At 41.8% G+C, this 57,671-nt stretch carries 56 protein-coding genes and 4 pseudogenes (2 of these 60 cut by a window edge); 14 read left to right on the top strand and 46 right to left on the bottom strand.

Annotation, left to right across the window (positions count from 1 at the left end; translation table 11 throughout):
- Positions 1-465, top strand: a pseudogene (locus ABID27_RS01795) (cobalamin-independent methionine synthase II family protein) (it extends 683 nt beyond the left edge of the window).
- Between the two features lie 33 nt (positions 466-498).
- On the opposite strand, the gene ABID27_RS01790 reads toward ABID27_RS01795, so the two are convergent.
- Both ABID27_RS01790 and ABID27_RS01785 read right to left on the bottom strand, forming a co-directional pair.
- Positions 499-1,182: a DUF4956 domain-containing protein gene (locus ABID27_RS01790; protein ID WP_354279812.1), complete on the bottom strand. Its 684-nt coding sequence runs from the start codon at positions 1,180-1,182 to the stop codon at positions 499-501.
- Complete coding sequence (locus ABID27_RS01785) at positions 1,163-1,906, bottom strand: polyphosphate polymerase domain-containing protein (protein WP_354279810.1); 744 nt, start codon at positions 1,904-1,906, stop codon at positions 1,163-1,165. The genes ABID27_RS01790 and ABID27_RS01785 overlap by 20 nt, the downstream gene beginning before the upstream one ends.
- A 129-nt stretch (positions 1,907-2,035) precedes the next feature.
- Here ABID27_RS01785 and ABID27_RS01780 point away from each other — a divergent pair, with 129 nt between their 5' ends.
- Positions 2,036-2,374 carry a hypothetical protein gene (locus ABID27_RS01780; protein ID WP_354279808.1) on the top strand — a complete coding sequence of 113 codons (339 nt, stop codon included), beginning with the start codon at positions 2,036-2,038 and terminating at the stop codon, positions 2,372-2,374.
- 37 nt (positions 2,375-2,411) lie between these two features.
- On the opposite strand, the gene pheT is transcribed toward ABID27_RS01780, so the two are convergent.
- From pheT to ABID27_RS01685, 19 genes are all read right to left on the bottom strand, one after another.
- Positions 2,412-4,811, bottom strand: coding sequence for a phenylalanine--tRNA ligase subunit beta (gene pheT / locus ABID27_RS01775; RefSeq protein WP_354279806.1), 2,400 nt, complete (start codon positions 4,809-4,811; stop codon positions 2,412-2,414).
- A 10-nt stretch (positions 4,812-4,821) separates the two neighbouring features.
- The gene (locus ABID27_RS01770) at positions 4,822-5,280 is read right to left on the bottom strand and encodes a GNAT family N-acetyltransferase (protein ID WP_253363006.1); all 459 of its coding nucleotides are present in this window, start codon (positions 5,278-5,280) and stop codon (positions 4,822-4,824) included.
- Between the two features lie 32 nt (positions 5,281-5,312).
- Positions 5,313-6,356 carry a phenylalanine--tRNA ligase subunit alpha gene (gene pheS, locus ABID27_RS01765; RefSeq protein ID WP_354279803.1) on the bottom strand — a complete coding sequence of 348 codons (1,044 nt, stop codon included), beginning with the start codon at positions 6,354-6,356 and terminating at the stop codon, positions 5,313-5,315.
- Positions 6,357-6,596: 240 nt separating this feature from the next.
- Positions 6,597-7,091 carry a GNAT family N-acetyltransferase gene (locus tag ABID27_RS01760; protein WP_354279801.1) on the bottom strand — a complete coding sequence of 165 codons (495 nt, stop codon included), beginning with the start codon at positions 7,089-7,091 and terminating at the stop codon, positions 6,597-6,599.
- Positions 7,088-7,399 (bottom strand): DUF2752 domain-containing protein, encoded by a 312-nt coding sequence (locus ABID27_RS01755; protein ID WP_354279800.1) that lies wholly within the window; start codon positions 7,397-7,399, stop codon positions 7,088-7,090. Before ABID27_RS01755 ends, ABID27_RS01760 begins: the two co-directional genes overlap by 4 nt.
- On the bottom strand, positions 7,399-7,731 hold the full coding sequence (locus tag ABID27_RS01750; RefSeq protein WP_354279799.1) for a TM2 domain-containing protein: 333 nt from the start codon (positions 7,729-7,731) through the stop codon (positions 7,399-7,401). The genes ABID27_RS01755 and ABID27_RS01750 overlap by 1 nt, the downstream gene beginning before the upstream one ends.
- 105 nt (positions 7,732-7,836) lie before the next feature.
- Positions 7,837-8,688: a DNA/RNA non-specific endonuclease gene (locus ABID27_RS01745; RefSeq protein WP_354279947.1), complete on the bottom strand. Its 852-nt coding sequence runs from the start codon at positions 8,686-8,688 to the stop codon at positions 7,837-7,839.
- A gap of 33 nt (positions 8,689-8,721) precedes the next feature.
- Complete coding sequence (locus tag ABID27_RS01740) at positions 8,722-8,913, bottom strand: DNA-directed RNA polymerase subunit beta (RefSeq protein WP_354279797.1); 192 nt, start codon at positions 8,911-8,913, stop codon at positions 8,722-8,724.
- Positions 8,906-10,189 (bottom strand): UDP-N-acetylglucosamine 1-carboxyvinyltransferase, encoded by a 1,284-nt coding sequence (murA, locus tag ABID27_RS01735; protein WP_354279795.1) that lies wholly within the window; start codon positions 10,187-10,189, stop codon positions 8,906-8,908. The genes ABID27_RS01740 and murA overlap by 8 nt, the downstream gene beginning before the upstream one ends.
- A 24-nt stretch (positions 10,190-10,213) precedes the next feature.
- Positions 10,214-10,447 (bottom strand): DUF1146 family protein, encoded by a 234-nt coding sequence (locus ABID27_RS01730; protein WP_354279793.1) that lies wholly within the window; start codon positions 10,445-10,447, stop codon positions 10,214-10,216.
- Between the two features lie 81 nt (positions 10,448-10,528).
- The gene (locus ABID27_RS01725) at positions 10,529-10,945 is read right to left on the bottom strand and encodes a F0F1 ATP synthase subunit epsilon (protein ID WP_253362995.1); all 417 of its coding nucleotides are present in this window, start codon (positions 10,943-10,945) and stop codon (positions 10,529-10,531) included.
- 9 nt (positions 10,946-10,954) lie between these two features.
- Positions 10,955-12,361 (bottom strand): F0F1 ATP synthase subunit beta, encoded by a 1,407-nt coding sequence (gene atpD / locus ABID27_RS01720; protein WP_354279792.1) that lies wholly within the window; start codon positions 12,359-12,361, stop codon positions 10,955-10,957.
- A gap of 133 nt (positions 12,362-12,494) precedes the next feature.
- Positions 12,495-13,373, bottom strand: coding sequence for a F0F1 ATP synthase subunit gamma (locus ABID27_RS01715; RefSeq protein ID WP_253362991.1), 879 nt, complete (start codon positions 13,371-13,373; stop codon positions 12,495-12,497).
- A 13-nt stretch (positions 13,374-13,386) separates the two neighbouring features.
- A complete protein-coding gene (atpA, locus tag ABID27_RS01710; protein ID WP_354279790.1) occupies positions 13,387-14,892 on the bottom strand; it encodes a F0F1 ATP synthase subunit alpha in 1,506 nt (501 codons plus the stop codon).
- Between the two features lie 20 nt (positions 14,893-14,912).
- Positions 14,913-15,446, bottom strand: a complete 534-nt coding sequence (locus ABID27_RS01705; RefSeq protein WP_253362987.1) for a F0F1 ATP synthase subunit delta — start codon at positions 15,444-15,446, stop codon at positions 14,913-14,915.
- A complete protein-coding gene (gene atpF / locus ABID27_RS01700) occupies positions 15,446-15,949 on the bottom strand; it encodes a F0F1 ATP synthase subunit B (protein ID WP_354279788.1) in 504 nt (167 codons plus the stop codon). Before atpF ends, ABID27_RS01705 begins: the two co-directional genes overlap by 1 nt.
- A gap of 21 nt (positions 15,950-15,970) precedes the next feature.
- A complete protein-coding gene (gene atpB, locus ABID27_RS01695; protein WP_253362983.1) occupies positions 15,971-16,681 on the bottom strand; it encodes a F0F1 ATP synthase subunit A in 711 nt (236 codons plus the stop codon).
- Between the two features lie 32 nt (positions 16,682-16,713).
- Positions 16,714-16,917: a F0F1 ATP synthase subunit C gene (locus ABID27_RS01690; protein WP_222348028.1), complete on the bottom strand. Its 204-nt coding sequence runs from the start codon at positions 16,915-16,917 to the stop codon at positions 16,714-16,716.
- 69 nt (positions 16,918-16,986) lie between these two features.
- Positions 16,987-17,862, bottom strand: coding sequence for a LysR substrate-binding domain-containing protein (locus ABID27_RS01685; RefSeq protein WP_354279787.1), 876 nt, complete (start codon positions 17,860-17,862; stop codon positions 16,987-16,989).
- 104 nt (positions 17,863-17,966) lie between these two features.
- Here ABID27_RS01685 and ABID27_RS01680 point away from each other — a divergent pair, with 104 nt between their 5' ends.
- From ABID27_RS01680 to ABID27_RS10215, 4 genes and pseudogenes are all read left to right on the top strand, one after another.
- Positions 17,967-19,001, top strand: coding sequence for a YeiH family protein (locus ABID27_RS01680; protein ID WP_354279786.1), 1,035 nt, complete (start codon positions 17,967-17,969; stop codon positions 18,999-19,001).
- A 166-nt stretch (positions 19,002-19,167) separates the two neighbouring features.
- Positions 19,168-19,287: pseudogene (locus ABID27_RS01675) on the top strand (helix-turn-helix domain-containing protein); the annotation flags it as partial.
- 9 nt (positions 19,288-19,296) lie between these two features.
- A pseudogene (locus ABID27_RS01670) lies at positions 19,297-19,611 on the top strand (IS3 family transposase); the annotation flags it as partial.
- A gap of 43 nt (positions 19,612-19,654) precedes the next feature.
- Positions 19,655-19,757: pseudogene (locus ABID27_RS10215) on the top strand (transposase); the annotation flags it as partial.
- A 10-nt stretch (positions 19,758-19,767) separates the two neighbouring features.
- Here ABID27_RS10215 and ABID27_RS01665 read toward each other — a convergent pair.
- Together ABID27_RS01665 and ligA are read right to left on the bottom strand one after the other, a co-directional pair.
- Complete coding sequence (locus ABID27_RS01665; RefSeq protein ID WP_354279784.1) at positions 19,768-20,808, bottom strand: diacylglycerol kinase family lipid kinase; 1,041 nt, start codon at positions 20,806-20,808, stop codon at positions 19,768-19,770.
- A 9-nt stretch (positions 20,809-20,817) separates the two neighbouring features.
- Positions 20,818-22,776 carry an NAD-dependent DNA ligase LigA gene (gene ligA / locus ABID27_RS01660; protein ID WP_354279782.1) on the bottom strand — a complete coding sequence of 653 codons (1,959 nt, stop codon included), beginning with the start codon at positions 22,774-22,776 and terminating at the stop codon, positions 20,818-20,820.
- A gap of 111 nt (positions 22,777-22,887) precedes the next feature.
- Here ligA and ABID27_RS01655 point away from each other — a divergent pair, with 111 nt between their 5' ends.
- The 4 genes from ABID27_RS01655 (at position 22,888) to zwf (ending at position 26,313) form a co-directional block, all read left to right on the top strand.
- Entirely contained in the window at positions 22,888-23,031 is a 144-nt protein-coding gene (locus ABID27_RS01655; RefSeq protein WP_253362977.1) for an SPJ_0845 family protein, read from the top strand.
- The gene (locus tag ABID27_RS01650) at positions 23,031-23,933 is read left to right on the top strand and encodes a permease (RefSeq protein WP_354279781.1); all 903 of its coding nucleotides are present in this window, start codon (positions 23,031-23,033) and stop codon (positions 23,931-23,933) included. Before ABID27_RS01655 ends, ABID27_RS01650 begins: the two co-directional genes overlap by 1 nt.
- Position 23,934: 1 nt before the next feature.
- On the top strand, positions 23,935-24,750 hold the full coding sequence (locus ABID27_RS01645; protein ID WP_354279780.1) for a TIGR03943 family putative permease subunit: 816 nt from the start codon (positions 23,935-23,937) through the stop codon (positions 24,748-24,750).
- A gap of 78 nt (positions 24,751-24,828) precedes the next feature.
- Complete coding sequence (zwf, locus tag ABID27_RS01640; protein WP_354279778.1) at positions 24,829-26,313, top strand: glucose-6-phosphate dehydrogenase; 1,485 nt, start codon at positions 24,829-24,831, stop codon at positions 26,311-26,313.
- A 312-nt stretch (positions 26,314-26,625) separates the two neighbouring features.
- On the opposite strand, the gene ftsY is transcribed toward zwf, so the two are convergent.
- The 14 genes from ftsY to acnA all read right to left on the bottom strand — a co-directional run bounded on the left by ftsY (position 26,626) and on the right by acnA (position 45,280).
- Positions 26,626-27,990, bottom strand: a complete 1,365-nt coding sequence (gene ftsY, locus ABID27_RS01635; protein ID WP_354279777.1) for a signal recognition particle-docking protein FtsY — start codon at positions 27,988-27,990, stop codon at positions 26,626-26,628.
- 1 nt (position 27,991) lies between these two features.
- Entirely contained in the window at positions 27,992-28,804 is an 813-nt protein-coding gene (locus tag ABID27_RS01630; protein WP_354279775.1) for a Cof-type HAD-IIB family hydrolase, read from the bottom strand.
- Entirely contained in the window at positions 28,798-29,595 is a 798-nt protein-coding gene (locus ABID27_RS01625; RefSeq protein ID WP_354279773.1) for an HAD family hydrolase, read from the bottom strand. Before ABID27_RS01625 ends, ABID27_RS01630 begins: the two co-directional genes overlap by 7 nt.
- A gap of 370 nt (positions 29,596-29,965) precedes the next feature.
- Positions 29,966-31,603: an Fn3-like domain-containing protein gene (locus ABID27_RS01620; RefSeq protein ID WP_354279771.1), complete on the bottom strand. Its 1,638-nt coding sequence runs from the start codon at positions 31,601-31,603 to the stop codon at positions 29,966-29,968.
- Between the two features lie 50 nt (positions 31,604-31,653).
- A complete protein-coding gene (locus tag ABID27_RS01615; RefSeq protein WP_354279769.1) occupies positions 31,654-32,010 on the bottom strand; it encodes a hypothetical protein in 357 nt (118 codons plus the stop codon).
- A gap of 11 nt (positions 32,011-32,021) precedes the next feature.
- Positions 32,022-32,768: a S8 family serine peptidase gene (locus ABID27_RS01610; RefSeq protein WP_354279767.1), complete on the bottom strand. Its 747-nt coding sequence runs from the start codon at positions 32,766-32,768 to the stop codon at positions 32,022-32,024.
- Between the two features lie 257 nt (positions 32,769-33,025).
- Complete coding sequence (locus ABID27_RS01605) at positions 33,026-33,853, bottom strand: Cof-type HAD-IIB family hydrolase (protein ID WP_354279765.1); 828 nt, start codon at positions 33,851-33,853, stop codon at positions 33,026-33,028.
- A 1-nt stretch (position 33,854) separates the two neighbouring features.
- The gene (gene smc / locus ABID27_RS01600; protein ID WP_354279763.1) at positions 33,855-37,388 is read right to left on the bottom strand and encodes a chromosome segregation protein SMC; all 3,534 of its coding nucleotides are present in this window, start codon (positions 37,386-37,388) and stop codon (positions 33,855-33,857) included.
- Positions 37,388-38,074: a ribonuclease III gene (gene rnc / locus ABID27_RS01595; protein WP_253362856.1), complete on the bottom strand. Its 687-nt coding sequence runs from the start codon at positions 38,072-38,074 to the stop codon at positions 37,388-37,390. The genes smc and rnc overlap by 1 nt, the downstream gene beginning before the upstream one ends.
- 98 nt (positions 38,075-38,172) lie before the next feature.
- Positions 38,173-39,900, bottom strand: a complete 1,728-nt coding sequence (ptsP, locus tag ABID27_RS01590; RefSeq protein WP_354279760.1) for a phosphoenolpyruvate--protein phosphotransferase — start codon at positions 39,898-39,900, stop codon at positions 38,173-38,175.
- A gap of 4 nt (positions 39,901-39,904) precedes the next feature.
- The gene (locus ABID27_RS01585; RefSeq protein WP_049617645.1) at positions 39,905-40,168 is read right to left on the bottom strand and encodes a phosphocarrier protein HPr; all 264 of its coding nucleotides are present in this window, start codon (positions 40,166-40,168) and stop codon (positions 39,905-39,907) included.
- A 143-nt stretch (positions 40,169-40,311) separates the two neighbouring features.
- Positions 40,312-41,493, bottom strand: a complete 1,182-nt coding sequence (icd, locus tag ABID27_RS01580; RefSeq protein WP_354279758.1) for an NADP-dependent isocitrate dehydrogenase — start codon at positions 41,491-41,493, stop codon at positions 40,312-40,314.
- Positions 41,494-41,495: 2 nt separating this feature from the next.
- Positions 41,496-42,614 carry a citrate synthase gene (locus tag ABID27_RS01575; RefSeq protein WP_354279756.1) on the bottom strand — a complete coding sequence of 373 codons (1,119 nt, stop codon included), beginning with the start codon at positions 42,612-42,614 and terminating at the stop codon, positions 41,496-41,498.
- Positions 42,611-45,280, bottom strand: a complete 2,670-nt coding sequence (gene acnA / locus ABID27_RS01570; protein WP_354279754.1) for an aconitate hydratase AcnA — start codon at positions 45,278-45,280, stop codon at positions 42,611-42,613. The genes ABID27_RS01575 and acnA overlap by 4 nt, the downstream gene beginning before the upstream one ends.
- 281 nt (positions 45,281-45,561) lie before the next feature.
- Here acnA and nrdH point away from each other — a divergent pair, with 281 nt between their 5' ends.
- From nrdH to nrdF, 3 genes are all read left to right on the top strand, one after another.
- Positions 45,562-45,783 carry a glutaredoxin-like protein NrdH gene (gene nrdH, locus ABID27_RS01565; protein WP_253362845.1) on the top strand — a complete coding sequence of 74 codons (222 nt, stop codon included), beginning with the start codon at positions 45,562-45,564 and terminating at the stop codon, positions 45,781-45,783.
- A 31-nt stretch (positions 45,784-45,814) separates the two neighbouring features.
- The gene (nrdE, locus tag ABID27_RS01560; protein ID WP_354279752.1) at positions 45,815-47,974 is read left to right on the top strand and encodes a class 1b ribonucleoside-diphosphate reductase subunit alpha; all 2,160 of its coding nucleotides are present in this window, start codon (positions 45,815-45,817) and stop codon (positions 47,972-47,974) included.
- Positions 47,975-48,252: 278 nt separating this feature from the next.
- Positions 48,253-49,212, top strand: a complete 960-nt coding sequence (nrdF, locus tag ABID27_RS01555) for a class 1b ribonucleoside-diphosphate reductase subunit beta (protein WP_253362841.1) — start codon at positions 48,253-48,255, stop codon at positions 49,210-49,212.
- Between the two features lie 43 nt (positions 49,213-49,255).
- Here the strand turns inward: nrdF and ABID27_RS01550 are convergent, their stop codons facing one another.
- The 6 genes from ABID27_RS01550 to ABID27_RS01525 all read right to left on the bottom strand — a co-directional run bounded on the left by ABID27_RS01550 (position 49,256) and on the right by ABID27_RS01525 (position 55,421).
- Complete coding sequence (locus ABID27_RS01550) at positions 49,256-49,900, bottom strand: CPBP family intramembrane glutamic endopeptidase (protein ID WP_354279750.1); 645 nt, start codon at positions 49,898-49,900, stop codon at positions 49,256-49,258.
- 9 nt (positions 49,901-49,909) lie between these two features.
- Positions 49,910-50,665: a DUF3169 family protein gene (locus tag ABID27_RS01545; protein ID WP_354279748.1), complete on the bottom strand. Its 756-nt coding sequence runs from the start codon at positions 50,663-50,665 to the stop codon at positions 49,910-49,912.
- Positions 50,658-50,879, bottom strand: coding sequence for a helix-turn-helix transcriptional regulator (locus ABID27_RS01540; protein ID WP_253362835.1), 222 nt, complete (start codon positions 50,877-50,879; stop codon positions 50,658-50,660). The genes ABID27_RS01545 and ABID27_RS01540 overlap by 8 nt, the downstream gene beginning before the upstream one ends.
- Before the next feature lie 325 nt (positions 50,880-51,204).
- On the bottom strand, positions 51,205-52,719 hold the full coding sequence (locus tag ABID27_RS01535) for a helix-turn-helix domain-containing protein (protein ID WP_354279746.1): 1,515 nt from the start codon (positions 52,717-52,719) through the stop codon (positions 51,205-51,207).
- 412 nt (positions 52,720-53,131) lie between these two features.
- The gene (locus tag ABID27_RS01530) at positions 53,132-53,464 is read right to left on the bottom strand and encodes a hypothetical protein (protein ID WP_253362831.1); all 333 of its coding nucleotides are present in this window, start codon (positions 53,462-53,464) and stop codon (positions 53,132-53,134) included.
- A 34-nt stretch (positions 53,465-53,498) separates the two neighbouring features.
- Complete coding sequence (locus tag ABID27_RS01525) at positions 53,499-55,421, bottom strand: transglutaminase domain-containing protein (RefSeq protein ID WP_354279743.1); 1,923 nt, start codon at positions 55,419-55,421, stop codon at positions 53,499-53,501.
- A 156-nt stretch (positions 55,422-55,577) separates the two neighbouring features.
- Between ABID27_RS01525 and ABID27_RS01520 the strand changes: the two genes are divergently transcribed.
- On the top strand, positions 55,578-55,739 hold the full coding sequence (locus ABID27_RS01520) for a hypothetical protein (protein ID WP_354279741.1): 162 nt from the start codon (positions 55,578-55,580) through the stop codon (positions 55,737-55,739).
- Between the two features lie 49 nt (positions 55,740-55,788).
- Here ABID27_RS01520 and ABID27_RS01515 read toward each other — a convergent pair whose 3' ends face one another.
- The 3 genes from ABID27_RS01515 to ABID27_RS01505 all read right to left on the bottom strand — a co-directional run.
- Positions 55,789-56,409: a glucosaminidase domain-containing protein gene (locus tag ABID27_RS01515; RefSeq protein ID WP_253362827.1), complete on the bottom strand. Its 621-nt coding sequence runs from the start codon at positions 56,407-56,409 to the stop codon at positions 55,789-55,791.
- Positions 56,397-57,164: a prepilin peptidase gene (locus tag ABID27_RS01510; protein WP_354279739.1), complete on the bottom strand. Its 768-nt coding sequence runs from the start codon at positions 57,162-57,164 to the stop codon at positions 56,397-56,399. Before ABID27_RS01510 ends, ABID27_RS01515 begins: the two co-directional genes overlap by 13 nt.
- Positions 57,165-57,300: 136 nt before the next feature.
- Positions 57,301-57,671 carry the final stretch of a hypothetical protein gene (locus ABID27_RS01505; RefSeq protein WP_354279737.1) on the bottom strand. It continues 589 nt past the right edge of the window, so the window shows 371 of its 960 coding nt (coding positions 590-960); the start codon falls outside the window, past its right edge — the gene reads right to left on this strand; it ends in the stop codon at positions 57,301-57,303.

The raw sequence follows: 57,671 nt of genomic DNA, 5'->3' as shown, positions 1-57,671 counted from the left end.
GCTGACGAATTTATCGCTATCAATAATGAAGTTGTAGACTACGCACACTCTATCGGCCTCACTGTCTGGACACACAACTGCCGTGGTAACTACGAAAGCCGTTCTGCAACAGGTGGTACCTATGAAGCCATCGCCAAAAAATTCTTGGCTGATCAACACTACGATCGCTTCTTCCTTGAGTGGGATAGCGATACTTCTGGCGACATCAAGGCTCTTGAAGCTTTGAAAGACAAGGATGCTGAAGTGGTACTTGGACTTCTCTCATCAAAAACTACTGACCTTGATGATGAAGCTCGTGTCCTTGACCTCCTCGAGCAAGCTAGCCAAATCTTGTCAAAAGAACGTCTCCTTCTATCACACCAATGCGGATTTGCATCTTGTGACTCAGGAAATGAATTGGCAATCCCACAACAATGGGCAAAAATCAAACAAGGTCAAGATATCGCAGCTAAATTCTGGAACTAAGCTAAATACTCCTCTATTCAAAGAGGAGTATTTTTATAATGTCTTCTTACGAGGCAGTTGACGGCTAATCACAACATCTTTTGGACCTGTCAGTAAGATTGTATCCATCATTTCCTTGTCAGATACGGACCTGTCTACCTGCAAAAGATACTCCAATACCAGACGGTCTTTCTTCGGTTTGTAATGTAAAGAAGCCAGCTCTGCTTTTTTCACCGTAGAAGAAAACTGCTTTTCAAAAAATTGGTCATAATCAAAGTCCGTCGCCACGGTAAGTAAAACATGTCGTCTTTCCTGATTAACTTGTACAAAGTTACTGCGTTCTATGATGAAGATCAATAGGCTTAAGACCAAACTAAAGGCCACAGCTAAGGTCAGATAGCCCATCCCCGTTGCTAGACCAATGGCTGTCGCCATAAAGACTGCAAGCAGCTCTCGCGCACTACCAGCAGCCGAACGAAATCGGATCAGGCTAAATGCTCCCGCAACTGCCACACTGGTTCCTAGATTGCCATTGACCAGAAAGATAATCAAAGCTATCAGACTCGGTAGAAAAATCAAGGTCACTACAAATTCCTTACTGTAACTGGCCCCAAACTTGTAGACGGCTGCTAAAAGCAAGCCTAATAGGAGACTGGTAGCAAAAGTTAAGCCCATTTGTCCTACCGTCACACTAGTTGAACTGGTTGAAAATAAACTATCAAATAACAGCGTCTGCATGACTTTCACCCTCTTTATCGGCCATGGCTAACTGATAGGCTCGACCGTATTTTGAAAAGGATTGCTTCTCAATCTTGTACTTGGTCAGCAACTCCTCTAGCCACTCAGGCCTTTCTCCTGGCACCTTCACTTCCATGATGACCTTATTTGGATCAAGCAAGGGTTGTCCAAACTTCCCAGCCAAAGCATCCACTTCTGTCCAGCGATAAAGAAGTTGCTGGTCAATGGTAATGCGAATCTTACTATCTGTCTTCCCCTTGAAAGACTCGCGATCATAATAGATATACATCATGGGCTGAATGCGCCCATAGCGCTTACGAAGCTGACTCAATTCATCCGTAACGGTCTGGTCTGTAATGGTCGAGTCCACAATCCCGTTCTCAATGTAACGACCAATCGAAATCGGATTGGACGTCAAACGAAACTTGTAGCCGATTTTATTTTCTTTCTTCTTGATTTCCAAAAATGCTTGACTGCTAGCTTCAGGATGGACTGCATAGAGACGCATCCGCACCTTTTCTCGGCCATTTTTCTTGGCAATCGAATCTTGAATCATCTGAAAGTCTTGATTATCAAAATAGATGTTCGTGATGGTAGAGGTTGCAAACTCATCCTGGGTCATATAAGCCGCCATCTCCTGAGAAAATCGCTCCCAAACCACCTTATTCAAGATATACTTGCTCTCTTTTCGCTTAAATTGTTTTTGAATAATTCGCGTTTTCATGTCTTACCTCTGCTTTTTTATGATGGTTTTATTGTACCGACTGAAAATTAAATGAAACTGAAAGAAAAGTTAAAGAAAACTTAATTATCATTGCAAATAAGTTGTGTCGCTACTCGAATCAAGGAAGATATGATAAAATGTAAGCAAGAAAGTGAGGTCCTCATGGTTTACGAATTTTGCTTAGAATATGGAACTTTCCCTGTTAAAGAACGCAATGGCTTCTTCCTTACCAAAGAAACTATTCCTGAATTTATGAAAAACGATACAGACTTAATTGACCGTCTACAAGAAATGAATAGCCTTTTCCACGAATTATTCATGATTGTTGAATGCAAGTTTGACTATATCGGTGGAGAATCCCCAGAAAAAATTGACCAGCTTCGCCCGCTCTATGCTGAGCTAAGCCAAGAAGTCATTCAAAAATATGGTGAACAAGAAAAAATCATTGTTGAAGACTTTATATTATAAAAAGAACCGAGGATTTATTCCTTGGTCCTTTTTCATTTTAACGAATTTCTGCTCCCAATTCTTGGAGAGATTTGCTGATTTTAGCCATGTAGCCTGTTACTTCTTCATCCGTCAAGCTATCGACGGGATTTTGGAAGGTCAAACTGTAGGCCATTGATTTGTGCCCCGGCTCAATGTTGCTACCTGCGTAGACATCAAAGAGAGTGATGTCAGTCAAGCGTTTCACATTTGCCTTAGCAATGGCTTCTAAGATGTCTTGGTGTTGAATTTCTGCCTTAACCAAGAGGGCAATGTCACGGCTAACAGCTGGGAATTTGCTAATTTCAGTAAATGGTTGAGTTGGCTGCAAGGCTGCTTCTAGCAAGTCCATATTCAACTCTGCCACATAAGTTTCTGGGATAGCATAGTCTTTTGCTGTCTGCGGGTGTACTTGTCCTACAAAACCAAGTAAATCTTCACCGAGGTAGATGGCTGCTGTGCGTCCTGAGTGCAAGGCTGCAACCTGACTTGTCGCACGGAATTCAGCAGTCAAGCCATACTTCGCTAACAAGCTTTCCACGATTCCTTTTGCATGGAAGAAATCAACCGCCACGGCTGGTGTTTGGAAGTCTTTTTCCGCTACCAAACCTGTCATGACAAGGGCAAATTTGCTAACTTCTTGTGGCAGATCTTCTTTTGCATTGCCTGTTTGTTCAAAGACTTTTCCGATTTCATAGAAAGCCAAGTTTTTATTTTTACGAGCAACGTTGTATGCAACTGTTTCCAGCATACCAGACACCATATTTTGACGAAGTGCAGAGCGGTCTACTGTCATCGGCCACATAAGCTCGGTTACTTGAGTTGGTTCAAGTGTGAATTCAACTGCTTTTTCTGGAGTAGTCAGCACATAGGAAATGATTTCAGTCAATCCTGCTCCCTCAGCCAAACTACGCACTTGACGACGAAGTTGTTGGCTACGTGTCAACTCACCAGCAGTACCGTCTTCTTGTGGCAAGGTTGTTGGAAGATTATTATAGCCATAAATACGAGCAATTTCTTCCACCAAATCAGCGGGAATAGTAATGTCCCAACGACGACGTGGTACTTGAACAGTGAAGGCTGTGTCGTCTCTTGAAATTTCCATTCCCAATCGACGGAAAATAGCTGCAATTTCTGCGTATGTAAGGGCTGTTCCCAATGAACGGTTGACATAATCGACTTGAGCTGTCACAGGAAGTGCGTCCGTATCGACTTGACCGGCTACCACACGACCAGCCAAGACTTGACCACCAGCTAATTCTGCAATCATTGCTGCTGCTGCATCCAGGGCTGCACTCAAATCCGCCACATTGATACCTTTTTCAAATCGTGAAGAAGATTCTGAACGCAAGTTGAGACGACCAGATGTTTTACGGATTGATTTTCCGTTGAAGAGGGCTGCTTCCAGAACAACATTTGTCGACGTCGCATCGATTTCCGTAGAAGCACCACCCATAACACCACCTAGGGCAACTGGTTTGTCTGCAACGGTAATGACAATATCTTCTTCTGTCAATTCACGCTCTACTTCGTCTAAAGTCACCAAGGTTTCTGCTGACTTGGCCTGACGCGCTACAATTTTCTTGTCTTCAAACTTGTCCAAATCAAAAGCATGCATGGGTTGACCAAAGTAGAGCAAGATATAGTTTGTCACGTCAACTACATTGTTAATAGGACGGATTCCTGAGTTCATCAGAAGATTTTGCAACCATTGTGGACTCGGTGCGATCGTGACATTTTCCACCACACGCGCCTGATAGGCTGCTACACGCTCAGAATCAATGGTTACTTCAATGACATCGCTGGCTTTTTTCTCCACTTCTGTCAACTCATAGCTTGGAAAATGCGGTTTGCTGTCGTAGATAGCCGCCACTTCGTGCGCCACACCACGCATAGACAAAGCGTCCGCACGGTTTGGAGTGATGGACAACTCAATAATCTCGTCATCCAAATCCAAGTATGGGAAGATAGAATCGCCTGCTACTGCATCCTCTGGCAAGTAGTAAATTCCATCCGCATACTCTTTCGGTACAACCGAATCCGAAACACCGATTTCTGCCAAGGAACAAATCATTCCTAGTGACTCTACGCCACGGATTTTTCCTTTTTTGATTTTATGGTTTCCTGCAATACGTGCACCTGGCAAGGCAACAATGACCTTGATACCTGGCTTGACATTTGGTGCACCGCAGACGATTTGTGTGGTTTCTTCACCGACATTTACTTGACAGATATTGAGATGAGTTTCAGGAATTGGCTCTGTCGAGAGCACTTCTCCCACTACTAATTTTGAAAGACCTGCACTCACTTGTTCTACGCCTTCCACCTCAATACCAGTTGTTGACATTTTTTCCGACAAGTCATGGCTAGTCGCATCGAAGTCAACTAATTGCTTTAACCATTTATAAGATACTAACATACTTTCCTCTTTATACTCTCTTTACCCATTCTATTACAGCGCGATTGGACTCTCTATCAGCCTCTTTTTCAAATCCCATTGAAGCAGCCAACTGCACCAATTGAGAATCCTGTGATGGCAACTCTAGCAATAAAATATTCTTCCCTAGTTCCTTTGCTTCATCTACCGCAAATTCTAGATAAAATTTCTCCAAACCCTGACCCTGTACGCGGTTAAAAATAAAGAAATTCTCAATTTTTACTGTTGCATCATTCATATCAGACAGCTGCATACATCCCGCTAATTCATTATTCAACAAGATGACTGTGAAATTTTCATCTGCCTCTTTTGGAAGGTGGAAGAATGCCTCCATATACGTGTTTGGGTCACTCTCAGAGAAACCTTTCCCTGCCAAATACTGCTGCATTTCAGCTACAATTTGCGAAAATTCCGCCTCATAGGCTTTTCGAATTCCAATCGTCTTTACCATTTTTATTTCCTATCTAGCTCCCAAGAGACAGCTTACTTGAACTGTTCTGAGAAGCGAACATCACCTTGATAGAAGCCGCGAATATCATTGATACCATAACGAAGCATGGCAATCCGTTCTTGACCCAAACCAAAGGCAAAACCTGAATACTGAGTTGAATCAATACCAGACATTTCTAGCACGCGTGGGTGAACCATACCGGCACCCAAGATTTCAATCCAACCAGTCTTCTTGCAGACATTACAGCCTTCTCCACCGCATTTGAAGCAAGAAACGTCCACTTCAACAGATGGCTCTGTGAATGGGAAATAAGATGGACGAAGACGAATCTGACGCTCTTCACCAAACATTTTCTTGATAATCATCTCAAGCGTTCCTTTGAGGTCACCCATTGAAACATTTTTACCGACAACCAAGCCCTCAATCTGGTGGAATTGGTGCGAGTGCGTCGCATCGTCCGTATCACGACGGAAGACACGTCCTGGGGAAATCATCTTCAAAGAACCTTTTGAAAAATCGTGCTGGTCCATGGTTCTAGCCTGAACTGGACTGGTATGTGTACGCATCAAAATCTCTTCTGTAATGTAGAAAGTATCCTGCATATCACGAGCCGGGTGGTCTTTTGGCAAATTCATCCTCTCAAAGTTGTAATAATCTTTTTCTACTTCAAAGCCGTCCACAATCTGGAAGCCCATACCCAAGAAGATATCTTCAATTTCTTCAGAGGTCTGCGTCAATACATGACGGTAACCAGTTTTTACCGCACGGCCTGGCAAGGTCACATCGATAGACTCCGACTCCAGCTGTGCTTGAATTTTTGCTGCCTCAACAATTTTCACCTGCTCTTCAAAAGCACTAGTCAAAATATCTCGCACTTCATTGACTTGTTTTCCGACAACTGGTTTTAAGTCATTTGACAAGTCTTTCAGTCCCTTGAGCAAATCTGTCAAGGAACCTTTTTTACCCAAAACAGCCACACGCAAGTCTTGCAATTCCTTGCTGTGGTTGCCCGTCATTTCCTTCAACTGAGCCAATGTGGATGTTTTTAGCTCTTCTAATTGTGTTTGTAAGTCCATATTTCCTCCATTTTTGCAAACAAAAACACGTGTCCCTCCCTAGCGGAGCGTTGACACGCGGTACCATCCGTTTTTCATTTACAAGCGTAAATCTTAATTCTAAGTCCTTGTATGAGTGAATTCGCCACACTTTCCTCTAGCCGACTTCCAGTCACGGTCAGCATTCCCTGATAGATTTCCACATGGTTACTAGTCTCACAGACTCCTATTCAATTATTCTTCATTTTAGCAAAATTTCTGCTATTTGGCAAGAGAATCAACTAGTTGAAGTTGGTAGCTCCATCCCTTTTCTGTTTTCCTAACCGGGACAAAACCAACTGCTTGAAAACACTTCTGCGAAGCTAGATTGTAGTCATAGATTTCACGAACAGCAAGACTTGTCCAGCCCATCCTTTTAGCCTCTTCAATCGCCAATTGCAGAACTTGCTTGCCAAGACCTCGACCTCTATAAGCTGCGTCTCCAATCACTATCGGTAAATCCTCCTGAGACAAGGTCACATCACCAATCGTCTTCCAAGAATCATTTTCCCATACTTCGATAAAATAAAGTTTCCCATGTTGCGATAAATATCCATACATGCGCACCAGCTTCTCCACGGAATACAGCTCTTTCACCCCATCAACCATATAAACCAGCTCCCTATCCTGATACCAAGGCAGGGCAAACAAAACATCTTCTCCCTCCAGATAAGGACGAAGTCTGATCTGCTCAGCAACATAGGCCTCTGACTTCATTTTCCAGCACACACTTCCTTTTTTTCTAAAAATGGCATAACAAATAGCTGAAAATTTATCCCTACGACCACTAGATAAATCAAGGGATTCTGGTCATAGGCTCCCACGAAATCCAACTGCATCAATTTGACACTAGCCCGAGTCAATCCCGCACTCCAAAACTGCAAGCCAAAAGGGGATAATAGTAATCTTAGAGGAGTTGGCAGTTGAAAATAATAGACCGCATACACCAACACAATTAAAATTAGATAAAGCCAACTATATTTTTTATGGTAAAAATACAGTTGGCTCCAAAACGTATGTTTCATTATAAAAGAGTTGCTAAACGAGTAAAGTTCAATTCTTTCGTGCGGTTTATAATGAGGAACCAGTCAACAATTGTCCAGATACCACATCCTCCAGCAGTCAATAACTTCAGAACACCCAAACCAGTTTCACCGAGCATGAAGCGATCCACGCCCAACGAACCAACAAAGATAGAAATAATCAACATTGTCGTCGGATCTTTATAATCAATTGTACTCATCAACAATTGTTTTTCTGTTGGCAAATTGTCCAATTTTTCTTTGATAAACGGAATTTTATCGTTTGGAAAATATTTTGCGTTTGCAACGATGAATGCATCTGAAAATTGACTCATGATTATCTCCTTTAACTTTTTCTATAAAGTTTTCCTTATTATAATATGCCATTCTCCCTTTGTCAATGCATTTTCAGAAAATTCGCACCTATCTACTGACGATTTTCATTTATCGTTGACGTGTATTTCCCCAGTGGTATAGTTGATACTGAGACCAGATTGGACATTTGGAATAAAGACGTTAAATTCTAGGCTACCATCAGATGATTTTGCTTCTAATTGCCGTCCGACAGCCACCAAGTCTCGGTCACTGGCATAAATCAAGGTTACACGATACCGTACCTTTTTGTTGTTATCAAGCGCTCGCCGAATCAATGTTTCATAATAGTTCTGACCAGTTGAATAGGGATCATCTGCTTGATTTGACCAAGCTGTCTGCGTAGCCACATTTTTTGGATTACTAGTCGACGCATCAAACGTTTTTAGACCACCTGCAATCGCATAACCCAGTAGATGCCCTCGGTCAACAGCATGGTCATACTCTCCGGATAAATCATGAACTTGGTGCCATCCAACAGGTGTCCACGAATCCGAACCATTTCCAGTTGCATTTCTGTCTCGATATTGACGAGTTGCCTTGGTTAGCAGGGCATTGGCCACTGTTGGTAGCTGCTCACCTGCCACTTCTTTAGTTTTATTTTCAGCATAAGGTGCACTCGCTACAGAAGCGTTCAAATTAGTTTTATTACCATTGACAATATAAGCCCCCGCCTTGTTCCACTCTAGATCAGAACCGATTTGCTTTGTCACACTATCTAGTAAGGCGCTTGACGCCAATTCTTCTGAGGGAACGGACTGACGCGAGCTAGATTGATTGACCAAGTAGGTCGCCTGCCCCGTACCTGCCTGCTGATTACTTCCAGCTTCCTTGTACAAATATGAACCAGCTAACACTACGATAGCAACTACGACACTAATCCAACTAGCCGATTGTTTTTTTCTATTTTTATTTGTCATCATACTCCATAAGGAAAAAAGTAGGTTCCCCTACTACTCCCCTGTAAATTTACCAATAATTTCCTGCCATTTATCCATATGTAAAATAGCCCACGGATTACTCCCGTCACCAATCACTGCATACCCAATCATCATACCAGCTGCAAAGAGAATGAGCGCCAGAATGACCACGATTAAAATATACAAAAGTTGCTTTCCGACAAAGGTCAAGTTTTCCTTATCCATCGTACTCCTCACTGTCTACACGTTTGATGTCTGCACCCAACGCAGCCAATTTCTCATGAAACTTGTAATAGCCACGATCCAAGTGCGTTAATTTTCCAACTAGAGTTTCACCCTCAGCTACCAAACCAGTCAAGATCAAGGCTGCGCTAGCACGAAGGTCGGTTGACATAACCTTTGCCCCCTGCAATGGAGTGCCACCTGTAATAATGGCCGTATCACGCATAATTTCTGAATGCACATCCATCCGACGCATCTCTTCCAAGTGCTGGAAACGATTCTCAAAAACCGTTTCAATCATAGTTGATTCGCCCTTAGCAACAGCCATCAGAGCTGTAAATTGAGCCTGCATATCTGTAGGGAAACCTGGGTGTGGCAGGGTTTTAACCATCACAGGTTTTAAACGAGACACATCCGATTGGATGCGAATACCTGCATCCTCCTCCGTTACAGAGACACCCATTTCCAGCATCTTCGAAATCAACGGACGGTTGTGCTCCCATACAGCATCCTTGACCAAGACATTACCACCAGTCATGGCAGCTGCCACCATAAAGGTGCCTGCTTCGATACGGTCTTGTACAACTTGATGTTCTGCACCATGCAGTTTGTCAACACCCTTGATTACCAGCGTTTCCGTACCTGCACCTTTTATTTGTGCACCCATTTTATTGAGCAAAATAGCCAAGTCCACAATCTCAGGCTCACGCGCAGCATTTTCGATAACAGTCGTTCCTTCAGCGAGGGTTGCCGCCATCATCAAGTTTTGCGTCGCACCGACACTTGGGAAATCCATGTAAATGGTCGCACCTTTCAGCTTATCGGCACACGCTTCAATATTCCCAGCTTTTTGTGTAATCGTCGCACCCATAGCTTCCAATCCCTTGAGATGTAAATCAATCGGACGACTTCCAATGGTACAGCCACCAGGCATAGAGACAATGGCATGACCATTACGCGCCAAAATCGGTCCTAAGACAACAATAGAAGCTCGCATCTGGTTGACATACTTGTAGGGTGCTTTACTGCCAATCTCCCCACTTGCATCCACACGAACTGTATTTGCCGCCTCATCGAAACCCACTTCAATATCCAAACCACGTACCACATTGTTCATTGTAAAGACATCAGATAAGATTGGCACATTTGTCAAAACAGTCTGCCCTTGGTCTGCTAAAATCGTAGCTGCCAAAAGAGGTAGGACGGCATTCTTTGCACCTTCAATCCTCACTTCACCAACTAAGCGATTGTCGCCACCTTTTACAATAATCGAATCCAAACTTTCTTCCTCATTTCATATCTATTATTGGGTCACTGCTAACGCCAAGGAACGGCTAATGGTCAACAAATCTAAGAAAAATGTTGATACCATATAACCTAAACCAATAGCTACAAACAAGAGCAGGAACTGAATTTTCATTTTATTTTCTGCTGTGCCCCGTAGAAATTTTGACCAATCTACGACGCTAGTCAGCAAATCATGAGCCAGATAGATAAATAACAAATGGCTCAGTAATCTCAAAATATTTGCAATCATAAAAATATTATACCAAAAAATCAGATAAGTCGCCCCGTTTTGATACAGAAAAAGAGACTCAGTATTCTGGTCTCTCCCTCATTATTTATTTCCGACACGGATACGGTTGATTGCACGTTGCAAGGCAACTGTTGCACGACGTTCCATATCAATGTTTTGAGCTTTTTGAGCTTCTTCCATCGCACGTTCGGCACGCAATTTAGCCCGCTCGGCACGACTCACATCAATATCACGAGCTCGTTCAGCTGAGTCCGAAATGATGGTAACAATATCGTTGGCAACTTCTAAAATTCCACCATTTACTGCAATCCAGTCAACGTGATTTTCATCATCAATCCGACGAACTTTAATTTCATCAATGGCCAATACCGCAACCATGTTAATGTGGCCCGGAAGAATCCCCAACTCTCCTTCTTGCGTCTTACAAAGCAAGAAAGCAGCGTGGTGATCGTAGCGGATACCGTCAGGTGTTACAATTTGTACTGTCATTTCAGCCATGTCACACCTCTAAAACTTCATCTTAGAAGCTTTTTCAAGTACATCCTCAATACCGCCTACCATACGGAAGGCATCTTCTGGAACGGTATCGTGTTTACCATCAAGGATTTCCTTGAAACCACGAATGGTTTCCGCAACTGGTACGTATGAACCTGGTTGACCCGTAAAGGTTTCCGCAACGTTGAAGTTTTGTGACAAGAAGAATTGGATACGACGTGCACGTCCAACCAAAGTCTTTTCATCATCAGACAGTTCATCCATACCAAGGATAGCAATGATATCTTGCAACTCTTGGTAACGTTGAAGAACGCGTTTTACTTCCATGGCAACAGCATAGTGTTCCTCACCAACAATCTCTGGTGCCAAGGCACGTGAGCTTGAAGCAAGAGGATCCACCGCTGGATAAATACCAAGCTGCGTCAACTTACGTTCCAAGTTGGTTGTTGAATCCAAGTGAGCGAAGGCTGTTGCTGGCGCAGGGTCAGTATAGTCATCGGCTGGCACGTAGATGGCTTGGATTGAGGTAACAGAACCTTTTTTAGTTGAGGTAATCCGTTCTTGCAATTGACCCATTTCAGTTGCCAAGGTTGGTTGGTAACCAACAGCTGATGGCATCCGTCCAAGAAGGGCTGATACTTCAGAACCTGCTTGGGTGAAACGGAAGATATTATCGATGAAGAGAAGTACGTCTTGACCTTCTACATCACGGAAATATTCAGCGATTGTCAAACCAGTAAGGGCAACACGCATACGTGCTCCTGGTGGTTCATTCATCTGACCAAATACCATGGCTGTTTTTTCAATAACGCCTGATTCCTTCATTTCCCAGTAAAGGTCATTCCCTTCACGAGTACGTTCCCCAACACCGGTAAAGACAGAGATACCACCGTGTTCTTGTGCGATATTATGAATCAATTCTTGAATCAAGACGGTTTTACCAACACCGGCACCACCGAAAAGACCAACCTTACCACCTTTCAAATAAGGGGCAAGCAAGTCGATAACCTTGATACCTGTTTCCAAAATATCAGTTGAAGTTGACAATTCGTCAAATGTTGGTGCTTTTTTATGAATTGGTTGACGCTCTGCTTCTTCAGCAAATGGCTCTTCCAAGTCAATGGTATCACCTAAAACGTTGAATACACGACCCAATGTTTCTTTTCCCACTGGAACGGAGATAGGACGACCTGTGTCCAATACTTCCATTCCACGAGTCAATCCATCCGTTGATTCCATAGCGATAGTTCGTACGACACCATCACCAAGTTCTAGGGCAACTTCAAGAACGACTTTTTGTTTTGATTCATCGTTTTTGTAAACGACAAGTGCATTGTTAATCTCAGGTAACTTGTCTTCTGCTGCAAATGCAACGTCAACGACTGGTCCAACTACCTGAGTAATTTTGCCTGAACTCATCTATTCTCCCTTCATAAGATATGAGAGCGTCCAAAGCGACTGAAGATCAAAGCTAGGCTTCCATCTTCTCAAACTTTTAGCTCGAATTCAATTTCTACTAAACTATCTAGCTTTCTTGATAGCTTGTCATTTTTTAATCTAATGCTGAAGCTCCCGCAACAATTTCCGTAATTTCTTGGGTAATGGCTGCTTGACGAGCTCGGTTATACTGAATGGTTAAATCAGAAATAACATTTTTTGCATTGTCCGTTGCTGTTTGCATGGCTGTCATACCAGCCGCACTTTCAGCTGTTTTTGCATCAAGAAGTGCACCGTAAATCATGGACTCGGCATACTGTGGTAATAATTGATCCAAAATCGCACTACGGCTTGGCTCCAACTCAAAGCTGGCAGTGTAGCCGTCTACTTCATTGTGGTCCAAATCTTCAATCGGCAACATCTGTTGGACACGAACTTGACTAGTCAAGCTATTGACATGGTGATTGTAACACACGTAAAGCTCGTCAAAAATCTCGTTCTTGTACATCTCAACAGACTTGTAGATGATTTTTTGTACTTCTTCAAAGTTTGGATTGTCAGCAATACCACGCAATTCAAAAATCGGAGTCATGCCACGATTTTTAAAGAAGTCCGCTCCCATCCCACCAATAGCAATAATTTCAAATTCATCCTTGCTTGTGTGATCCTGTTCAATCATTCCCATCACAGCTTTTAGAATCGTTGAATTATAGGCACCTTTCAGTCCGCTATCAGAAGTGATGACGATATAGCCTGTCTTCTTAATCTCCTCACGGCGAATCAACATGGGATTGGTTGAACCCTTCATCAATTCGGCACGAAGTAAATCTGTTGTGATATTCCGTACCTTGTCAGCGTAAATCTGAAACGACTTAGCCGCCTGTTCAGATTTTGCTAATTTAGCTGCAGAAACCATCTGCATAGCACCTGTGATTTGACTGGTTTTCTTTGTCGATGCAATTTTATTTTTAATTTCGTTTAGAGAACCTGCCATTCCTCACACTCCCTTATTTGAAAATAGACTGGTCTTTGAATTCTTGGATAGCAACATCCAACAAACTTTCTTCAGGCAAGTCTTTTGTCACTCGAATTGTATCCAATAAATCATTGTGATGCATATCAAAGTAAGCATACAATTCTTGCTCAAATGATAATACATCTGCTAATGGTACTGAGTCAAGGAAGCCATGAGTCAAAGCATACAGAATCAACACTTGTTTTTCAACTGGTAATGGTTTGTGAAGTGGCTGTTTAAGTACTTCTACCGTACGACGTCCACGGTTCAATTTTGCTTGCGTTGCTGCATCCAAATCTGAACCAAATTGTGTAAAGGCTTCTAATTCACGGAAGGAAGCCAAGTCGATACGAAGTGTACCCGCAACTTTCTTCATGGCCTTGATTTGCGCCGCTCCACCTACACGAGATACAGATGAACCCGCATCAATGGCTGGACGAATCCCTGAGTTGAACAAGTCATCTTTCAAGAAGATTTGTCCATCAGTGATAGAGATAACGTTGGTTGCAATGTAGGCTGAGATATCTCCAGCTTGTGTTTCAATAAATGGCAAGGCTGTGATGGAACCACCACCCAACTCATCTGAAACTTTCGCAGAACGTTCCAAGAGACGGCTATGAAGATAGAATACATCCCCTGGGTAGGCTTCACGACCTGGTGGACGACGAAGCAAGAGAGATAATTCACGGTAGGCTACCGCTTGTTTTGACAAATCATCATAAACAATCAAGACATGTTTGCCTTCATACATGAACTCTTCGGCCATGGCAACACCTGCATATGGCGCCAAGAAGAGCAATGGTGAAGGTTGAGATGCTGAGGCTGTTACAACGATGGTATAATCCAAGGCACCATATTGACGCAAGGTTTCAACCTGTGTGCGGACAGTTGATTCTTTCTGACCGATAGCCACATAGATACAGATCATATCTTGGTCTTTTTGGTTCAGAATCGCATCAATGGCCACAGATGTTTTACCTGTTTGACGGTCACCGATAATCAACTCACGCTGACCGCGACCGATTGGTACCAAGGCATCAATCGCCTTCAAACCTGTTTGCAAAGGCTGGTTAACAGATTTCCGTTGCATAACACCAGGTGCAGGTGCTTCAATCGGACGTGTTTTGGTAGTCCGAACTTCACCCAAGCCATCAACTGGCTGTCCAAGCGGGTCAACAACACGACCAATCAATGCAGGACCAACAGGTACTTCCATGATTTTACCAGTACGGCGAACAATGGAACCTTCCCGAATATCTGTAAATTCGCCAAGGATGATAATCCCTACATCTGATGTCTCCAAGTTTTGAGCCATCCCAATTGTGCCATTTTCAAATACAAGAAGCTCACCACTCATGGCATTATCAAGACCATGGACACGAGCAATCCCGTCACCAATATAGGTTACAACGCCTGTTTCGGTATAATCGAAGTCAGGCTGATAATCTTCAATTTGTTTTTTTAGTAAAGCGCTTATTTCTTGTGCATTAATCACCAAAAGAACACCACTTTCTATTTCTACAGTTTCTTTCTAATGTCTTTCAATTGTGAACGGACACTAGCGTCAATAACATGGTGGTTAATATTGACAATGAAGCCACCAAGTATTTCTCGATCAATATGTTCGACGACATTACGTACCCGGATATCAAAACGTTTTTCCGTCAAGGTAGCAATGCGTTCTTTCTGCTCATCCGTCAAGGGTTGAACCGATGTCACGACAGCGTCGAAAGCATTTTTGTGTTTGCTAATTTTGAATAAAACTGTCTCCAGAATTTCTTTTAGCAAACCAGCTTGGCCATTTTGAATGACCGCTTCTACCAAGTCGTTGACAAAACGATATTCTGACTGACGAAGAGTCCGTAAAAATTCTTCTTTATCTTCCAAAGAAACGGTGGCTGAATTCAAAATCCGACCTAAATGAGTTTCCTTAATGATGTCAAGAATATGCTCTACTTCATCATAAATGTGCCAAATATCTTCTCGGTCATAAACCTGTTCAACAAATGTCTGAGCAATTTTTTGCACGAATGCATCTTCTCTTGCTGCCATTATTTGTCTCCCAATTTATCAATATAACGGTCAATTAAATCGCTATGTGCTTTCTCCCCGAGATCTTCAAGAATAATTTTCCCAGCCAAATCAACTGCCAATTGAGCAACTTGTACGCGGAGCGTTTCTTGTGCTTCACGTTGCTCAGCAGCAATTTCCAATTGAGCTTTTTCTTTCAACGTCGTCACTTCAAGATTTGCTTGTTCTACCAAGTGTTTTTTCTCGATTTTCCCACGTTCAATCGCATCTTCTACAATGCGTTTTGCTTCAACTCGGCCTTCTGTTAATTCTTTTTCGCGTTGTTTCACTAATTCTTCTGCTGCTTGATTTTTATCAGCTGCCTCATCCAAGTCGTTAGCGATTGTTTCCGCACGCTTTTCAAAGATTCCAGTAATGGCATCCCAAGCAAAGCCACGGATCAACACTAACAGAATCAAGAATGACGCAGTTACTAAGATAAAGTTACCAAGCACAGCAGCTGTTGTATTCAATACTGTAAACATGAATTATCTTTTCCTTTCCTCTTAATTCCCGCCTGAAATTTTCTTGTCCAAATACATGGAAACCAACATCACATACACATATGCTTGCAAGCAAGAAATAAATGCAGAAAATGCTGTCCAAATAATATTTAACAACAAGGCGATTGGATAAGCATAAGGTTTATAATTCGCCATTTGCAACAAGAGAGAAACAAGTACTTCCCCTGCAAAAATATTACCGTAAAGACGCAATGCCAAAGAAGCTGTATTGGTTACCTCTTCTAAGATGTTCATTGGTGTCATAGCGGCTGGCGTTACAAAACCTTTCAAATACCCAAGAAATCCCTGGCGTCGAATTCCTTCAATATGACAGAAAATCACTGCCATAAATGCCAAACCAAAGTCATAAGCCATATTGGCTGTTGGTGATGTCCAAAGATTGTATCCGTTGATCTCAATTTTTGTCATCAGACCCAGGTTATTTGCAACCAAGAGGAATGTTAATAAGGTAAAGAAGAACAAGCTATAGTGTTTTGCTTCTGTCTCACCAAGATTTCCCTTCGTGAAGTTGATAGCCAATTCATAAAAGAATTCCAACACATTTTGCTTGCCCTTAGGCTTGAGTTGCATGTTGCGACTCGCCCAAAATACCAAGAAAAAGATTGTTACAATCGTAACAGCTGATACTAACACAAGTGTTAGATCAAAACTTACTGGTCCAAGGTCAAGGGTAGGATTTACACTCTCTTCCATTGAAGTTTCCCCCTTCTTTTAACTATCCGTTATTAGCCACGGAACAAGAAGGTCATACCCAAGGTAACAAAGAATGTACCTTCGATAAAGGCTACTCCGAGGAATACCCCTGTCAGTAATTTGCTTTGCAATTCTGGTTGACGAGCTGTTGAGTTCAAATATGCAGAAACCAACAAACCTTCACCGATACTTACGCCTAATGTAGCCATACCTAATGCCAATGCAGACAAATCCATTTTGAAATTCTCCTTTAAAATTTAATACCTAGTTAGCATACTCCTAAAAATGACGTTTGTCAAGAAAAGTTAGAGTGAAAAGTGTTGCCTTTTCAGTTCATCACTCAATAATTTTGCATCCATTCTATTCACTTCATAATCAGCAAACCATTTTTTGATAAATTGAACGAATGATATCGTTATATCGTTCGTTTGTTTGCTTTCTAATAAATAAAATGAGCGTTGATAATTCTTACCAAGTGAACGAAACGGCAAACCACCGCACAAACTTTCAGATACAATTGAACAACCAAAACCATTTCGAATAAGTGCTAGAATGACCTGATTACTCCCGATTTCTAATCGAGGAAGTTGAATATCTTCTTCATCTAAATATTGAGCAGTGTAAAAACGTAAACCAGAATCAACTTCGCGAATTAACCATGGCCCATTCTTCACATCACCAGCAATCACTAATTGATCAGTGATTAAATTATGACGGCGCACACTTGTATCAGATAAGGGCTTTTCGATAAGTCCCAACTGAATATTTTTATTTTTGATATTCTCAAAAACATCTTGAGAATTCATAACGTCAACAGAGAAAGATATACTTGGAAAGTTTTTGTATAACTCTGGTAATAGCTGCGGTAAAAGTTCTGTTGCAAAAGTATGTGAAACAGCTATACGACACTGCTGCACATATTTAGTGTTATCTTGAATCTGTAGGCAAACTTCTTCCCAGTCTTGCAAAATATGAATACAAGTTTGATACAATAAATCTGCTTGAAGCGTTGGAATAATATTTTGCCGTCCATTTCGAATAAATAACGACGTATTTAACTCCGTTTCCAATCGCTTAATTTGAACAGAAACTGTAGATTGAGAAATGAATAGAATATCTGCGGTCTGTGAAAAATTTTTCACTTCATAGACTGTTTTAAAAGTTTTTAATAATCGTAGCAATTGTCTCTCCTTTATTATTAAAAATTTTATATTTATTATTATAACACTTAATAATAAATATAAAAATGATATGATATAATAATGAGCAGTAACGGAGGAATAATATGAAAACAATAAATAAACATATCTTACCTGGACTGATTTTATCAGTCGTTATTGCAGTACTTGCCAAATATTTGGCAAATTTCATCCCGAGTATCGGGGCAGCTAGTCTTGCCATCTGTATCGGTATTATCTTAGGTAATACAATTTGTCGGAAAAAAAGTTTAAACAAAGGAACAAAATTTTCGGAAAGCCAGTTATTGGAATATTCAGTTGCTTTACTTGGTTTAACTGTTACATTCCAAACCATCGCTCGTCTTGGTTTGGCTGGATTAATTTATGTAGTGATTATAATGACAAGCATTATTTTATTCACGGTCTTTTTAGGAAAAAAATTAGGATTTAAGGACGAAATAGTTTTAATGATTGCCGGAGGAAACGCGGTATGTGGATCATCTGCCATTGGGGCAATCGCTCCAGCAATTTGTGACGAGGAGGACAGTGAAAACAATAAAGATAAAGGACAGTCCATCGTTTTAATCAATTTATTAGGTACTATTTTAATGTTTGTTATTCCTTTATTAGGAGTGAAAGTATTCGGCTTTACAGATTTAGCCAACAGTGCCTTTACTGGTGGTATATTACAGTCTGTTGGACAAGTTGTTGCATCCGCTAGTTTGATCAACGAAACAGTGACTCAATATGCAATGTTATTCAAAATTACACGGATCCTCTTCTTAGTTGTTGTCGTATTCGTATTTGAAAAATGGATGCTAAAAAAATCTGATGTAGATACTACTTTTGCTACTACTGATTCCGCTAAAAAATCAAAATTAAAAAGTATTCCATGGTATATCTTAGTCTTTTTAGCCTTTTGTTTAATAAATAGTTGTGTATCATTACCAGATGCTATCGGTTCAACTTCTAAACTGATCTCTGGTTGGTTTGAAATTACAGCATTGGCAGCTATTGGTTTACGCTTAGATTTTAAAAAGTTTTTACACGAAGGACCTCGTTTCCTAATTTACATGGTACTCATCGGTTTATTCCAAATAGGTATTTCTGTTCTATTAATTTTTGTATTTAATATTCGATAATAAAAGAGAAGTGTAACCCTTTTGTATAATCCTATCCATTTTTGTAACTATTTAAATAAAATATCTGACCTGATTGATTAAATTCAGTTGGGTTTTTTTAGTCTTGAATATACAATATAAATGCACAATAAAAACTCATAAGAAATTCTAGTAAAGAGGAAAACTTATGAGCTACCACCATTTTACTATAGAAGAACGAGAAAGTATTCTGATTTATTATACGCAAAGGTTAAACCTAACTCAAATTGCTAAGTTATTAAATCGTCATCCGTCCAGTAGTGGGAGGATAAATTGAACTAGAAAAATCAAGAAAAGGCTCGAAACGAAAGGCTTCAGACTATCTCAACGTCGCCATTCGTCGGATCATGAAGAAATTAAAATTGAATTCCCTCTATCAGAAAGCTAGCTTCAAACCTCATGCTAGAGGGAAAAATGAGGATCCAATCCCAAATCACTTGGCGAGACATTTTCACCAACAAAGGCCACTGGAAGCTATTGTGACAGACTTGACCTATGTGCGTATTGGTAGCGTTGGGCTTATGTTTGTTTCATTATTGATCTCTTTAATCGCGAAATCGTTGGCTCATCTGTTGGTTGGCACAAGACAGCATATGCTATAATCCGGCTCAAAAGACACCCAAACAAAAGGATGTTTTAAACGCTATGACGAAGAGTTTAAACAATCTCTCGTCAATCTCTACCAAACAGGGAATCCCCTGTAAAGATTACGGTATTTCTCATTCCGCATTAGCTCGTTCTCTACCTATTATATAGCATCCTCAATTTGCGAAATTTCTTCTACAAAATGTCTAGCCATATCTTCAATATTTTTATCCATCGTGTCAATCGTAATCGCATCATCTGAAACCTTATCCGTATCTGCAAAGAATTCGATATGGTTCCGTAGGTTGACGAGTTCAACTGGAGCATCTCCACCATACTCACCATCCAAGTTCAGCATTAAGCGATTCTGATCATCCAGAGATTCGATTTGTAGCTTCTTGGTTTTGAGATACTCAATCTTATCACTATCAACGTGTTTCCCACCGTCTAAGACCAAACGAATCAGATGTAAGATTTCAAAGAGATTGCCCGTTTTCACGATGATAAGGGTAAATAGTCCATCATCTAACTTGGCATCTGGGACAATTTGCTCAAAGCCTCCAATCGAATTGGTCAAGGCCGCAAAAATCATTGAAGTCTTCCCTTCAAACACACCCTTGTCATGTGTAATACGAACTGGAGTAAATTGTACACGAGGCAAGAGCTCTGCTCCCTTTACTACATAGGCGAGGTAGCCAAACATGGTTTTCAACTGGCTGGGCACACTATAGGTCAATTCTGTCAAAGTTCCCGCTGCTGCGATGTTGATGAAGTAATTCTCAAAAGCCTGATGATTTTTCATAGTTCTGGCATGTCCGATATCCATCAAGACGGTCTGATTTTTTCCAATCATCCGGGCAGCTTCAACTGGATTTCCTCGAGGAACTTTCAAGGCACGAGCGTAGTCATTGGTTGTCCCAGTTGGAATAATAGCCATTTTCGGTCGTTTTTCCAAGGATGCAATCCCGTTAACCACTTCGTTGATGGTGCCATCCCCACCAGCAGCAATAATCAGGTCAAAACCCGCTTTGGCTGCACGTGTCGCTTCATTTTTAGCCGAGTCTTTTTCTGGCGTCGTCTGAAAGGCAGAGGTTTCGTAGCCAAATCCTTCTAGAATATCCAAAACTTCCGCCACATTTTTTTTCATGATTTCTTGACCAGATGTTGGATTATAAATCAATCTTGCTCTTTTTCTATGCTTCATGTGTCTTCCTTACAAACTTTCTAACCATGCTTCATCTTGGATTTCGATTCCTAATTCTTGTGCCTTGGTTAATTTGCTACCCGCATCTGTCCCAGCTACGACAATATCTGTTTTTTTCGATACAGAGCCTGCGACATTTGCACCTAAACTTTCTAACTTAGCCTTAGCATCACTTCGTTTAAGGCGTTCCAATTTACCTGTTAAAACCACCGTTTTCCCTGATAAAATAGTACCTTCTACTGCCACCTGACCAAGATAGGCCAAGTTTACTTCCGCCTCTTTCAATTCCACAAGCAATTGCTGGGCACCTGCTGATGAGAAGAAGGTCGTCAAGGACTTGGCAATGACTTGTCCCAAACCATCTATGCTTGCAATCTCATCCATCTCTGCTTGAGCCAGATTTTCTAAATTGCTGAATTTTTCCAACAAAATCTTGCTAGCCTTACTGCCCACATGGCGGATTCCCAAGCCAAACAAGAGCCGTTCTGCGGAATTTCCCTTGGATGTTTGAATCGCCTGGTAGAGTTTCTCGGCTGATTTTTTTTGGAAACCTTCAACCGTCAGCAAATCCGCTTCTTCCAATCGGTAAATATCCGCAACATCTTTGACCAATCCAGCTGTAAACAGTTTCTCAACAATCGAAGTCCCCAAACCAGCAATGTTCATAGCATCTCGACTGGCAAAATGTTCCAAACGACTCATAATTTGTGCAGAACAGATTGGATTGATGCAACGCAAAGCCACTTCGTCTTCGTAATGCAGAAGCTGGCTACCACAAGACGGGCAGAACTGCGGAATTTCCATTACCTCTTGGTCTGTACGCTTGTCCTGAACCACACGTAAAACCGCTGGAATAATATCTCCTGCCTTATAGACAATAACCGTGTCTCCGATACGAATATCTTTTTCAGCAATATAGTCCACATTGTGCAGGGTAGCACGGCTCACGGTTGTCCCAGCCAGCTGAACCGGACTAAGATTAGCCGTTGGTGTCACAACCCCCGTACGTCCTACTGTCCAGTCAACCGACAAAATCTCTGCCTGCTTTTCTTCTGCTGGAAATTTATAGGCAACTGCCCAGCGTGGCGCCTTGACTGTGAAACCTAGTTCTTCCTGCATGGCCAAGTCATTGACCTTAATCACCACTCCATCGATATCGTAAGGGAGTTCCTCTCGCATGGCAGCGATTTTTTCAATAAAGTTCCACACATCATCCATGCTCTGGGCAAAATGGTATTCATGATTGGTCACAAAGCCCAAGTCATCCAAATGCTGCAAGACATGTGACTGGCTGTCCGTTGTAGTCGGGCTAGCCACCTGATACAGGAATGTAGCCAATCCACGACTGGCTACAACTCCAGTATCCAACTGGCGCAGCGTCCCAGCTGCTGCATTTCGTGGGTTTGCAAACTCGCTTTCTCCCGCTTCTTGACGTTGCTGATTGACCCGAGCAAATGAAGCACGTGGCATATAACACTCTCCACGAACAGTAATGGTTTCAGGGCGGGTTAGCGTCAAGGGAATGCCTTGTACCCGCTTTAAATTTTCAGTGATATTTTCTCCAACAGAGCCATCACCCCGAGTTGCTCCAACAACTAAGTGCCCATTTTCATAGGTCAAAGAAATGGACAAGCCATCGATTTTCAACTCACAAATATAGGTTGCTTGTGGAAATTCCTTTCGGACACGCGCGTCAAAACTTTCCAACTCTTCACGTGAAAAAGCATCCTGCAAGCTAAAAAGAGGATACTCATGTTGGTATTTTTCAAAACCTGATAAAATCTTCCCGCCGACACGATGAGTCGGGCTATTGGGCAAAACAGCATCTGGCTGCGCTTCTTCTAGGGCAACCAGCTCACGGTAGAGTTGGTCGTACTCGGCATCGGAAATACTCGGTCGGTCTAATTCATAGTACTCTTTGGCATAACGATTTAATCGTTCAACAAGTTCATTCATTCGATTTTTCATATACTTATTATACCACGGTTTCTTAAGTTTACCTTACTACAAAGCTGACTTTCCTCGTGAATTTTTTTCTAAGAAAGGGTATAATATAGAAAATAAAAAGGAGGTGCCGTCATGGCTGTTACATTTAAAAAACAAGACGATTTAGAAAAAATGCTGGAACAATTTGCATCATTTGACTTATTGGAAGAAGTTGAATTTCCTGATCCTAAATCAAGAGACAAAAGCGTAACTAACAACAAAGAAGATAAAAAATAATGGCTATTTTTCATCAATTACCAACTAGTTTATTGCAGGCAGGAGCTATTTTTCTATCCATTATGATTGAGGCTCTGCCTTTTGTGCTTATTGGGGCCATTATTTCAGGCTTTATCGAAGTCTATATTTCGCCTGACGTGGTCCACCGTTATCTTCCTAAAAATAAGTTTCTGCGCATCTTATTTGGGACCTTTATCGGCTTTTTCTTTCCGTCTTGCGAATGCGGTATCGTCCCGATCGTGCACCGATTTCTGGAGAAAAAAGTCCCTACTTACACGGCAGTCCCTTTCCTAGCGACTGCTCCCGTTATCAATCCCATCGTACTGTTTTCAACCTTTACAGCCTTTGGAAATTCTATTCGCTTTGCCCTCTTTCGTGCCTTGGGTTCTGTGATTGTCGCTATGGTTTTAGGAATTTTTCTAGGATTTCTAGACACTTCTTCTATTCTGAAGAAGGACATTGAAGTAGAAGGAACCCACCAGCATCACCACCACAAAAGTTGGAAAAAAGTTGGCTACACTCTCGTTCATGCTATCGACGAATTTTTTGATACAGGGCGCTATTTAGTATTTGGTTGCCTCTTTGCCAGTCTGGTGCAGGTCTATGTCCCAACTCGCTTATTGACAAATCTTGGCCACAGTCCTGTTTCTGCTATTCTTGTCATGATGCTGATGGCATTTCTATTGTCACTTTGTTCAGAGGCTGATGCTTTCATCGGTGCTTCTTTTCTAGCAAGTTTTGGGCTCGCTCCTGTTATGGCCTTTTTAGTTATCGGGCCTATGATTGATATTAAAAATCTCCTTATGATGAAGCACTACTTCAACAATCGCTTTATTATCGAATTTATGGCTATTATTTCTATCGTTATTTTAGGATATAGCTTAGTGATTGGAGGCTTATAGAATGACACGATTCCTCATTTTAGCGGGCTACTTTGAGATGACAATGTACCTCTACATCTCTGGAAAATTAGACCAGTACATCAATCTGCACTACTCTTACCTAGCCTTTCTGTCCATGATTTTAGCCTTTGTTTTGGCCATAGTCCAACTGGTCGTTTGGATGAAAGACTTGGAAACGCATAGCCATCTGACCAAAAAATCAGCCAAATTCGCAAGTATCACCTTGCTAACCCTGCCGCTCTTGATTGCCTGGACCTTCCCGACTGTCAATCTAGACTCTGCAACTGTGGCAGCCAAGGGCTACCATTTCCCACTCGCTGCGGGGGTAGATGCAGGAACGCAACAGCAAGAGGGAACCTCTGTGCAGTACCTCAAACCGGACACTTCTTCTTACTTCACAAAAGCGGCCTACACCAAGGAAATGCGAGCTGTAGCCGATCAATTTATCAAAGAAGACAAAATCGTCATTACGCAAGAGAATTACATGGCTGTGATGGAAGTTATTTATGATTATCCTGAAGAATTTGTCGGAAAAACGATTGAACTGACAGGATTTGTCTATAACGACCCCGACAATGCCAATCAGCAATTTCTCTTCCGCTTTGGTATCATCCACTGTATTGCCGACTCGGGTGTCTATGGTTTGTTGACAACAGGTGACCAGCAAAAATTTGCAGACAATACCTGGGTCAAAGCCAGCGGAAAACTCACACTAACCTACCACAAATCTCTCAAACAATCTCTTCCTAGTCTTGAATTGCAGAGCATTCAAGAAATTCAAACGCCAAAGAATCCCTATGTTTACCGTGTTTTCTAAGAAAAAACGAAATATAAGTGAATTTTCAGAAAATTTATGGTATACTAAAATGAATATTTTTAGAATTGGAATGAAACGATGACAACACCAGTATTATTTACAATTTTTGGAGCCAGCGGGGACCTTGCAAAACGCAAACTCTACCCATCACTTTTCCGTCTTTACAAGGCAGGACACATTGCGGAAAATTTTGCCGTTATTGGAACTGCTCGTCGTCCTTGGACAAAAGAATTTTTTGAACAAACCGTTATCGAATCCTTGGGAAACTTGCCGGACAATCCTCGTCAAGCGTACGAATTTGCCAGTCACTTCTACTACCAAAGCCACGATGTCAATGATACAGAGCACTATGTTGCCCTGCGTCAACTGCAAGCCAAACTAGGCCAGCAGTATGGTACACAGGAAAACAAGGTTTTCTTCCTTTCTATGGCACCCGAATTCTTTGGAACCATTGCAAAACATCTTAAATCCGAAGAAATTGTCAATGGTAAGGGCTTTGAGCGCTTGATTATCGAAAAACCATTTGGTACGAGCTTGGCGACTGCCGAAAAACTCAATGCTGAATTGGCTGAAACATTTGAGGAAGACCAAATTTACCGTATTGACCATTATCTAGGTAAAGAGATGGTGCAAAATATCTTTGCCGTTCGCTTCGCCAATATTATCTTCGAGCATATCTGGAACCGCGACTTCATTGACAATGTGCAGATCAGCTTTGCAGAATCAATTGGTGTCGAAGACCGAGGTGGCTACTATGACCACTCTGGTGCGCTGAAAGATATGATTCAAAATCACGCACTGCAAGTCCTATCTATTCTGGCAATGGATACACCAAAAAGCTTTAACGAAGCCGATGTTCGTACTGAGAAAATCAAAGTTTTCCAAAATCTGAAAAAGCAGACCAATGAGGAAATCAAGCGCAACTTCATCCGTGGACAGTACACAGATGGCCAAATTGACGGTCATACTTACGCTGCCTATCTAGATGAGCCAAATATCACAGAGAATTCTCAAACAGAAACCTTTGCAGGTGGTGTCTTCTTTGTAGATACAGACCGCTTCCGCGACGTTCCCTTCTTTTTCCGAACTGGAAAACGTTTGACCGAAAAAGGAACTCGCGTGACCATTGTCTTCAAAAAAGCGACTGATATTTTTGGACAGCATGCAGAGCAAAATATCCTGACCATCTATATCCAACCAACCGAAGGCTTTTCTCTCTTTATCAACGGGAAAGAAGTTGGTTCAAGTTTCTCACTCACTCCTGCAAAATTGAGCTTCCGCCACAATGCAGATGCTCTTGGGAATTCACCTGAAGCCTACGAAAAATTGTTCTTCGATGTCTTAAATGGCGACTCAACTAACTTCAGCCACTGGGAGGAAGTCAAGGCGAGCTGGACATTTATTGACCAAGTCGTTCGTATTTGGCAAGAAAACCAAGTGCCACTTCACCTCTATCCAGCTGGTAGCATGGGGCCACAGGCTGCATTTGACCTGCTTGAAAGCTATGGAACCGACTGGCACTGGAAACCAGATACTTGGTACCGTGAACGCGGTTTATTGTAACAACAAGAAAAGAACCTGAGACTCAGTCCTAGGTTCTTTACTATTTTTAGAATTAGCAGTTTGACGCAGAGGTTGACTGAATGTTCTCATTCCTTGCCATACAAGTAATTTCGAATCTTGTGACTAACTTTGTTAGTTCTATCTCCAACCTTCAAAGATTCCCCTGAACCTTTGAAGCTAGTCAACTGTGCGGTGGTGGGTTAAAAAGGTATGGGAGACCTTTTTAAGCTGGAAACGGAACTTGCAAGGTAAGTGTCCGCAAAATCGATTTCTGCGAAATCACGATTTTTGTCCCACTCTCTTTTATTCTTCTTACACAAGTCCTTCAAGAAGTCCTTTCATGAAGTCTTCTGAATGGAATTCTCCGATATCGTCAATCTTTTCACCAAAGCCGATGAATTTAACTGGGATATCTAGTTCTTCACGCACCGCTAGGACAACACCACCACGGGCAGTTCCATCAATTTTCGTTAGGACCAAGCCTGTCAGAGGGGTAATTTTTGAAAATTCCTTGGCTTGACTAAGCGCATTTTGTCCAGTTGAGGCATCGACAGCTAACAAGGTTTCATGCGGAGCGTCTGGTAATACACGTTTGATAATACGACCAATTTTTTCTAACTCAGCCATGAGATTATCTTTATTTTGAAGACGACCTGCGGTATCAATCATGAGAATATCTACATTTTCTACTATAGCACGTTCCATCCCATCAAAAACGACTGAGGCTGGATCTGACTTTTCAGGGCCAATTACCACCGGAACATCTACTCGACGTCCCCATTCAGCTAACTGGGCAACTGCTCCCGCACGGAAGGTATCTGCTGCGACCAACATGACTTTCTTGCCTGCTTGCTTGTATTTGTAGGCTAATTTCCCGATTGAAGTTGTCTTACCAACTCCATTTACCCCTACAAACAGCATGACAGTGAGATTGTCTTGAAGATTGATTTTTTCATTGTCAAAACCGTCTTTTTCATAGATATCTACTAGTTTTTCAATGACAACACGTCGCAAATCTGCTGAAGATTTGGCATTTTCTAACTTGGCCTCATAGCGCAAGTCTTCTGTCAATCTTGAAGCCACCTTGACTCCGACGTCTGAAAGAATCAACAATTCTTCCAATTCTTCAAAGAAATCCTCATCTACTGTACGGAAATTGGCAAAAAACTCATTGAGTTTGGCCCCAAAACCAGTCCGTGTTTTTTTAAGACTACGGCTGTATTTTTCTTCCTGTGTCTCAGAAGGTGCGACTTCGTCGTCTTCTTGTGGCGCTTCTACTTCTACAAGACCAGCCTCTGACTTGGTCTGGATAGCGACAGATTCGCCCGTTTCCGCTGCTTGTTCCAAGCGCTTAGCGGCAGCTTCTTTTGCTGCATAATAAGCCGCAACTTGAGCAGATTGGCTAGGAGTTTCGACTTCTTCTACCTGTGGTTGGACTTCAGCCGAGACTTGTTCAGGCTCCTCTATATCAAGAACCGGCTCTTGTGTTCCTTCAGGTTCCTCAGTTGAAGCGTCAGTAACTGCTTCCTCGGTCTCGACAGGAACAACATCGGCTTGTTCTGGAGTGACATCTGAACTGTCAGTGGCAGCATCAAGAGTTTCAGAAGTAACTTCCTCTGAAAAAATCTCTTCTGTCTCTTCTTTTTTACGACTAAATAGTCGGTCAAATAAACCCATCTTATCCCTCGCTTAATACGTATTTGTTAACAGCCCAGGCAACTGCGTCTTCGTCATTGGTCATTGGTGTCACGACGTTTGCGACAGCTTTTACCTTGTCAGAGCCATTTGCCATGCAGAATCCGAGACCTGCCCACTCAATCATGGAAAAATCATTTTCTTCGTCGCCACATGTCATGACTTGGTCACGTGTCAATCCCAGATGAGCAATCAATTTTTCTAGACCATTTGCCTTGTGTACACCCTTAGGACTCCACTCCAGAATGATATCTCGTGATTTGAAAATTTCGAACTGCTCATGGAGTTCTTCTGGAATATCCTGAATCCGTTCATCCAAGTAATCTTGGGCGACAGCTGTGATTGCTTTGTTGAACTCAACACCAACTGGCAAGTCTGAAAACTCTGTTGGCAGATAATTCAAAAGTGGGTTGCAGGTTGGGTAGAGCGAGTCAACCGCAGAAGACAAAACATAGACATCGCCACCACGGACAATATCAAGAGGTAGTCCCAACTGGTTGGTTACTTCGCGAAGCTTTATCACTTCCTCCATTCCAAAGCCAATCTGGTCAATCACTTTACCAGTGTTGGTCTGGATCAAGCCTCCGTTGAAGGTCAGTGAGTATTGGTCATCTCCGATGAGGTCTAACTCTTTCAAGAATGGCTCTACTGCTGGTAAGGGGCGACCAGTTGTAATCACAACTTTCACGCCAGCCTGACTGGCTTTTTTCAAGGCTTCCTTGTTTGCAACCGATATTTCTTTTTGACTGTTCAATAGTGTCCCATCAAGATCCAGGGCGATTAGTTTGATTAACATGCAATTTCCTCCATATAGGTCATGACGGAACCCGTATCGTGGTCTCCGATAATTTCATCTGCTAAGGCTTTGATTTCTGGCTGAGCATTTTCAGGAACGACTGCCTTTCCTGCAAATTGCAACATTCCAACATCATTGAAGTTGTCTCCAAAAGCAAGTACCTCATCCGCCTGGATTCCTAATGTCTCACACAAATGTGCCAAACCATTTCCTTTGTCTACATGGTCCAACATAATATCCAAGCACTCAAAACCACTGGTCATGGATACAACACCTGGGATAGTCTCAGTCAACCACTCAGCCGCCGCCTTCAGCTCCTCAGGTACAAAATTAGCTCCAACTTTATAAATCTCATCCTCAACCTCTTCAAAATCATCTACCAAGATCAAGTCTGGATAATAATGCTTCATGAAGGCTAGGTATTCTGGACTAATACTCTTCAGGGCATAGGCACCATTTTTACCTGAAATGTGAATCGCATCAGCATTTTGGAAGCGACTTTCCTTGATACTTCGAACAATACCCATGTAAAGCTCACGAGGCATGATTTCCTCATAATAAATCTTATCCTTTGAGCGTACAACGGTACCATTTTCACCTAAAAAAAGCATCTGGTCTTCAAAGCCAGCAAATTCTCTTTCCAACGAAGAGAGGGCACGCCCACTTGCTGCTACAAAATAAATTCTTTTTTCACGAAGTTTTGGCAATAGTTTGGCTAGACGTTCGCGGTCAAACTGACTCTGATCATCTAAAAACGTACCATCCAAATCTGTCGCAATCAGTTTAATCATACAATTTTCTCCTAAGTTGATTTCAGGCTAGTAAACCTCAAAAAATAGGGCCTCGCCTGTTTCTATCCATTACAGAAAATGACTTGATTTTCTCTTTTCAATTATACCAAATAAGCGGATTTCTTACTAATCATAGTATTTAGTAAAAGAGAAAAATCTGTCTAATTCTGATTGGATTTCTCTATTTTTATACTATTCCTTCATCTTAGAAATCCACAGATAATCCGTTCATCTTATGACTCTCCTAACGATTATATCAAAATAGAACGTTTTCGACTAATGCTTTCCCGGATATTTAACGGATTTCTCTATCTTTTCAGACATAGCTAAAAAACAAAGTCCATTACGGACCTTGTTTTTTTTGAGAGAATTATTTCTTATCTTTTTTCTTTTTCAACAAGAAGAAGGCAACTGTGGCTATAACAAGTCCCAAAATACCTGCACTTTGAGCTTCTTTGCGTTTCTCCATCTCAGACTTGCTGACCGTGCCGTACCATCCAAATTCACGTTTTGGTACTGTCACACTTGTCTTGTATTTAGAGTCTTCAAACATCCATGAATTAAATACGCGAGGATAGTGCTGTAAGATATCTTTCCCTAAAGTATCAAACTTACGCATCAAAATCTTATCTTCTTGTGATTCAAGTGATTTTTTAGTGTCGTATGGCTCTTTTAGCACGTCAACTTTCAAGCCGTTAGAGTCACGCAACAAGTAAAAACGTGGAATAACCATTGCAGAACTACCGTGACTGCTGCTTGCATTGGCTGAATTTTCAACATAGAGACCCGTACCACCATAAACCGAAGTCTTCAGTTCATTTGGTTTATCGAGGGTATCTAGGACAGGTTCTACTTTCCAATCACCATAGAATCCTAGGTAAGGAATGGACAACCGTTGCTCGCCACTCTTCTCCGTTGGTTCAAAGTAGAGATACCCTTCTACGAAGTTATTCTTCTTCACGCCTGCGACATTAAGAGTAAACTCAACTGTTACTTTTCCGTTTTTAGGAACAGTCACTTCTCCATTGCGATTATCCTTAATGCTTGAACCTTCTGCAACCGCCGAATGAATTTCATTGATTGTCTCTGTTTTTACAGCTCCCTCATCTGCGCTCCAACTCTCGTCGTAACGTTTGACAACGGGCACTGTCGTTTCTTTCAACACCTTACCTGGTTTGATTTTATAGGAAACATCCTTATCTGAATAGTTGGTCAAGGTCAGGGTGAATTTGGTTTCATTACCAATTTCGCCTAGTTCTGCCGCTGGAATGTTGCGGTGGGTTTTATCAATTTTTCCATCTTTATTGGTGTCCCATGGATTGTTTTCATCGAGGCTATCATTTGGTACGGGGATATTTGGATTTTCTCGGGTGATGATAACATTGATTGACAGCATTTTATCAACATTGACCATCCCTGCACCTTGTGAACGTGGAGAATATTCCAATTTTCCACCCTCCTCAGCATGGCCACCTTTGGTCTTATCATCGTAGTTCGGATCTGCACCAGCCATTACCAAGGTTTTAAGAAACTCTGTCTTGTCCATTCCTTCCAATGTCGGAGCAAGTTCTTTTTGACGATAAATCGCTAAAGCTGAGACCGCTGATGTAATCAGAGTTGAGAATGAAGTCCCTGATTGATAACCGTATTTAGAACCAGATTCATCTACTTGTTCTGTTGACAAGATATTTTCAGCTGGGGCAACGACTTCTGGTTTCAAACGAAGAGTTGGTGTTGGTCCCCATTGGCTAAATCCTGCAACACCATTTCCGATTTTCAAGTCTTTTTTCTCAACCGAACGGTCAAAGGTTAGTTTAGTTGAGTAAGTTCCAGATGCTTGATTGACTTTTGCAACCAAGGCTTCACCGGCATCACCACTGATACTAATCGCCCAAACATTGAAATCTGGCTCCAATGTTGCTTGTGTGTAATCTGGACGGGTGCTATAAATATCCCGACCCTTGTGGTCAATTGCTCCATTAGCGATGATAATGCCCGCTGCTTTCACTTTGTCCGCTAGCTGCACTTTTTCGTAAACAGAATTATAGCCACATTTTACTAGAAGAGCTTTTTGTCTTTGAGGTTAACTCCGTAGCCAGCTACTTCATTGGTACCGTCTAATTCTTGTTGCGTTAAGAACCCAGCATCCACAATTTCAACATCTTTAGTGGATTTTGAATACAATTTTACAAAATTTTCAGCAATCGGTGCGAATACAAGATTGTCATCTCCGATTTTTACATTGTGCTCACGGCTCACACTATTTCGTGTGGCACCAACACCCATAGTAAAGTCCATAGCGGGGACCGCATCCATCATCTCAGTATCAGCTTGGTCCCAGACAGATCCATCTTGCTTGAACGCTTTATTGGCATAATTGTCAAATGAACTCGTTGAAGTTGAGGCATTTCCCATGGCACCAAGAACTAGTACACCTTTGCGGCAATCGTCCCTGCAATATGCATCCCATGTGAAGATTTCGTCCGACTGTCTCTTAGATTATTTTCATCATGGTCAGTATTATTGGTACCATAGGTAGCGATATAGTTTTTACCATAAGGAATTTTTTCAGTAAACTGGTAACCGTAAGTTCCTGAAGCAATTTTTGGTTGAAAGTCAACTTTACCATCCTTTCCATCGGTATCCAAACGCATACTCTTATGGTGAATATCCACCCCAGTATCCAGTGTAGCAATGACCAAGCCACGCCCATCCGCCTGGATGTTTTTATTTTTACCATAAACCTTGTCCACCGCCTGCACCAAATCTGAGCTAGTCACATCACGAGCATTCAACATGACCGGATTAAATTTCATTTTTGGGTCAGGCTTGCAAGAAACCACACCGGCTATGGCACGCAGTTGCTCACTGTACTCTTTATTGATTTCCACAGAGAAATCATTGATCAACGTGTTATATTCGACATCAATTTTAGCTCCTGGAATAGCAAGTACTGCTGCTTTTACAGCCTCTTTTTGACCTTCAGCCACACTGACGATAAAGTTTTTTCGAGGTTTTTCACCCTCTTCTATTTCCTTATTATACTCATCAGACAAAGCGTGGTACTCTGCACGTTTTTGCAAAGCACACTCATACATGGTGAGTGAGTGGCTGGCTACTTTCCGTCTGATTCTCTCGACTAGCGCCGTCTCAACTTCTGCGTGAACAGGCACACTTGAGCTAGTAGCAGATTGGCTACTAACGACAGCGAAAGAATGCGACTAAACTTTCTTTTCATACATTACTCCTTTGTTTTTATTGTTGCGTCATTTTATGATTGGCACATTATTTATTTTATACGAATTCTTTGTTAGGTTAACCTAGTTTTGTTATTATGCATCATTAATCCTAAGAGTTCTTTACTATTTTTTATAAAATGTGCATAGAAAAAAGCTTGAAACCAAAAGGTTTCAAGCTCTACTGGAAAGACTCATTTCAGTGATTTGAGCCTATTCCCCTTGTTTACATACTCTTCCATAAACTTCAACACCGCGCCATCATTACAGTGGCCGATGACTTGGTCTACTCGGTCTTTTACTTCTTGTCTGGCATTTTCTGTTGCGATAGCCAGTCCAGCAAAATCAAGCATTTCTAGGTCATTTTGATTGTCACCAAAAGCAACAATGTCTGCGGCAGTCACATCAAAATAGTCACAGAGTTTCTGTAAGCCAATCGCTTTGTTGACACCTGACAAGATAATATCCACCGAATCACCACCCGTAGTGACAGCCACTACTTGAGGAAATTTTTGATTGAGCCAAGCTTGCGCTTCTGCCATCTTTTCATCTGGAAAAGCAGCGACCATCTTGATAATATTTTCCGTCACCTGAGAAAATGAATCCACACGCTGAGTGTTAACATAAAACTGTGAAATCAAGTCAAAGTATTCAGGATGACTTTCCGTCAACATATAAGCACCCGTACGTGCTGACAAGACTGTCAGACCTTGGTTTCCGTAAGGCCCTTCTTCAATGGCATCGACAATCTCCAAGTAGGTTTCTTGAGGAATGGGCTCGTCTTCAAAAAGAATCTGACCTTGATAGGAAACAATCGAGCCGTTTTCCGCAACAAAAGCCATGTCATTTTCAAAGCCTGCAAATACTTTTTCCAAGCTCAAAAGTGGTCGACCACTGGCCGCCACAAAAAGGTAGCCCTTTTCTTTACAATCATCAAGGAGCTTTCGAAAAGCCACCTTATCAAAAGTATGGTCGGAAGCTAGGAAAGTTCCGTCCATATCACTTGCTAAAATTTTTTTCATTTTACAATTTTTCTACATCTTTCAACTTAACGGAGACAATCTTAGAGACACCAGACTCTTGCATGGTTACCCCATAAATGGCGTCTGCTGCTGCCATTGTCCCCTTGCGATGGGTCACAACGATAAACTGGCTGGACTTATCAAAGCGATTGAGGTAATCCCCAAACCGTTTGACATTAGCCTCATCAAGCGCCGCTTCAACCTCATCCAAAATCACAAAGGGAATGGTTTTGATACGGATGATTGAAAAGAGCAGAGCTAAGGCTGACAAGGCCTTTTCACCACCGGACATGAGATTGAGGGATTGAATTTTCTTACCTGGTGGCTGCACCGAAATCTCTACTCCAGCAGTCAAAAGGTCGCTCGAAGTCAGAATCAAGTCTGCCGAACCGCCACCAAACATTTGCTTAAAGGTCAATTGGAATGACTCGCGAATAGCATCAAATGTCACTTTGAAGCGCTCTTTTACCTCGTCGTCCATATCGTTGATTGTCGCTAAGAGCAAATCACGCGCAGACAAGACATCTTCACGCTGGCTAGATAGAAAGGCTAGGCGGCTATTGACTTCATCGTATTGTTCGATAGCATCCAAGTTGACCGGTCCAAGGGCACGAATGGCGCGCTCCAAGTCCTTGAGTTCCTTTTCAGCACTAGCCAAGTCTTCCAAAGTTTTCGCTTGCTGGTCGGCTTCATCAAAACTCATCTTGAAGTTCTCTGTCAGATTCAAGACCAGACTACGAAGCCGCTGTCCACCTTGCTCTACATCCGCTTCTAACTTGGCTTGACGACGAATGAGATCATCATTTTTCAGACGGGCTTGCTCCAAGTGACCTTCCAAATCTTCCAAACTTCCCTCAATATCCTCAAGCTCAAATTTCAAGCGTACAAGAGATTGATTGATATCCGTTTTCTTAGCTTGAGCCTGCTGAAGCTGCTCTTCCAACACTTCTAAGCTCGTGTCATCCATAGCCTCGATTTTTTGGTCAATAATGGTCTGCAAAATAGAAGATTCATGTTCAGCTTGACCAATTTCTTCACTCAAACGCTTGGATTCTGTCTGGGCAAATCGGATTTCACTGGTCAGTTGATTTTCTTCCACTTTTAACTGAGACTGAGAATTCTGTAGTTTTTGCAAACTCTCCTGAATGGCATCGCGATTGTGCTTCACTTCCTCGATTTGTCGATTTAATGCTACTTTTTTCTGTGCAAAATCTACCAAAGAAGCTTCCGTAGACACTTTCAATTCTTGTAGCTCAGAAAGATTGCCACCTGCAACTTGTCCCATTTGCAATTCGTACAAGCGGGTAATATCAGACATCCGCTCAAGAATTTGCTCGTGCGATAGGCGGCATTTCTGCTCTGCTAATCGAGCTGCTTCGCCCTCTTCTTTGATGGATTCTATGCGAGTACGGACCTCGTCCAAGGCATCTTTCACGTCGGCAACTTGTATTTCCTGACGGCGCAAGTCGGTTGATAATGCCTCAATCTCTACCAACAACTCATCCAATTCAGGCTTGATAAAGGTTGTGTTTTGGTTGCGATTGGCACCACCGGCAAAGGCACCACCTGGACGGATTTCTGAACCGTCTAAGGTTACTATTCTAACTTGGAAACGTGTAGCTCGCGCTGCTTGGTTGGCATGGTCAATCGTATCAAAAATTGCCGTCGCCCCCAGTAAGTTTTGGAAAATATTGGCCAAACGAGGCTCGTAAGAAACCAACTCATCCGCCCTCCCCAGATAACCTTGGGTCGCTTCTAATGTCTGTAAAAACTGGCCCGCAATTTGGCGCGGTTTAATGGTCGTAACAGGCAAGAAGGTCGCCCGTCCCTGACGATTTTGTTTAAGAAAAGCAATGGCACGCTTGGCAACCGCTTCATCTTCTACGATGATATTCTGGCTAGCACCGCCCAAGGCAATTTCCAAGGCAGTTTGATACTGAGTATCAAAGGTCAAATGCTCACTGACCGCTCCGATAACCCCACCCAGCTGTTCCTTGGCTTGCAAGACCGCTTTAACACCGGCATAGAAGTTGGAATGATTCTTCAAGATCGCTTCTAGACTGGCCTGACGCGCTCGTTTTGCCTTCACTTGGTCCAGCAAATCAAACATACTTGCTTGCTCCTGCTGATACCGGCTTTCCGCATCAACAAGTTCTGCTCGAGTCGTTTCATAACTAGCAAGAAGCGCCTTAAGAGTTTCCTCTGCAAGAGTCAATTCTGCTTGGCTTTTTTCTAATTCTTGCTCTGTCTTTTGCCGACTCTCCTCTAGTTTTTCCAATTCTTGAGACTGGCTTTCAGACTGATGGATTTGATTGGCGATTTCTTGCTCTAATTTGGTTAATTGATTGGACTGGTCAGCTTCTACCTGCATGAGTTTGACAAACTGCTCCCGCAAGTGTTCAATCACTTGATCTGGATCCTCTGAAAAATGCAAAATTTCTTGAGAAACTTGAGTCAAGCGCTCGCGTACTGCCTGCAGATCCTTTTTCAAATCTGCTTCATGAGATTCTTTTTCTAGCAGCTGCTTCTGCAAATGACCAAGCTTCTCAGCCAAGCCAGCCAGGCGCTCCTGAGCGTCTTTCTTGCTGGATTCATTTTGACTGGATTCCAGCTGATGAACTTCAATTTTTCGTTCCAAATCACTCACCAGACGTGTCACATCCAGTAAACTATTTTGCTCTTCATCCAGCTTCTCGGCAAATTGATGCCGCTTGCTCTTGAGTTCTTGATTTTCTTTCTCAAGTTGATCCCGTTGGGCATAGTACTCTGACAGCTCAGCACGTACTTGAGCTAGACTTTCTTCTTTGGCAGTCAACTCTGCTCGTCCACGACGAATCTGCTCTACCAAAACATCCAAGTAAAGCTCGCTTCGCTTGCCATCTAATTCTAAAAATTGTCTCGCAACTTGAGCTTGCTTTTCAAGCGGTTTAACCTGATTATCCAGCTCATAGATGATATCTTCCAAACGATCTAAATTGTCTTGAGTTTGGGACAATTTAGTCTCTGTCTCTTTTTTCCGAGTCTTGTATTTTAAAACGCCAGCAGCTTCTTCAAAAATCGCACGGCGTTCTTCCGGCTTAGAATTGAAAATTGCTTCCACACGACCTTGGGAAATGATTGAAAAAGAATCACGCCCCAGACCAGTATCCATGAAGAGATCGTGAATATCCCGCAGACGAACCTTTTGTCCATCAATCAGATACTCACTATCCCCCGACCGATAAATATGACGCTCAACCTTGATTTCAGCTGAACGATTGGCAATAAATCCCTTGCTATTGTCCAAAGTGACCGCCACTGAGGCATAATTGAGCGGCTTACGATTTTGAGTCCCAGCAAAAATTACATCAGGCATCTTGCCACCACGCAGACTTTTTGCGGAAGATTCCCCCAAGGCCCAACGCAGACTCTCTGTGATATTGGATTTTCCAGAACCATTTGGACCAACAACTGCGGTAACCCCTTGGTCGAACACCACTTTGGTCTTATCCGCAAAGGACTTAAACCCCTGCATCTCAATTGATTTCAAATACATTAGGAACGAGCCTCCACAGCATTCTTAGCGGCAGCTTGTTCTGCCATCTTCTTAGAACGACCAACTCCGCGACCGATGACTTGATTGTTGGCAGCGACTTCCACTTCGAATACCTTCTCATGTGCTGGTCCTGTCTCGCTGACAACCTTGTAGGCAATCTCAATTTCGCCATTAACCTGCAACATCTCTTGCAAAATCGTCTTGTAGTCTGTCACACGTTCAAAGGTGCCATTTTCCAGATGCGGAACCATGACTTGATAGAGGAATTTTTCAACCACATCCACCCCTTGATCCAACAAAAGAGCTCCTAGAAATGCCTCAAAGGCATCCCCTAGAATGGTTTCTCGGCTCCGACCACCGGATTTTTCTTCCCCTTTTCCCAAAAGAAGGTAGGCGTCAAATCCACAGGAACGCGAAAAGCCTGCCAAACTCTCCTCACGCACAAAGCTAGAGCGCATTTTGGACATTTCGCCCTCTGGTTTTTGAGGATACCGTTTGTACAGGTATTGAGATATGATTAGTTGTAGAACAGCGTCTCCTAAAAATTCCAAGCGTTCATTATGTGAAATTTTTAGAAGGCGGTGCTCATTTGCGTAAGAGGTGTGGGTAAAAGCTGTCTCAAAAAGACTCAAATCTTGTACGTGAATTCCAAATTCTCTCGCTAATTTTTCTCGTAAGTTTTCCATAAAAACTCCTTTTCATCAGTCCTTTTATTATACCATAAATCTAGCTGTCATCCTGTATTTGACCAGTAAAAAAACACGACTGAAGCCGTGTTTCTGTATTAACCAAGATATTCTTTTTGAAGCTCAAGCACTTCTTCTGCTGTTGAACATTCTGTAAGGGCACGGTTTGCGTACTCTTCCATTTTAGCAGTGTCAAGAGTCTTCATCAAGCTACGTGTACGAAGTACTGAAGTAGCTGACATTGAGAACTCATCCAAGCCCATTCCGACAAGAAGCGGAACTGCTTGTTGGTCACCAGCCATCTCACCACACATACCAGCCCATTTACCTTCAGCGTGAGCTGCTTTGATAACGTTGTTGATCAAACGGAGGATTGATGGGTTGTATGGTTGGTAGAGGTATGATACTTGTTCGTTCATACGGTCTGCAGCCATTGTGTATTGGATTAAGTCGTTTGTACCAATTGAGAAGAAGTCAACTTCTTTTGCAAATTGGTCAGCAAGCATAGCTGCTGCTGGGATTTCAATCATGATACCTACTTGGATATCATCTGCAACGGCAACACCTTCTGCAACCAATTTCGTTTTTTCTTCGTCGAATATAGCTTTAGCTGCGCGGAATTCTTTAAGAAGCGCAACCATTGGGAACATGATACGAAGTTGACCATGTACAGATGCACGAAGAAGGGCACGAATCTGTGTGCGGAACATAGCGTCCCCAGTTTCAGAGATAGAGATACGAAGAGCACGGAATCCAAGGAATGGGTTCATTTCATGTGGAAGGTCGAAGTAAGGAAGTTCCTTATCACCACCGATATCCATTGTACGAACCACGACTGGTTTGCCGTTCATGCCTTCAAGTACAGCTTTGTAAGCCTCGTACTGCTCATCTTCAGTTGGGAAGTCTTGTGAATCCATGTAAAGGAACTCTGTACGGTAAAGACCAACAGCTTCAGCACCGTTATCGTTTACACCTTCAACGTCTTTAGGTGTACCGATGTTGGCTGCCAATTCAAAGTGTTTGCCGTCAGCTGTTACAGTTTGAGCATCTTTCAGAAGAGCCCACTCAGCTTTTTGTTTAGCATATGCTTCACCAGCTTCTTTGAATGCTGCAATTTGTTCTTCTGTAGGATCAATGATGACTTCACCAGTAATACCGTTAACAGCAAGCATGTCGCCGTCTTTAACGATTTCAGTGATGTTGTTTGTACCAAGAACTGCTGCGATTTCAAGCGTACGCGCCATGATAGCAGAGTGACTTGTACGACCACCAATGTTTGTTACGAAAGCTTTTACAAATTGTTTGTTCAATTGAGCAGTATCAGAAGGTGTCAAGTCATGTGCAATCACGATTGACTCTTCATCGATTGTTGCTGGGTTTGGCAATTTTGCACCAAGAAGGTGAGCCAAGACACGTTTTGCAACGTCGCGGATATCTGCAGCGCGTTCTTGCATGTATGGGTTGTCTTCCATACCTTCAAAAATCGCGATGAACATATCTGTTACTTCTTTCAAACCAGTTTCGGCGTTTGTTTTCTTAGCACGGATCGTTTCTTTGATTTGACCAATCATTTCTGGGTCAGCAAGAACCATCAAATGAGCATCGAAAACCGCTGCGGCTTCTTCACCGAGGCTGTCTACTGCGTTCGCACGAATAAGAGAAAGCTCGTCTTGCGACGCCGCCAGAGCAGCATCTAGACGAGCTTCTTCTGCATTTGTATCTTCAACTGAAACAGTTTCAAATGACAAATCTGGTTGAACTAGTAGATATGCCTTAGCAACAGCAACACCGTCGGATGCTGCAATCCCTTTAAGCATTTCTGTCATAGTCTTATGCCAATCCTTCTTTGTCCATTGTTTCTGAGATAGCTGCGATAGCGTCATCAGCATCTGCACCTTCAGCAGTGATTGTTACATCAGCACCTTGACCAACACCAAGTGACATAACACCCATGATTGATTTCAAGTTAACTGATTTTTCTTTGTAGTTCAATGTAATATCTGAAGCGAATTTGCTAGCAGTTTGAACAAGCAAAGTTGCTGGACGTGCGTGGATACCTGTTTCTGCCACAATGTGGAAATCTTTTGAAGCCATGTTTGGTTTCTCCTTTGTTTTTTCAAAAATTGTAGGTTACTTGTGATAACCCTTACAATTCTATATTATACCATTTCTCACTTTCATTTTCAAGAATTTTCTATGCTACATTCAAATTTACAGTTTCAGAAAACAAGATTTCTCTATAATCTTTCAATGATTTTTTTAGAAAATTCCGAAGTGGAAAGTGCGTCTTTTCCAATCATTTGCGCAAAGTCAGCTGTGACTTGCCCTGATAAAATAGTCTCTTCGACTGCACGTGTAATCCGCTGCCCCGCTTCTTTCCAGCCTAGGTAATCCATCATCATGACAGCAGACAAGAGCAAGGAGCAAGGATTTGCCTTATCTTGACCAGCGATATCTGGTGCCGTCCCGTGTGTCGCCTCAAAGACAGCATGACCTGTCATATAGTTGATATTGGCTCCTGGCGAAATACCAATCCCTCCGACCTGAGCCGCTACCGCATCGCTGGCGTAATCGCCATTGAGATTGGTTAAAGCCACGACTTGGAAGTTTTCAGGGTGAAGAAGAATTTGCTGCAAGAAATTATCCGCAATGATGTCATTGACAAGAAGACGACCGTCTGCTAATTCTCTGGCAAATTCACGCTGGGCTAACTCGTAGCCCCACTTACGAAAACCACCTTCTGTGAACTTTTGAATATTTCCCTTATGAACAAGAGTCACTGTCGTCAAGTCATTGTCAAGGGCGAACTGGATTGCCGAACGAATCAGGCGTTCCGAGCCTTCTTGGGAAATGGGTTTTATTCCGATGGCCGATGTCTCTGGAAAGCGGATTTTAGTGACAGCCATTTCTTCTTGTAAAAATCGGATAACTCGCTCTACTTCTGCAGTTCCTTTTTCCCACTCGATACCCGCGTAGATATCTTCCGTATTTTCTCGGAAAATGACCACATTGGCCTTTTCAGGCTCCTTGAGCGGACTAGGAACTCCCTTAAAATACCGGACAGGCCGCACACAGGCAAATAAATCCAATTCCTGACGAAGCGCCACATTGAGCGAACGCATGCCCTCACCAACTGGCGTCCCAAGCGGTCCCTTGATAGCTACCAGACTCTCTTTGATAACTTTCAAAGTCTCCGCCGGCAAAGACGTTCCTGTCAAAGCAACAGCTTTTTCTCCAGCCAGAACTTCCTGCCAGGCAATAGAACACTGACCATCATAAGTCCTCTCAACTGCCCTGTCAACGATTTCTTGCACATTTTTCCAAATATCCTGCCCGACACCATCTCCTTCTATATAAGAGATAATGGGATGACTAGGCACCTGCAAAATGCCATCTTTCATGAAAATCTTCTCTGCCATACTTACCTCCGATTGATTGGCATATAAACCAAGTCTCTTTGCCCTGCATAATGCGAACGCGGCCGAATGAGTTTGTTATTTTTCTTTTGCTCTTGCACATGGGCAATCCAGCCTGACATCCGACTCATAGCAAAAATCAAGGTAAAGATGTCACTGTCAATTCTCAGCACATGATAAACCGTTGCCGAGTAAAAGTCCACATTTGGAATCAAGCCCTTTTCATGGCGAATAAACTCTTCTACTTCTTGGGATAAATTGTAAAACTCTTCATCATCCGTTCCTTGAGTCAGCGCCAGCGCCATTTCTTTTAAATATTTTTGCCGCGGATCAACCGTCTTATAAACCCGATGACCAAACCCCATTATCTTTTTTTTAGAATCCAACTTCTGACGCAGGTAACTCTCTGTATCACCAGACTCCCGAATATCCATCAGCATGTCGAACACTCGTTCATTGGCACCTCCATGAAGCGAACCTTTCAGCGTACCGATAGCTGTCGTCACACAAGAATAGATATCTGTCAAGGTCGAAGCCGTCACACGCGCCGCAAAAGTCGAAGCATTGAGCTCGTGGTCTGCGTGGAGAATGAGCGCCTTATTAAAAGCTCGCACTTCCAATTCAGAAGACTCTTCTCCCTTTAGCATATAGAGAAAATTGGCCGCAAAACCCAAATCCTCCCTCGGAGCAATGGGAGTCAAGCCCTGACGAAGCCGCGCAAAAGTAGCAATAATGGTCGGCACCTTGGCCATAATCTGGATGGATTGGTCGTACATGGCCTCAATCGAATTTTCCTCCGCATGAATATTGTAAACACCCAAGAGGGAAACCGTCGAACGCAAAACACTCATAGGATGGAGGTGCTTGCGCGACTGGATAAGAATGCACTGCTCCACTGCATCTGAAATCGCATACTCCTGTCGCAGGCGTTCTTCAAAATGATTGAGTTCAATCTGCGTTGGCAGATGCAGATTCCACAAGAGATAAATGACCTCCTCAAAAGAGGCATTATTCTCCATAAACTCAGAAATATTGTAGCCCGCATAGGATAGTTCATCATTTTCGATGGCACTGATTCGCGTATCACAGGCAATCATATCCTTAAGACCCATACTGTCTGTCATGCTAATTCCCCCATTTTTTTCTTGACAACCATCGGCAAAATACCGCCGTAGCGATAATAGCGAATATCCGCATCTGCATCAAATCGTACTTTAACTTTAAACTCCTTGACGCCCGCAGCACTGACTGCTCGCACAGTGACGATTTGCCCAACTCTTACCTCCTCCGTCACATCAATATCAAATCGTTCTGCTCCTGTCAGACCAAGACTAGCTGCACTGTCTCCCTCTAAAAACTGCAGAGGCAGCACACCCATCATGACCAGATTGGAACGGTGGATACGCTCAAAGGATTCTGCCAGCACTGCTTTGACCCCAAGAAGACTAGCCCCTTTTGCTGCCCAGTCACGACTAGAACCCATTCCGTAGTCCTTGCCTGCAATAATCAAACTTCCAACACCCGCTTCCTTGTAGGTCATAGCGGCATCATATATAGGAAGAATCTTGTCGTCATACTTGGTCCAGCCACCAATTTTTCCGTCAGCTAGTTCATTCTTGATGCGGATATTGGCAAATGTCCCCCGCATCATGACTTCGTGGTTTCCACGGCGACTACCATATGAGTTGAAATCTTGGTAATCAACCCCATTTTCAGCCAAGTACTGAGCCGCAGGACTGGTACGTGCGATATTTCCCGCTGGTGAGATGTGGTCTGTGGTAACCGTATCTCCAAACTTAGCCAGAACCGCTAGATTTTTCAAAGGAGAAATAGTCAAATCTTCCTTTAACTCATCGAAGTAAGGCGGATTTTGGATGTAGGTCGATGCTTCATTCCAAGCGTAATTTTTCCCGGTGCTGGTCTCAATGGCATTCCAACGTCGACTGTCCGTAAAGACCTGCTTGTACTCTTCTTCAAACAAATCACAGGTCACATACTTGTCCACATAGGCTGCAACTTCTTCCTGCGTCGGCATGACATCGTCTAAATAGACAGCTTGTCCAGTCTCATCATATCCAAGCGGTTCTGTCGTCAAGTCAATATTGATAGTGCCCGCCAGAGCGTAAGCCACTACCAGTGGCGGACTGGCTAGAAAATTGGCCTTGACAAGCGGATTGATCCGTCCTTCAAAATTTCGATTGCCAGATAAGACACCAGATACCAGCAAATCTTCTGACTTGATAGCTTCAGCTACCTCTGGCAAAAAATCACCCGAGTTTCCGATACAAGTCGTGCAGCCATAACCCACCAAGTTGAAGCCGAGTTGATCCAAGTATGCTTGCAGACCAGAATTGCGCAAGTACCCTGTCACCACTTTTGAGCCCGGTGCCAGCGATGTTTTCACAGCTTTTGAAACCTGCAATCCACGCTCAACTGCCTTCTTAGCTAGAAGTCCCGCTGACATGAGGACGTATGGGTTTGAAGTATTGGTACAAGAGGTAATGGCTGCGATAGCGACATGTCCTGTTGAAATTTCCACGTCCTCTGTCGCAAAGTGTACCGTCGCTGATTTGGCAACTTCATCATCAGTCAAACCAAAGCCACGAACACCGACCTCACGCACTAAGCTGGCTTGAAATTCTTCCTTGGCATCTGTTAGGGCAATCAAATCCTGAGGACGTTTTGGCCCCGAAATTGCTGGTACAATAGTCGACAAATCAAGCTCGATAACCTTTGTATAGGTCGGCGTCGTATTTTCATCGTAAAAGAGATGATTCGCCTTAGCATAGGCTTCTGTCAAACGGATATGCTCCTCCGAACGATTGGTCAAGCGCATGTAGTTGAGCGTCTCATCATCAATAGGGAAATAACCACACGTCGCGCCATATTCAGGTGCCATATTTGAAACTGTCGCACGATCTGCTAAGGACAGACTAGCCAATCCTAGACCAAAAAACTCAACGAATTTACCGACTACATTTTCCTGACGGAGGACCTGCGTGACCTTCAAAGCTAAATCCGTCGCAGTTGCAATCTTCGGCAAACGCCCCGTCAAACGAACACCGATGACTTCAGGAACAGGGAAATAAGACGCTTCACCTAGCATTGCCGCTTCGGCCTCGATGCCTCCGACACCCCAGCCTAAGACACCAATCCCGTTAATCATGGTCGTATGGCTATCCGTCCCAAACATAGAATCTGGGTAAAGTAGACCATCCTTTTCAATAATCACATCGCTCAAAAACTCGATATTAACCTGATGAATGATACCAGTCGCTGGTGGAACCGCACGATAGTTGTCAAAAGAATTTTCCGCCCACTTGAGAAATTCATAGCGTTCATGATTGCGAGTGAATTCCAAAGCCATATTTTCCTCTAGAGCCGTATCCGTGCCGAACACATCAACCTGCACACTGTGGTCTACAACTAAGTCAACTGGAATTTCTGGATTGATAAGGTCAGGATTGCCGCCACGTTTAACAACCGCATCCCGCATAGAAGCCAAATCCACCACCACTGGAACCCCCGTAAAGTCCTGCAAAATCACACGACTAGGCTTGAAAGGCACTTCTCCTTTGGGTGCACTCGCCTGGTAACGAATAAGCGTAGCAATGTTATATTTTGTAACATCCACACCATCTTCTTTCCGTAATAAACTTTCAAGAAGAATACGTACTGTATAAGGAAGAGTAGAAATATGCACACCTTCATTTAAGCAAGCAGTCGCTATATCAAAATATGAAAATGAACGAGATCCGTCTGTTATGATTTTCTTTACCTGTTCCATCATCTCAAAACCTCCGTTTTCTATTGGGGATATTATACAATATTCTGAAAATTATTGCAATATTATTTTGATTTCTGTGTTATAATTTCTAACATATAAATAACTTTTGAAAACACTGCCTCTCTTTCATGAAATTCTCTGTCAACCACAAATGCCTGTTTAATAAGGTTTGCACTATATATTGTGTATATACCGTTTTCAGCACCCAATATTTAGTTTTTCTCATTTGACTTTTGCTCTTTTTCAGTGTATTCTAGTACAGTATTAAATTTAAGGAGAAAATGATGGTAACTGTCTATTCAAAAAACAACTGTGTCCAATGTAAGATGACAAAACGCTTTTTAGATGAAAAAAATATTGAATTTAAGGAAATCAACCTCGACGAACAACCTGAATTCATCCAACACGTCAAAGACTTAGGTTTCTCAGCAGCTCCTGTTGTGGAAACAGAAACCGAAAGTTTCTCTGGATTCCAACCAAGTAAATTGAAAAACCTTGTGGGTTAATTCCTTTTTTAAGATTTAGAAAGAAAAAATTATGAGCTTGAAAAACTTGGGAGACGTTTCTTACTTCCGTCTCAATAATGAAATCAATCGTCCTGTAAACGGACAAATCCCTCTTCATAAAGACCAAGATGCTTTGGCTGCATTTTTTAAGGAAAATGTTGAACCAAATACCATGAAATTCGATACTATGGCTGACAAAATCGAATATTTATTGGAAGAAAACTATCTTGAAAGTGAATTTTTGGCGCAGTACAGCGCAGACTTTATTGAAGAATTAGCTGCATTTTTGAAATCACAAAACTTTACATTTAAGTCTTTCATGGCGGCCTATAAATTCTACAACCAATACGCTTTGAAAACCAACGATGGTAGCTTCTACCTTGAAAGCATGGAAGACCGCGTCTTGTTCAACGCTCTCTATTTTGCAGAGGGAAATGAAGAATTAGCCAAAGAGTTGGCAAATGAGATGATCCACTTGCGCTACCAACCTGCGACACCAAGTTTCTTGAATGCTGGTCGTGCTCGCCGTGGAGAATTGGTATCTTGTTTCCTCATCCAAGTGACGGATGATATGAACGCTATCGGTCGTTCCATCAACTCTGCCCTCCAACTCTCTCGTATCGGAGGTGGCGTTGGGATTTCGCTCAGCAATTTGCGCGAAGCTGGTGCCCCGATCAAGGGATACGACGGAGCCGCATCTGGTGTCGTGCCTGTCATGAAACTGTTCGAAGATAGCTTCTCCTACTCTAACCAACTCGGTCAGCGTCAAGGGGCGGGGGTTGTCTACCTGGATGTCTTCCACCCAGATATCATCTCCTTCCTTTCTACTAAGAAAGAAAACGCTGATGAAAAAGTACGTGTTAAGACCCTTTCCCTCGGAATCACTGTTCCAGATAAATTCTACGAATTGGCACGTAAAAATGAAGATATGTACCTCTTCAGCCCATACTCAGTCGAATTAGAATACGGTGTACCTTACAGCTACATTGACATCACTGAAAAATATGACGAACTCGTTGCTAACCCACGTATTCGCAAAACAAAAATCAAGGCCCGTGATTTGGAAACTGAAATCTCAAAACTCCAACAAGAATCTGGCTACCCATACATCATCAACATTGATACAGCTAACAGATCAAATCCAGTAGACGGAAAAATCATCATGTCCAACCTCTGTTCAGAGATTCTTCAAGTGCAAAAACCAAGTGTCATCAATGACGCTCAAGAATACCTGGATATGGGAACTGACGTATCATGTAACTTGGGTTCGACTAACATTGTCAACTTGATGCAATCACCTGATTTTGGAAAATCAATCCGTGTGATGACACGCGCCTTGACTTACATCACTGACCATTCTGACATCGTTGCTGTACCAACTGTTGCCCACGGGAACAAACAAGCCCACTCAATCGGACTCGGTGCCATGGGACTTCACTCTTATCTCGCACAAAATCTCATGGACTACGGTTCAGCTGAAGCTGTCGAATTTACAAACATCTACTTCATGCTCCTCAACTACTGGACTTTGGTAGAATCAAACAACATTGCTCGCGAACGCAAGGAAACTTTTGCTAACTTTGAAAAATCAGACTACGCTAACGGCACTTACTTCGACAAATACGTAACTGGTGCCTACCAACCAAATTCTGATAAAGTCAAAGGGCTCTTCGACGGCATCTTCATCCCAGACGGACAAGATTGGGCTGCTCTCCGTGACAAAGTCATGGCAGATGGTCTTTACCACCAAAACCGTCTTGCGGTAGCGCCAAACGGATCGATTTCTTATATCAATGACGTATCTGCTTCTATCCACCCAATTACACAACGGATTGAGGAGCGTCAAGAAAAGAAAATCGGTAAGATTTACTATCCTGCTGCTGGACTTTCAACTGAAACTATTCCATTCTACAAGTCGGCTTACGATATGGATATGCGTAAAGTGATTGATGTCTATGCTGCTGCAACAGAGCACGTGGACCAAGGTCTTTCATTGACACTTTTCCTTCGCAGCGAATTGCCAAAAGAACTCTACGAATGGAAAACCGAAAGCAAACAAACCACTCGTGACCTTTCTATCTTGCGCAACTACGCCTTCAACAAAGGCATTAAGTCTATCTACTATGTCCGCACCTTTACAGATGACGGTGAAGAAGTCGGCGCAAACCAATGTGAAAGCTGTGTGATTTGACGTAGCAAGAAGGATTGGAGCCTTAGCTCCTAAGCCTTCTACGCCAAGCACTATGGTGCATTGGCTAGCTACCTCACTAACTGCGCAAAAGGTGTATGATCGACACCTTTTGCTTCGTGTCGTAAGGCACAGAAAACTTGGAGTTAGCGCTCCTGCTTCCTCATCTCTATCAATAGAAAAATTATAAATTCTAGAATTTTCATAGAACCTAGGGCTTTCATCCGGGTTCTTTGATTTATGTTATAATAACTGTATCACTCTGTTAGGAGAAAATTTTCATGACAACTTACTATGAAGCTATAAACTGGAATGCCATCGAGGATGTCATCGACAAGTCTACTTGGGAAAAGTTGACGGAGCAATTTTGGCTCGATACACGTATTCCTTTGTCAAATGACTTGGATGACTGGCGTAAACTTTCAGCCGTGGAAAAAGATTTGGTCGGTAAAGTGTTCGGGGGATTGACTCTCTTGGATACCATGCAGTCTGAATCTGGTGTGGAGGCCATTCGTGCCGACGTTCGTACACCTCACGAAGAAGCTGTTCTCAACAATATCCAATTTATGGAATCTGTCCACGCAAAATCCTACTCTTCAATCTTTTCAACTTTGAATACTAAGTCTGAAATCGAAGAAATTTTTGAATGGACCAACAACAATGAGTATCTTCAAGAGAAGGCTCGTATCATCAACGATATTTACGAAAACGGAAACGCCCTACAGAAGAAAGTTGCATCAACTTATCTTGAAACCTTCCTCTTCTACTCTGGCTTCTTCACTCCACTCTACTACTTGGGTAACAATAAACTAGCCAACGTTGCTGAGATTATCAAACTCATCATCCGCGATGAGTCCGTTCACGGGACTTATATCGGTTACAAATTCCAACTTGGTTTTAATGAATTGCCTCAAGAAGAGCAAGAAGAATTCCGTAGCTGGATGTACAATCTCCTCTACCAACTTTATGAAAACGAGGAAAAATACACTCAATCCCTCTACGACCAAGTCGGATGGACTGAGGAAGTGTTGACCTTCCTCCGCTACAACGCCAATAAGGCTCTCATGAATTTGGGACAAGATCCACTCTTCCCAGACTCAGCCGATGATGTCAATCCAATCATCATGAACGGTATCTCCACTGGAACATCCAACCACGACTTCTTCAGTCAGGTCGGAAACGGTTACCTCCTTGGTACAGTTGAAGCCATGCAGGACGATGACTACAATTTCGGTTTATAATCAAAAAACTCCTTAGAAATCAAATTTCTAAGGAGTTTTCTTTTTAGACCAGCAGGATACTCACAAAAGCGAGAAGATTATTTGCCATATGGAGACCAATCGGATAGCGGAGGTCATCTTTTGCCAGATAAAGCCAAGAAAATGCAAATCCCATTGTCCCATAAATCAAGAAATGAATCGGTGTGTTAGGCATATGAAGGAGAGAAAAGAAGCTAGCAGATACCAAACAATAGACAATTGCCTGTCTCATACTTGCAATTTCCGGGAAAAAGTAGCCACGTAATATGCCTCGGAAAATGTATTCTTCCAAGATTGGCGCAAAAATGACTGTATTGAAAAATGCTGGAATCGGTACAGCTTGGATAATATCAATCAAGGCTCGCTGATTGGTACCAGCCTTTACCGGGAAAAGCACTTGCAACACCATAAATAGAACGTAGAGAACAATCGGTCCCCAAACCTTTTGAAACTTTGCATCCAAACCAGACAAATCGCACTTCATGCCCTTGTAGATGTAATGGTAAAACCAGATAAGCAAGCTCAGCAGCATAATCCCTATCACAGTCATACCCCAAACTAGAAAAGGAAGTCCCCTCATATGCGGTCCTACCTGCATCAGCCCTGAACTTAGTATATAGAGAAACAACCACAAAATTAACAACAGACTGCTAGAAATAATTTTTTTCATACCCACTCCTTACTTAAAATACTCTTTGACCATGCGGCACTGGCTGAGATTAATGTAAATATGAACAAAGGCTACCACCAGATAAGCCATCAACTGCTGGCTCCGGCTGATGACAGAAACGGCAAAGACAGCTACATAAAGAATCGGTAGCACTTTCTGATTGAGGTTAAAAAGTGTCACAAAACTCTGTTCAAAATTGACCTGGCGCTCACCCTCATCATAAGAATTAACATAGGCTTTGATTTCGCTCGCCGTTGAAAAAACAGACAATTTATACTGGCGAACTCGTTCAATCAGCTTGAAAAGGCGAGTTTGGAAAATACTGAGTAAAATCAATTCTAAAAATCCATACATCGGCAAACTCAACTCAGCACCAGTCGACTGGAATAATAACTGCGACCCTAGCATAAGGTTAAAAATTGCTAAAACTCCTTCGATATTCCCAATCACCACAGCATACTCCATGTTGCGGTAGAGCCTTGTATAAAGCTGAGCGACAGACTGGTCATCATCCATATTTGCTTCATTGTATGCTTTTTCAGCCTTTCTTGCACGTTGGTAAAAGACAATTCCCATCAGGAAGGTCAAGGCAAAAGCCAAATTTGTCACGAGTAAAAGAGTATTTCTAGCGGTTGAAAGACTGAGCTCCATACCATTCACAACTCCTACCAAAGCAGGAGCAAGATATCCCAATAGCAAGCCGGTTACTCCATACATAGCAAAGTAAATCATCCGCTTTTTGAATACTGTATTTTTCTTATTCATTGTCCCCAACCTCCTCTAAACGAAAGACATGTTCTACTGATTCATTGAAAATCTGTGCAATCCGCAGGGCTACCACCACCGACGGCTGGTAGTCTCCCCGCTCTATCAGGCTAACGGTCTGACGCGAGACTCCAGCTAACTGAGCCAACTCAGTCTGATTGTAACCATCTCTGGCTCGCAGTTCCTTGAGCCGATTTTTTAAGATATAGTCCATTCTTGATCCCCCCTAGTTCACAGGACGGTTTTCCTTGAGATTATCAACTCATTATCTCCCAAGCCACTCCTGATCATTTGACATTTTTGACGTTTTTGATGTTTTTGATGTTTTTGATGTTTTAGATTTTCTAATAGTTTTGACATAGTATTTTTACTCCTTTAATATTTGTTTTCTCTACACTTGAATTGTAACACATCATTTTAATGTTGACAATAATTATTGTCAAAAAAGTTATGATTTTTGTCAAAAAAAGAGTCTTTCGACTCTTCATTGATAATTTTATTCTGCTAGGAAACCAACTGATTGTTTCCTTCGTGTCCCTCTATACCCCTAATCGTTTGCTAATAAACTGGAGGTAGGCCTGCTGGCGTTGCGTTTCAATCGCTTCACAAATGTTTTGTAACCGATACTCTTTGGTATAGACTGCTAACTCAAAGATAATATTATCAGTTGTAGCACATACTTTTTTTAACAGAGGAATATATTTTTTATCCGCAATAATGACTGCATTTCCCATATTTTTTAACAACTTAACATCTTCAGTGTTGAGGTTAAAAGCAATAATCCTGGTCGTCTTTTCAGATAGGTGTTGATGCAGCCAGCCTTTAAACATAACTAGATTGGATTCATTGTTGGAGCAAAGTACCACTGATATAGGGGCAATTTGGGTTTTCAGTAGCTGCCTAATTTGAACCGTTAATAAATTAAGATGTTTCGGACTAACTTCACCGACATAGCCCAACTCCGTCATCCATTTACTGAGAAGTTCTCTGTTTTTTCTATAAAGTGGTGAACACTCCTCTTTGAGATAGCGATCTATCAAACAATCCTCGGGAAGCAACTGCTGAAGGTTATAAAGAAATTTTCGAAACAGCTCAACCATACTCGTAATAAATGATTCTGAAAATACTAAGGAAGGATCTAAGAACTGTTCAAATAATGGCAATAATGTAGCAATATCTGTTTCATTCACCACAATTTGTTCTAATGCTCTATTATTCTCTGGTGTCCACTTATCTCCAGCAAAGGGATTATTTCGCGTACAATAGACTAAAAATAGATAATCATAATCAACTATGTCAAATTTCATTTGGAGGCTAGGTTCAAGAATTTGTTCTGAATAATCTTGAATCAGCGGATAAATAAACAATTTTTTCAGTGCATCAAACTGACGTGACGGTGGTAAATGCGGTCTAAAGCTGTGTCGCTTCCATGTTAAAATCACGAGAAACTCAAAGAATAAGTGTTCTTCTTCCATCAATCCCAATAACTCCTGTGTCATGCGGGCATTTGACCCTGTCATAAACTCTCTGACTAACAGATGGTCTTCTTCTGTAATTGGGTAACAAATAACACCAAAATGACATTGCAGCAAGGCCAGTAGATAACGAATTTTAAATTCTTCACCGACAACATGATTGTTTTCAGTCGTCAATCCAATGGTTTCAAGGTACTGATCACAACGCTTTTTCAAACGGTAGGCTGATGGAACTGACATATAGTGAGTCTTAATAAACTCATTATAGGGTAGTTGTTGCTGATTCATCACTAAAAAGCTTAAGCATTGTAAAAAAGGGGATTCCCTATAGATACGTTGCAAACATTCTGTCTTCGTTGCATTCGACAATAAACAACAGTGAATCTGTTTCGAATCCATGCGAATGTGAAGTTCATCTTCTAGTAGTGGCTGAAGTTCAGTGATTAGTTCTCGAATTGTTTTTTTACTAAATCCAGTAATCTGAACAAGTTCATAAAACTCACTATATGTAAATTCCAATAAAGTATTAACTAAAAAAATTCTATTCAGAATAGCAGGCTCAATAAAGTTAGATAGCATAGATATTCTCCGTCAATTATTATTGTACAATGAAATAACCTGATCCTCAAAGAATCAAGGTATCAGGCTATTTATTTTGTTTTTTTAACTGTTTAACAAACAGTAAGCAGTTCAGTTATAGGAAAAATATAACTGTAGAACTACGATTTATAGGCAAGTTATCGGATCGTTTTATGCATACTCTTTTTGGTAGAGGGCCCTCATCTTTTTTTCATAGAGCTGATTGTTTGACTGGTCATTCTAACTTATCGAGGCCGTGCATTGATGCGATCAAATTTTTGTGCACTTTCTTATAAGTTCATTCTGATACTACAATACAAATTCAGTCTACATCTTAAAGATTTTTCGAAAATGAGAGTTGCAATAAAACGTTTCTCAAAAGTGAATAGATAAATACTCTGCTACTTTGGTATTAATCTTCCAATTTGATTTTCGTTTCTTCAGTAGTCATTTCAATGGTTGGTTTAATTACCGCATTTTCTTGAGTGACAGCTGAATGTGCTTGACTACTTTCTTGGGTATCAGAAGTTTTTGGAATCGTAGTATCTTGTGAAACATCTGCTTGTTGAGTTTGTTTTGTTGTATGCATACTTTTTTCTCTTTCATTTGTAGAAGGGTCTTCTCGACGGCTAGTTGATTTTTCTATCTGCGGACGTTGCTGCTCTCCTTTTTTTAGTGCAACAACAGACCATCCTACAGCTAATAAAAGGCAGATTAGGATTGGTATACTGAGCCATTTTTTCATTCTGTAACACCTTTCCCTTCTAGAATTCTATTTTTTAACGACGAGCATAGTCCTGTGCAGGAATGTCATTGTACAAATCTGCATAGTCGCGGTCAGTTGAATGGTCTTTTGATAGTGTATTACGTCCTACCAAGAAGTACGAGTTACGATAGTTACCTGTCACGTCATTCCATGTAGTATCTACATAGTATTTCACACCGTTGATTTCAACAATATTCCAAGCATGGTTTGCATCGCGACTTTGGTTAGTTGCTCCTGTTACATACCAAGCTTTAAGACCAGCTTCAACTGCTAAATCTCGGAACATAACTGCATAGGCTTGACACACTCCACGTTTGTCTTTGTACAATGATTCTGGAGCGTGAACACTGATACCTGAACGAGTTAAGCTAGTTGTGTTCAATTCATGGTCGGCATATTCATAGTTGTCAATGATGAATTGGTTAAGAATTTTAGCTTTTTCATAATCATCAGTGATATTTTTATCTGTGATTTGTTCTTTAACAACTTGTTTTACAAAATCTTTGTATTCTGCAACAAGATTTTTTTGATGAGCCATCAATGTATAGTCAATTAGAAGTGTTGTTTCAACTTCAATGTGTGAAACTGAGTTACCACGGTAGTACGTACCCAATTGGTTTGAAGTTCTGATTCGTAAAATAGTACCTGCATCATCAGCGTATTTCTCAAGTAATTTGCTTAATTGAGCCGCATATGCATCTACCTGTTCACGTGACTTAAAGGTAACCTTATAGCGAATGGTACCAACTTTATTGTCAATTGCATGTGTCAAACCATTTGTCAATGCTGTGTAATCAGCAATAGTTCCTAAATTCAAGGCATCATTTACAATATTGTAATTTGTTGCTGGTTTAGTTGGTGCTGGTGTTTCTTCTTTTTTAGCTGGCTGAGGTTTAGCTGGTTCTGCTTCCTCTTTAGCTGGCTGAGGTTTAGCTGGTTCTGCTTCCTCTTTAGCTGGCTGAGGTTTAACTGGTGTTTCTTCCTCTTTGGCTGGTTGAGGAGCTACTGGTGTTTCTTCCTCTTTGGCTGGTTGAGGAGCTACTGGTGTTTCTTCCTCTTTAGCTGGTTGAGGAGTAACGGGTGCTTCTTCCTCTTCTGTTACTTGAGGAGCTACTGGTGTCTTCTCTTCTTCAACCGCTTGAGGTACTGCTGGAATATCTTCTTCTTCAACTGCTTGAGGAGTAACCGGTTTTTCTTCCTCTTTAGCTGGTTGAGGGGTAACGGGTGTTTCTTCAGCTGATTCACCTGTCAATTCCAAAAGAATTCCACTTAATTTTCCAATTTCAGCTGACAAGTCATCCGTTTTAATAGCGTTTGTTCTACCAGCCAAAGCACTCAATTCAGACTGTACAACTAAAAGTCGATCCATGTACTGTTGCAAAGAACGAATCAAATTTTCACGTTCATTTTCTGCATCTCTGTAAGAATGAATTCTACGAGAACTTGGCTTACCTAAGATTGAAAAAATTTGATTAATCAATGTTGTTCGTTCATATGATAAATCGTGGTAACTTGTTCGGATATTTTCCAACTCCGCTTTATTAGCTTCAACCTTTTCAAAAATGTTTCGGATAATTCCCTCACGTTTTTGAACGGCATTGTTGTATTGATCAGCAGTGTTGTTACCGTAGTTTAATTGATAAACCAACTGATGATCTTCGCGTTCATATGAAAGAATGGATTGGTTGACTTCTTTGATCTTGTCGCGGAGTGGAGTTGCCACATCTCCAAGAGAGCTAATGTGGCCTTTTACATCTTCAATTATTGCTTGTTTTTGGTTAAGGAAATGTCTTGTTGCTTGATATCCTTCTTCATTCGCATATGTGTAATAACTTCTTTGAGAAAAATGATCATCTGCATGTACTTGCGCTGCGGCAACTGAGGCCATAACCATCGTACTAAACAATAATCCTTTTAAAATATTCTTTTTCTTCATACATCCTCCAGTATTAAAATAACTAAAAGTAATTAACAGTAGTTTATGTGATCGCATCTTTTAACTTCATACAAACATAGGCACCACCCCCTTTTAAAAAAGTGTTTTGTATATCAGTAATAGAATAAAAACGGTTTGACCTCATAGCCTACAAAAATGAAACGTCATTTTTTACTTTATGAAATAATGCAACGTCTCAAAAAGAATGTCATGATAAAAAGAACTTTTGACCGATTAGAAAAACTCTCTTTCTCTCCTGGTAGGAAGAAAAAACGCAGTAATGATGTATTTTTTGTCGAAAAAAAAGCCAAACAGTAGTCTAGCTCTTTCTTGACGAGGCAATCATCATCTATCATTTACTTAACGACTATTTATTTAAATTTAAGAAAGTACGGATACGAATAGCAATTTTTTCAGACCATCCTTTATCGGATGCATAGCGAGTATTAATTGCCGCAATACTCTTTCCGTTGTAGTACATGCCATCCGGTTTCAAATAATGTTGACTCAAATAGCGTGCAACGTAGTCTATACAAGCATCAAATGATTCAAAGTAGCCGGCACTTGAAAATGGGCTAGAATCATATGCCATAAAACCAAATAAATTATTTTTTACTTGTGCTATTTGACTTCTTCCGTAATCAGATTCATGAATAGCCAATCCAGTTAAAAAGATAGCATTTACGCCATAATTTTTCTCAGCCTTTTTAAAGGCCTGACCTAGACCAGCCATATTTGTCCCTTCTAAACGACTGTTGATAAAATCAGCCGATACCGTTGAAGGAACCGTAACATCTTCTGAGAACAGAATAACGCCACCACCATTTGAACTAAAATTCTCTGAAATATAAATATCTGCAGGATTAATTTTCTCCTGGTGATTGGCCATAATGTGCTGACCAAATAACAATCCGATAACAAGAGAGCCACCAATCAAGCCTGTTGTCATCAGGTGCATGCCTCTTATTTTTTTATTTAAAATACCCATTGAATATATAACTCCTTTATATAATCTCCCCAAAAATAGAATAAAATAGCCATAATACTCATAGCAGGACCAAAGGGGATTTCCTTCTTCGCATCAAATTTCAGTTTTGCAATGAACGTTATGACTAGCAGTAACAATCCAGCGATAAAAAACGAACCGATCGCGACCAGTGCAATATCAAGCGGTCTAAACCAACTACCAAGCGTAATCAAATAAGTAATGTCGCCAGGACCAAATGCTTCTTGCTTATAATAGAATTTTGCCAACCAATAAATGGCACCATAGACCACTAAAGCTACGAGCATGGAACAAATGGTTTCCAAATAGGATTCCCCTGTCAGCCAGATCAAACTCAACCGCCCAACTAAAAATATCAGTAGAACAATATCAGAAATAAAATGGGTATCAAAATCAATATAGCCTACGATAATCCCCAGAGAAATCAATAGACAAGCCGAGATAACCATCCATATCCCTTGGTCAATAAAGAACAAATAGGCTCCCCACCACAGCGTACCTGTTAGCAATTCCACGATAAAATACCGCGGAGAAATCGGTACCTTGCAGTGTTTGCATTTAAACCCTTGAATAACAATGGATAAAAGCGGAATCAACTCTAAAGCACCTAGAACATGTGAACAGTTTGGGCAAGCTGAACGACCATTGATGATACTTTTTTCAAGTGGAACTCTATAAATGACAACATTATAAAAGCTACCAAATACGAGTCCTAGGATAAAGACTAATACTGCCATTTCATACTCCTCTTCTGTTTTAAAATCACATCTTCTCCTCGAGTTTATTTTGTAGTTTTTGCCTTCGCTTTTCCTACTAGGCAAGTCCAGTTAATGACCGAATAAAGGATATACCAAATGATTCGGTCCTAACTGTCTATTGTTTGCTGGCTAGTACAATTGTTAATTGCGAGCCTTCTGTTGATAGAGAAAGAACGACATCGTTCTGACTTGTATTTGTCACAGAAAGTTGAGTGAATTCCTTGCCTGGATCTCCAATGCTGAAAGCCTTACCTTTGTAAGAATCTACTTTCATGTGTTTAAATGTCAGTGATTGGAGGGCATCCACCACTAACTCGACACCAGTTCCATAAACTTCTGTCCCATTGACAACACTTGCTAGGTAACCTGATTTCTTGTTCAACTTACCAATAACATCTGAAAAATTGACACTTTGACCAGCTGCAATATACACATTTTGCAATTTATGAAATGCTAATTCTTGGTTGTGTTTTTGAACAGCATCAT

The organism is Streptococcus gallinaceus, assembly GCF_040545695.1.
GTDB lineage: Bacteria > Bacillota > Bacilli > Lactobacillales > Streptococcaceae > Streptococcus > Streptococcus gallinaceus.
This window is presented reverse-complemented; position numbering and strand designations above follow the sequence as displayed.

Bases quoted from the DNA above. Each gene is read 5' to 3' on its own strand.
- ABID27_RS01790 (WP_354279812.1), bottom strand. From the start codon at position 1,182: ATGCAGACGCTGTTATTTGATAGTTTATTTTCAACCAGTTCAACTAGT.
- ABID27_RS01785 (WP_354279810.1), bottom strand. From the start codon at position 1,906: ATGAAAACGCGAATTATTCAAAAACAATTTAAGCGAAAAGAGAGCAAG.
- ABID27_RS01780 (WP_354279808.1), top strand. From the start codon at position 2,036: ATGATAAAATGTAAGCAAGAAAGTGAGGTCCTCATGGTTTACGAATTT.
- pheT (WP_354279806.1), bottom strand. From the start codon at position 4,811: ATGTTAGTATCTTATAAATGGTTAAAGCAATTAGTTGACTTCGATGCG.
- ABID27_RS01770 (WP_253363006.1), bottom strand. From the start codon at position 5,280: ATGGTAAAGACGATTGGAATTCGAAAAGCCTATGAGGCGGAATTTTCG.
- pheS (WP_354279803.1), bottom strand. From the start codon at position 6,356: ATGGACTTACAAACACAATTAGAAGAGCTAAAAACATCCACATTGGCT.
- ABID27_RS01760 (WP_354279801.1), bottom strand. From the start codon at position 7,091: ATGAAGTCAGAGGCCTATGTTGCTGAGCAGATCAGACTTCGTCCTTAT.
- ABID27_RS01755 (WP_354279800.1), bottom strand. From the start codon at position 7,399: ATGAAACATACGTTTTGGAGCCAACTGTATTTTTACCATAAAAAATAT.
- ABID27_RS01750 (WP_354279799.1), bottom strand. From the start codon at position 7,731: ATGAGTCAATTTTCAGATGCATTCATCGTTGCAAACGCAAAATATTTT.
- ABID27_RS01745 (WP_354279947.1), bottom strand. From the start codon at position 8,688: ATGACAAATAAAAATAGAAAAAAACAATCGGCTAGTTGGATTAGTGTC.
- ABID27_RS01740 (WP_354279797.1), bottom strand. From the start codon at position 8,913: ATGGATAAGGAAAACTTGACCTTTGTCGGAAAGCAACTTTTGTATATT.
- ABID27_RS01730 (WP_354279793.1), bottom strand. From the start codon at position 10,447: ATGATTGCAAATATTTTGAGATTACTGAGCCATTTGTTATTTATCTAT.
- ABID27_RS01725 (WP_253362995.1), bottom strand. From the start codon at position 10,945: ATGGCTGAAATGACAGTACAAATTGTAACACCTGACGGTATCCGCTAC.
- atpD (WP_354279792.1), bottom strand. From the start codon at position 12,361: ATGAGTTCAGGCAAAATTACTCAGGTAGTTGGACCAGTCGTTGACGTT.
- ABID27_RS01715 (WP_253362991.1), bottom strand. From the start codon at position 13,373: ATGGCAGGTTCTCTAAACGAAATTAAAAATAAAATTGCATCGACAAAG.
- ABID27_RS01705 (WP_253362987.1), bottom strand. From the start codon at position 15,446: ATGGCAGCAAGAGAAGATGCATTCGTGCAAAAAATTGCTCAGACATTT.
- atpF (WP_354279788.1), bottom strand. From the start codon at position 15,949: ATGTTTACAGTATTGAATACAACAGCTGCTGTGCTTGGTAACTTTATC.
- atpB (WP_253362983.1), bottom strand. From the start codon at position 16,681: ATGGAAGAGAGTGTAAATCCTACCCTTGACCTTGGACCAGTAAGTTTT.
- ABID27_RS01690 (WP_222348028.1), bottom strand. From the start codon at position 16,917: ATGGATTTGTCTGCATTGGCATTAGGTATGGCTACATTAGGCGTAAGT.
- ABID27_RS01680 (WP_354279786.1), top strand. From the start codon at position 17,967: ATGAAAACAATAAATAAACATATCTTACCTGGACTGATTTTATCAGTC.
- ABID27_RS01665 (WP_354279784.1), bottom strand. From the start codon at position 20,808: ATGAAGCATAGAAAAAGAGCAAGATTGATTTATAATCCAACATCTGGT.
- ligA (WP_354279782.1), bottom strand. From the start codon at position 22,776: ATGAAAAATCGAATGAATGAACTTGTTGAACGATTAAATCGTTATGCC.
- ABID27_RS01655 (WP_253362977.1), top strand. From the start codon at position 22,888: ATGGCTGTTACATTTAAAAAACAAGACGATTTAGAAAAAATGCTGGAA.
- ABID27_RS01650 (WP_354279781.1), top strand. From the start codon at position 23,031: ATGGCTATTTTTCATCAATTACCAACTAGTTTATTGCAGGCAGGAGCT.
- ABID27_RS01645 (WP_354279780.1), top strand. From the start codon at position 23,935: ATGACACGATTCCTCATTTTAGCGGGCTACTTTGAGATGACAATGTAC.
- zwf (WP_354279778.1), top strand. From the start codon at position 24,829: ATGACAACACCAGTATTATTTACAATTTTTGGAGCCAGCGGGGACCTT.
- ftsY (WP_354279777.1), bottom strand. From the start codon at position 27,990: ATGGGTTTATTTGACCGACTATTTAGTCGTAAAAAAGAAGAGACAGAA.
- ABID27_RS01630 (WP_354279775.1), bottom strand. From the start codon at position 28,804: ATGTTAATCAAACTAATCGCCCTGGATCTTGATGGGACACTATTGAAC.
- ABID27_RS01625 (WP_354279773.1), bottom strand. From the start codon at position 29,595: ATGATTAAACTGATTGCGACAGATTTGGATGGTACGTTTTTAGATGAT.
- ABID27_RS01615 (WP_354279769.1), bottom strand. From the start codon at position 32,010: ATGGGAAATGCCTCAACTTCAACGAGTTCATTTGACAATTATGCCAAT.
- ABID27_RS01605 (WP_354279765.1), bottom strand. From the start codon at position 33,853: ATGAAAAAAATTTTAGCAAGTGATATGGACGGAACTTTCCTAGCTTCC.
- smc (WP_354279763.1), bottom strand. From the start codon at position 37,388: ATGTATTTGAAATCAATTGAGATGCAGGGGTTTAAGTCCTTTGCGGAT.
- rnc (WP_253362856.1), bottom strand. From the start codon at position 38,074: ATGGAAAACTTACGAGAAAAATTAGCGAGAGAATTTGGAATTCACGTA.
- ptsP (WP_354279760.1), bottom strand. From the start codon at position 39,900: ATGACAGAAATGCTTAAAGGGATTGCAGCATCCGACGGTGTTGCTGTT.
- ABID27_RS01585 (WP_049617645.1), bottom strand. From the start codon at position 40,168: ATGGCTTCAAAAGATTTCCACATTGTGGCAGAAACAGGTATCCACGCA.
- icd (WP_354279758.1), bottom strand. From the start codon at position 41,493: ATGGCAGAGAAGATTTTCATGAAAGATGGCATTTTGCAGGTGCCTAGT.
- ABID27_RS01575 (WP_354279756.1), bottom strand. From the start codon at position 42,614: ATGACAGACAGTATGGGTCTTAAGGATATGATTGCCTGTGATACGCGA.
- acnA (WP_354279754.1), bottom strand. From the start codon at position 45,280: ATGATGGAACAGGTAAAGAAAATCATAACAGACGGATCTCGTTCATTT.
- nrdH (WP_253362845.1), top strand. From the start codon at position 45,562: ATGGTAACTGTCTATTCAAAAAACAACTGTGTCCAATGTAAGATGACA.
- nrdE (WP_354279752.1), top strand. From the start codon at position 45,815: ATGAGCTTGAAAAACTTGGGAGACGTTTCTTACTTCCGTCTCAATAAT.
- nrdF (WP_253362841.1), top strand. From the start codon at position 48,253: ATGACAACTTACTATGAAGCTATAAACTGGAATGCCATCGAGGATGTC.
- ABID27_RS01550 (WP_354279750.1), bottom strand. From the start codon at position 49,900: ATGAAAAAAATTATTTCTAGCAGTCTGTTGTTAATTTTGTGGTTGTTT.
- ABID27_RS01545 (WP_354279748.1), bottom strand. From the start codon at position 50,665: ATGAATAAGAAAAATACAGTATTCAAAAAGCGGATGATTTACTTTGCT.
- ABID27_RS01540 (WP_253362835.1), bottom strand. From the start codon at position 50,879: ATGGACTATATCTTAAAAAATCGGCTCAAGGAACTGCGAGCCAGAGAT.
- ABID27_RS01535 (WP_354279746.1), bottom strand. From the start codon at position 52,719: ATGCTATCTAACTTTATTGAGCCTGCTATTCTGAATAGAATTTTTTTA.
- ABID27_RS01530 (WP_253362831.1), bottom strand. From the start codon at position 53,464: ATGAAAAAATGGCTCAGTATACCAATCCTAATCTGCCTTTTATTAGCT.
- ABID27_RS01525 (WP_354279743.1), bottom strand. From the start codon at position 55,421: ATGAAGAAAAAGAATATTTTAAAAGGATTATTGTTTAGTACGATGGTT.
- ABID27_RS01520 (WP_354279741.1), top strand. From the start codon at position 55,578: ATGAAACGTCATTTTTTACTTTATGAAATAATGCAACGTCTCAAAAAG.
- ABID27_RS01515 (WP_253362827.1), bottom strand. From the start codon at position 56,409: ATGGGTATTTTAAATAAAAAAATAAGAGGCATGCACCTGATGACAACA.
- ABID27_RS01510 (WP_354279739.1), bottom strand. From the start codon at position 57,164: ATGGCAGTATTAGTCTTTATCCTAGGACTCGTATTTGGTAGCTTTTAT.